This window comes from Pseudomonas sp. FR229a (assembly GCF_030209115.1).
GTDB lineage: Bacteria > Pseudomonadota > Gammaproteobacteria > Pseudomonadales > Pseudomonadaceae > Aquipseudomonas > Aquipseudomonas moraviensis_A.
In genome coordinates this window covers 1-55,985 of record NZ_JARVSP010000016.1, presented here as the reverse complement: position 1 = coordinate 55,985, position 55,985 = coordinate 1, and the positions used below count along the sequence as shown (strand labels likewise).

The 55,985-nt window shown below is 61.1% G+C and carries 44 protein-coding genes and 5 tRNA genes; 9 read left to right on the top strand and 40 right to left on the bottom strand.

Features of this window, described 5'->3' with window-relative positions:
* Positions 1-221: 221 nt before the first annotated feature.
* The 16 genes from QRN33_RS13790 to leuC form a co-directional block, all read right to left on the bottom strand.
* A complete protein-coding gene (locus tag QRN33_RS13790; protein ID WP_285409054.1) occupies positions 222-998 on the bottom strand; it encodes an SDR family oxidoreductase in 777 nt (258 codons plus the stop codon).
* Complete coding sequence (locus QRN33_RS13785; RefSeq protein ID WP_042609435.1) at positions 995-2,206, bottom strand: O-succinylhomoserine sulfhydrylase; 1,212 nt, start codon at positions 2,204-2,206, stop codon at positions 995-997. The genes QRN33_RS13790 and QRN33_RS13785 overlap by 4 nt, the downstream gene beginning before the upstream one ends.
* A 70-nt stretch (positions 2,207-2,276) precedes the next feature.
* Positions 2,277-3,782: an amidophosphoribosyltransferase gene (gene purF / locus QRN33_RS13780; RefSeq protein WP_003226416.1), complete on the bottom strand. Its 1,506-nt coding sequence runs from the start codon at positions 3,780-3,782 to the stop codon at positions 2,277-2,279.
* A 41-nt stretch (positions 3,783-3,823) separates the two neighbouring features.
* A complete protein-coding gene (locus QRN33_RS13775) occupies positions 3,824-4,384 on the bottom strand; it encodes a CvpA family protein (protein ID WP_016773942.1) in 561 nt (186 codons plus the stop codon).
* Positions 4,385-4,482: 98 nt separating this feature from the next.
* Complete coding sequence (locus tag QRN33_RS13770; RefSeq protein ID WP_285409051.1) at positions 4,483-5,151, bottom strand: SPOR domain-containing protein; 669 nt, start codon at positions 5,149-5,151, stop codon at positions 4,483-4,485.
* Positions 5,135-6,442 carry a bifunctional tetrahydrofolate synthase/dihydrofolate synthase gene (gene folC / locus QRN33_RS13765; protein ID WP_285409049.1) on the bottom strand — a complete coding sequence of 436 codons (1,308 nt, stop codon included), beginning with the start codon at positions 6,440-6,442 and terminating at the stop codon, positions 5,135-5,137. The genes QRN33_RS13770 and folC overlap by 17 nt, the downstream gene beginning before the upstream one ends.
* Positions 6,439-7,359 (bottom strand): acetyl-CoA carboxylase, carboxyltransferase subunit beta, encoded by a 921-nt coding sequence (gene accD / locus QRN33_RS13760; protein ID WP_016773939.1) that lies wholly within the window; start codon positions 7,357-7,359, stop codon positions 6,439-6,441. The genes folC and accD overlap by 4 nt, the downstream gene beginning before the upstream one ends.
* Positions 7,360-7,558: 199 nt before the next feature.
* Positions 7,559-8,191: a phosphoribosylanthranilate isomerase gene (locus QRN33_RS13755; RefSeq protein ID WP_024012391.1), complete on the bottom strand. Its 633-nt coding sequence runs from the start codon at positions 8,189-8,191 to the stop codon at positions 7,559-7,561.
* Between the two features lie 64 nt (positions 8,192-8,255).
* Positions 8,256-9,080 (bottom strand): tRNA pseudouridine(38-40) synthase TruA, encoded by an 825-nt coding sequence (truA, locus tag QRN33_RS13750; RefSeq protein ID WP_042609431.1) that lies wholly within the window; start codon positions 9,078-9,080, stop codon positions 8,256-8,258.
* 265 nt (positions 9,081-9,345) lie between these two features.
* Entirely contained in the window at positions 9,346-12,015 is a 2,670-nt protein-coding gene (locus QRN33_RS13745; protein ID WP_285409046.1) for a FimV/HubP family polar landmark protein, read from the bottom strand.
* 208 nt (positions 12,016-12,223) lie between these two features.
* Positions 12,224-13,234 (bottom strand): aspartate-semialdehyde dehydrogenase, encoded by a 1,011-nt coding sequence (locus QRN33_RS13740; protein ID WP_064363921.1) that lies wholly within the window; start codon positions 13,232-13,234, stop codon positions 12,224-12,226.
* Positions 13,235-13,478: 244 nt separating this feature from the next.
* On the bottom strand, positions 13,479-14,591 hold the full coding sequence (asd, locus tag QRN33_RS13735; RefSeq protein ID WP_042609428.1) for an aspartate-semialdehyde dehydrogenase: 1,113 nt from the start codon (positions 14,589-14,591) through the stop codon (positions 13,479-13,481).
* A 66-nt stretch (positions 14,592-14,657) separates the two neighbouring features.
* Complete coding sequence (gene leuB / locus QRN33_RS13730) at positions 14,658-15,740, bottom strand: 3-isopropylmalate dehydrogenase (protein WP_285409043.1); 1,083 nt, start codon at positions 15,738-15,740, stop codon at positions 14,658-14,660.
* 55 nt (positions 15,741-15,795) lie between these two features.
* Positions 15,796-16,563, bottom strand: a complete 768-nt coding sequence (locus tag QRN33_RS13725; RefSeq protein ID WP_285409041.1) for a class I SAM-dependent methyltransferase — start codon at positions 16,561-16,563, stop codon at positions 15,796-15,798.
* Between the two features lie 128 nt (positions 16,564-16,691).
* Positions 16,692-17,336, bottom strand: a complete 645-nt coding sequence (gene leuD, locus QRN33_RS13720) for a 3-isopropylmalate dehydratase small subunit (protein ID WP_024012386.1) — start codon at positions 17,334-17,336, stop codon at positions 16,692-16,694.
* 2 nt (positions 17,337-17,338) lie between these two features.
* Positions 17,339-18,769: a 3-isopropylmalate dehydratase large subunit gene (gene leuC / locus QRN33_RS13715; protein ID WP_042609425.1), complete on the bottom strand. Its 1,431-nt coding sequence runs from the start codon at positions 18,767-18,769 to the stop codon at positions 17,339-17,341.
* Positions 18,770-18,908: 139 nt separating this feature from the next.
* On the opposite strand from leuC, the gene QRN33_RS13710 reads away from it, so the two are divergent.
* Positions 18,909-19,799, top strand: a complete 891-nt coding sequence (locus tag QRN33_RS13710; protein ID WP_285409039.1) for a LysR family transcriptional regulator — start codon at positions 18,909-18,911, stop codon at positions 19,797-19,799.
* A gap of 64 nt (positions 19,800-19,863) precedes the next feature.
* Positions 19,864-23,142, top strand: coding sequence for a PAS domain S-box protein (locus tag QRN33_RS13705; protein WP_064363916.1), 3,279 nt, complete (start codon positions 19,864-19,866; stop codon positions 23,140-23,142).
* Positions 23,143-23,191: 49 nt separating this feature from the next.
* Here the strand turns inward: QRN33_RS13705 and QRN33_RS13700 are convergent, their stop codons facing one another.
* From QRN33_RS13700 to uvrB, 11 genes are all read right to left on the bottom strand, one after another.
* Positions 23,192-23,635: an Hsp20 family protein gene (locus tag QRN33_RS13700; protein WP_042609422.1), complete on the bottom strand. Its 444-nt coding sequence runs from the start codon at positions 23,633-23,635 to the stop codon at positions 23,192-23,194.
* A gap of 119 nt (positions 23,636-23,754) precedes the next feature.
* A complete protein-coding gene (locus QRN33_RS13695) occupies positions 23,755-24,714 on the bottom strand; it encodes a tRNA dihydrouridine synthase (RefSeq protein WP_064363915.1) in 960 nt (319 codons plus the stop codon).
* A gap of 159 nt (positions 24,715-24,873) precedes the next feature.
* Positions 24,874-25,323: an acyl-CoA thioesterase gene (locus QRN33_RS13690; protein ID WP_285409036.1), complete on the bottom strand. Its 450-nt coding sequence runs from the start codon at positions 25,321-25,323 to the stop codon at positions 24,874-24,876.
* A 46-nt stretch (positions 25,324-25,369) separates the two neighbouring features.
* A complete protein-coding gene (locus tag QRN33_RS13685; RefSeq protein WP_064363914.1) occupies positions 25,370-26,203 on the bottom strand; it encodes an alpha/beta fold hydrolase in 834 nt (277 codons plus the stop codon).
* 30 nt (positions 26,204-26,233) lie between these two features.
* Complete coding sequence (locus QRN33_RS13680; RefSeq protein WP_039762033.1) at positions 26,234-26,773, bottom strand: TetR/AcrR family transcriptional regulator; 540 nt, start codon at positions 26,771-26,773, stop codon at positions 26,234-26,236.
* 182 nt (positions 26,774-26,955) lie between these two features.
* Positions 26,956-27,031, bottom strand: a tRNA-Glu gene (locus QRN33_RS13675).
* Between the two features lie 80 nt (positions 27,032-27,111).
* Positions 27,112-27,187: transfer RNA gene (locus QRN33_RS13670), tRNA-Ala, on the bottom strand.
* A gap of 53 nt (positions 27,188-27,240) precedes the next feature.
* Positions 27,241-27,316: transfer RNA gene (locus QRN33_RS13665), tRNA-Glu, on the bottom strand.
* 79 nt (positions 27,317-27,395) lie between these two features.
* Positions 27,396-27,471 (bottom strand) — tRNA-Ala (locus tag QRN33_RS13660).
* A gap of 189 nt (positions 27,472-27,660) precedes the next feature.
* Entirely contained in the window at positions 27,661-29,142 is a 1,482-nt protein-coding gene (gene gltX, locus QRN33_RS13655; RefSeq protein ID WP_016773920.1) for a glutamate--tRNA ligase, read from the bottom strand.
* 215 nt (positions 29,143-29,357) lie between these two features.
* Positions 29,358-31,373, bottom strand: coding sequence for an excinuclease ABC subunit UvrB (gene uvrB / locus QRN33_RS13650; protein WP_042609418.1), 2,016 nt, complete (start codon positions 31,371-31,373; stop codon positions 29,358-29,360).
* A gap of 337 nt (positions 31,374-31,710) precedes the next feature.
* Here uvrB and QRN33_RS13645 point away from each other — a divergent pair, with 337 nt between their 5' ends.
* Together QRN33_RS13645 and QRN33_RS13640 are read left to right on the top strand one after the other, a co-directional pair.
* Positions 31,711-32,907, top strand: coding sequence for an amino acid aminotransferase (locus QRN33_RS13645; RefSeq protein WP_285409033.1), 1,197 nt, complete (start codon positions 31,711-31,713; stop codon positions 32,905-32,907).
* A gap of 247 nt (positions 32,908-33,154) precedes the next feature.
* Entirely contained in the window at positions 33,155-33,355 is a 201-nt protein-coding gene (locus tag QRN33_RS13640; RefSeq protein ID WP_016773917.1) for a hypothetical protein, read from the top strand.
* Here QRN33_RS13640 and QRN33_RS13635 read toward each other — a convergent pair.
* A complete protein-coding gene (locus QRN33_RS13635; RefSeq protein ID WP_042609416.1) occupies positions 33,352-33,582 on the bottom strand; it encodes a hypothetical protein in 231 nt (76 codons plus the stop codon). The genes QRN33_RS13640 and QRN33_RS13635 overlap by 4 nt on opposite strands.
* Before the next feature lie 220 nt (positions 33,583-33,802).
* Between QRN33_RS13635 and QRN33_RS13630 the strand changes: the two genes are divergently transcribed.
* Positions 33,803-33,878, top strand: a tRNA-Asn gene (locus tag QRN33_RS13630).
* Positions 33,879-34,077: 199 nt separating this feature from the next.
* Here QRN33_RS13630 and QRN33_RS13625 read toward each other — a convergent pair.
* Positions 34,078-35,601, bottom strand: coding sequence for a nucleobase:cation symporter-2 family protein (locus QRN33_RS13625; protein ID WP_285409030.1), 1,524 nt, complete (start codon positions 35,599-35,601; stop codon positions 34,078-34,080).
* A gap of 301 nt (positions 35,602-35,902) precedes the next feature.
* On the opposite strand from QRN33_RS13625, the gene QRN33_RS13620 reads away from it, so the two are divergent.
* Positions 35,903-36,238 (top strand): BrnA antitoxin family protein, encoded by a 336-nt coding sequence (locus QRN33_RS13620; protein ID WP_042609414.1) that lies wholly within the window; start codon positions 35,903-35,905, stop codon positions 36,236-36,238.
* Here the strand turns inward: QRN33_RS13620 and QRN33_RS13615 are convergent.
* The 10 genes from QRN33_RS13615 to QRN33_RS13570 all read right to left on the bottom strand — a co-directional run bounded on the left by QRN33_RS13615 (position 36,235) and on the right by QRN33_RS13570 (position 50,592).
* The gene (locus QRN33_RS13615) at positions 36,235-37,068 is read right to left on the bottom strand and encodes an arylamine N-acetyltransferase family protein (RefSeq protein WP_285409028.1); all 834 of its coding nucleotides are present in this window, start codon (positions 37,066-37,068) and stop codon (positions 36,235-36,237) included. The two genes, QRN33_RS13620 and QRN33_RS13615, sit on opposite strands and share 4 nt — an antisense overlap.
* 101 nt (positions 37,069-37,169) lie before the next feature.
* The gene (gene xth / locus QRN33_RS13610; protein WP_227974070.1) at positions 37,170-37,964 is read right to left on the bottom strand and encodes an exodeoxyribonuclease III; all 795 of its coding nucleotides are present in this window, start codon (positions 37,962-37,964) and stop codon (positions 37,170-37,172) included.
* An 83-nt stretch (positions 37,965-38,047) separates the two neighbouring features.
* Entirely contained in the window at positions 38,048-39,490 is a 1,443-nt protein-coding gene (locus QRN33_RS13605; protein WP_252875895.1) for a mechanosensitive ion channel family protein, read from the bottom strand.
* A 227-nt stretch (positions 39,491-39,717) separates the two neighbouring features.
* Positions 39,718-40,584: a pirin family protein gene (locus tag QRN33_RS13600; RefSeq protein ID WP_285409024.1), complete on the bottom strand. Its 867-nt coding sequence runs from the start codon at positions 40,582-40,584 to the stop codon at positions 39,718-39,720.
* A gap of 156 nt (positions 40,585-40,740) precedes the next feature.
* Entirely contained in the window at positions 40,741-43,947 is a 3,207-nt protein-coding gene (locus QRN33_RS13595; protein WP_285409022.1) for a transporter substrate-binding domain-containing protein, read from the bottom strand.
* A gap of 9 nt (positions 43,948-43,956) precedes the next feature.
* On the bottom strand, positions 43,957-44,589 hold the full coding sequence (locus tag QRN33_RS13590; protein WP_042609408.1) for a response regulator transcription factor: 633 nt from the start codon (positions 44,587-44,589) through the stop codon (positions 43,957-43,959).
* A gap of 128 nt (positions 44,590-44,717) precedes the next feature.
* Complete coding sequence (locus QRN33_RS13585; protein WP_042609407.1) at positions 44,718-45,152, bottom strand: ANTAR domain-containing protein; 435 nt, start codon at positions 45,150-45,152, stop codon at positions 44,718-44,720.
* A gap of 228 nt (positions 45,153-45,380) precedes the next feature.
* On the bottom strand, positions 45,381-48,080 hold the full coding sequence (gene mgtA, locus QRN33_RS13580; RefSeq protein ID WP_285409019.1) for a magnesium-translocating P-type ATPase: 2,700 nt from the start codon (positions 48,078-48,080) through the stop codon (positions 45,381-45,383).
* A 559-nt stretch (positions 48,081-48,639) separates the two neighbouring features.
* A complete protein-coding gene (locus tag QRN33_RS13575; RefSeq protein ID WP_123418651.1) occupies positions 48,640-49,977 on the bottom strand; it encodes a lysine N(6)-hydroxylase/L-ornithine N(5)-oxygenase family protein in 1,338 nt (445 codons plus the stop codon).
* A 132-nt stretch (positions 49,978-50,109) separates the two neighbouring features.
* Positions 50,110-50,592, bottom strand: a complete 483-nt coding sequence (locus tag QRN33_RS13570) for a sigma-70 family RNA polymerase sigma factor (RefSeq protein ID WP_041478511.1) — start codon at positions 50,590-50,592, stop codon at positions 50,110-50,112.
* Between the two features lie 280 nt (positions 50,593-50,872).
* Between QRN33_RS13570 and QRN33_RS13565 the strand changes: the two genes are divergently transcribed.
* Genes QRN33_RS13565 through QRN33_RS13555 form a run of 3 tightly spaced genes read left to right on the top strand, consistent with a single transcriptional unit; the run spans position 50,873 to position 55,400 of the window.
* On the top strand, positions 50,873-52,036 hold the full coding sequence (locus QRN33_RS13565) for an efflux RND transporter periplasmic adaptor subunit (protein ID WP_123418652.1): 1,164 nt from the start codon (positions 50,873-50,875) through the stop codon (positions 52,034-52,036).
* Positions 52,037-54,007 carry a MacB family efflux pump subunit gene (locus tag QRN33_RS13560; protein ID WP_252874185.1) on the top strand — a complete coding sequence of 657 codons (1,971 nt, stop codon included), beginning with the start codon at positions 52,037-52,039 and terminating at the stop codon, positions 54,005-54,007.
* A gap of 7 nt (positions 54,008-54,014) precedes the next feature.
* Positions 54,015-55,400: an efflux transporter outer membrane subunit gene (locus tag QRN33_RS13555; protein WP_285409015.1), complete on the top strand. Its 1,386-nt coding sequence runs from the start codon at positions 54,015-54,017 to the stop codon at positions 55,398-55,400.
* Positions 55,401-55,716: 316 nt separating this feature from the next.
* On the opposite strand, the gene QRN33_RS13550 is transcribed toward QRN33_RS13555, so the two are convergent.
* The coding region (locus QRN33_RS13550; RefSeq protein WP_285409013.1) for a hypothetical protein at positions 55,717-55,985 on the bottom strand (269 nt) is incomplete at its 5' end.

Sequence of the window (55,985 nt, the reverse complement as noted above, 5' to 3'; positions counted from 1 at the left end):
AACCGCCGACATTCTGCTTGTAAGGCAGACGCTCTCCCAGCTGAGCTAATCACCCGTTTGCATCTCCGAGGCCGCGAAATTTACGCAGGTGGCGAAGCTAAGTCAATAGCAGGATTGGAGTTTTTCTGAAAAAGACAAAATTGCTTCATTCCTGAAGAAGCCATCGACCCATAGACCGCATTCGCGAGCAGGCTCGCTCCCACAGGACGCGGCTTCGCTTGTTATTCGCTGTAGATCATCTTTTTCGTCATACCGCCATCGACGACGAATTCCTGGCCGGTGACAAACCCGGCATTGCGCGACAGCAGCCAAGCGACCATCGCCGCCACGTCCTCGACGGTTCCCACCCTGCCCGCCGGATGCTGAGCATGATCGGCGTCGGCCAATGGTTCGGCGCGACGCACCGAGGGATCACGCGCATCGATCCAGCCCGGGCTGACAGCATTCACACGAATTTCCGGCCCGAGGCTGATTGCCAGCGCATGGGTCAGCGCCAGCAACCCGCCCTTGCTTGCAGCGTAAGCCTCGGTATCCGGTTCCGACTGCGCGGCGCGGGTCGAGGCCAGATTGACGATCGAACCGTTGTGCGCACGCAGATAGGGCGCACAGTGCTTGGCGAGCAACATCGGCCCGCTCAGGTTCACCGCCAGCACCCGATTCCAATAGGCAAGATCAAGGCTTTCCAGGGTGATGTTGTGCGGATCGGCCACCGCTGCGTTGCAGACCAGGGCATCCAGGCGACCGAACTGCCCCAGCACCTCGGCCACGCCCAGCGCGACCTGATTTTCGTCTGCGACGTCCATGGCGATGAACCAGGCGTTCTCGCCGAGCACCTTCGCCACTTTCGAACCACGCGCCCGATCGAGATCGGTCAGCACCACCTGCCAGCCTTCGCTGATCAGCCAGGCGGCGATGCCCAGACCGATCCCGCGTGCAGCGCCGGTGATCAGCGCCACGCGGCCATGGGTACTGGCCGCCGGTGTGGACAACTCGATCACAATGCCGCCAGACCGCGCGCCAGATCAGCTTGCAGGTCAGCCACATCCTCCAGACCGACCGCGACGCGGATAAGGCTGTCGCGAATGCCTGCTGCTTCACGCTCCTGGGGCGCCAGACGGCCGTGGGAGGTGGTGCTCGGATGGGTGATAGTGGTTTTGCTGTCGCCGAGGTTGGCAGTGATCGAAATCAACCGCGTGGCATCGATAAAGCGCCAGGCGCCCTCTTTGCCGCCCTTGACCTCGAAGCTGACCACGGCACCGAAGCCCTTCTGCTGGCGCTGAGCCAACTCGTGCTGTGGATGGCTCTTGAGACCGGCGTAATGGACTTTCTCGATGCCGTCCTGCTGCTCCAGCCATTCGGCCAGCGCCTGGGCGTTGGCGCAGTGAGCTTTCATGCGCAGGTTCAGCGTCTCGAGCCCCTTGAGGAAGATCCACGCGTTGAACGGGCTGAGGGTCGGCCCGGCGGTCCGCAGGAAACCGACCACTTCCTTCATCTGTTCGCCGCGACCGGCGACAACGCCGCCCATGCAACGGCCCTGACCGTCGATGAACTTGGTCGCCGAGTGCACGACAATGTCCGCGCCGAGCTTCAGCGGCTGTTGCAGCGCCGGGGTGCAGAAGCAATTGTCGACCACCAGTTGCGCGCCCTTGGCATGGGCGATTTCTGCCAGCGCGGCGATATCCACCAGCTCGGCCAACGGGTTGGACGGCGACTCGACGAAAAGCAGTCTGGTGTTCGGCTTGATCGCCGCATCCCAAGCCGACAGATCGGCCAGCGGCACGTAATCAACTTCGACGCCGAAGCGCTTGAAATACTTTTCGAACAGACTGATGGTCGAGCCGAACACACTGCGCGACACCAGCACATGATCGCCAGCACTGCACAGACTCATCACCACCGCCATGATCGCGGCCATGCCGGTTGCCGTGGCGACGGCTTGCTCGGCGCCCTCCAGCGCGGCGATGCGCTCTTCGAACGCGCGCACGGTCGGGTTGGTGTAACGCGAATAAACGTTGCCCGGCACTTCGCCGGCAAACCGCGCCGCCGCATCGGCAGCGGTGCGGAACACGTAGCTGGAGGTGAAGAACATCGGATCACCGTGCTCGCCTTCCGGCGTGCGGTGCTGACCGGCACGGACGGCCAGGGTATCGAACGCTACGCCTTCGAGGTCGCTGTCCAGCCGACCGGCATCCCATTCCTGACTCATGCTGTCTCTCCTTGCTGTGTTCTCGAAAAAATGTCAGATACAAAACCGGCCCCTCAGGGCCGGTGGAAACTCAGTTGTTGTACAGATCGATGATCGCACTGACTGCCTGGGTCTTGACCTTCGAAGCATCGTTGCGCGCCTGTTCGATCTTGTCCAGGTAAGCCTCGTCGACATCACCGGTCACGTACTTGCCATCGAATACCGCGCAATCGAAGTTTTCGATTTTGATCTTGCCGCCGCCGACCGCTTCGATCAAGTCAGGCAAGTCCTGATAGATCAGCCAGTCGGCGCCGATCAGATCAGCCACGTCCTGGGTCGAACGGTTGTGCGCGATCAGTTCGTGCGCGCTCGGCATATCGATACCGTAGACGTTCGGGAAGCGCACCGCGGGTGCCGCCGAGCAGAAATAGACGTTCTTAGCGCCGGCTTCGCGAGCCATCTGGATGATCTGCTTGCAGGTGGTGCCGCGTACGATCGAGTCGTCGACCAGCATCACGTTCTTGCCGCGGAACTCCAGCTCGATGGCATTGAGCTTCTGGCGTACCGATTTCTTGCGCGCAGCCTGGCCGGGCATGATGAAGGTACGACCGATGTAACGGTTCTTGACGAAGCCTTCACGGAACTTCACGCCCAGGTGATTGGCCAGTTCCAGCGCCGCGGTACGGCTGGTATCGGGAATCGGGATGACCACGTCGATGTCGTGCTCAGGACGCTCGCGCAGGATCTTTTCGGCGAGTTTCTCGCCCATGCGCAGACGCGCCTTGTACACCGATACGCCGTCGATGATCGAGTCCGGACGCGCCAGGTAGACGTGTTCGAAAATGCACGGGGTCAGCGACGGATTGGTCGCGCACTGACGGGTGTGCAGTTTGCCGTCTTCGGTGATGTACACCGCTTCGCCCGGTGCGAGGTCGCGGATCAGGGTAAAACCGAGCACGTCCAGCGAAACGCTTTCCGAGGCAATCATGTACTCCACGCCTTCGTCAGTGTGACGCTGGCCGAACACGATTGGACGAATGCCGTGCGGGTCGCGGAAACCGACGATACCGTAACCGGTGATCATCGCCACAACGGCGTAACCGCCAACGCAACGATTGTGCACGTCGGTCACGGCGGCGAACACGTCTTCTTCGGTCGGCTGCAGCTTGCCGCGCTGGGCCAGCTCGTGGGCGAACACGTTGAGCAGCACTTCCGAGTCGGAACTGGTGTTGACGTGACGCAGATCGGATTCGTAGATCTCTTTGGCCAACTGTTCAACGTTGGTCAGGTTACCGTTGTGCGCCAGGGTGATGCCGTACGGCGAGTTGACGTAGAACGGCTGGGCTTCGGCCGACGTCGAGCTGCCGGCAGTCGGGTAACGGACGTGGCCGATACCCATGTGGCCGACCAGACGCTGCATGTGACGCTGCTGGAACACGTCACGCACCAGGCCATTATCCTTGCGCAGGAACAACCGGCCATCATGGCTGGTCACGATACCGGCAGCGTCCTGGCCGCGGTGCTGGAGCACGGTTAGCGCGTCATACAGCGCCTGATTGACGTTCGACTTACCGACGATACCGACGATGCCACACATGCGACGCAACCCCTACTTAATGGATCTGAACTGAACAACACTCACTGAGGCGTTTTCGCCGTCGGCAAGAGCTGCTCCTTGAACGGAATCTCAGCGGGTACGCTGATTCCGCTGGCAAGCCACTGACTGCTCCACCCCAATATCAGGTTCTTGGACCAGTCGGCGACCAATAGAAACTTGGGCACGAGCTGTGATTCTTTCCACCACCCGTCCTGCTGTACCGGCCCCAGGCTCAACAGCCCGACCGCCACGACCACCAGCAACACGCCACGCGCTGCACCGAAGGCCATGCCGAGGAATCGATCGGTTCCGGACAACCCGGTGACGCGAACCAACTCGCCGATAAGATAATTGATCATTGCGCCCACGATCAGTGTGGCGACAAACATGATGGCACAGCCCGCGATCACGCGAGCCGATGGGGTTTCGATGTATCCGGCGAGGTACTCGGACAGTGAGCCACCAAACATCCAGGCAACCGCTCCTGCGATGATCCAGGTCAGCAGCGATAAAGCTTCTTTTACGAAGCCGCGGCTCAGACTGATCAAAGCGGAGATGGCGATGATTGCAACGATCGCCCAGTCAACCCAGGTAAATGGCACAGTGCAGCCTACAGACGGATAAGGCGGCGCATTTTAGCAGAGCGCATGGCTGTCGGTAAGCTGCGATTGTCAGTGGTTTTCAATCGAGGTGATAGATTTCAGCCACGTTCAGGCTGAAAACGGACAACGAAGCCTTTGAGGTTCTGCTGGCGACTCAGCAGATCGCGCAAGCGATCGGCTTCGGCACGCTCGATCAGCGGACCGACGAACACCCGATTCTTGCCATCAGCCGAACGGATATAGGCGTTGTAGCCTTGGCTGCGCAGGTTTTTCTGCAGGCTTTCGGCGCTGGCGCGGCTCGACAGACTGGCCAGCTGCACCGACCAACTCACCGACAGACCGTTGGCATCGACGCGGCTCTGCGTGGTATCGGGCTTGCTCGTTGCCGAGGTGATCGGCTGGGCCGGCGCCGGGATCGGCTTGGCCACCGGTGGCGGCGTTGCCGGGCGGGCAATCTGCGCAGGGATGGTCGGTGCTGGCGCAGCCGGAGCAGCCGGGGTTGCCGGAGCAGCCGGGGCGGTTTCTTCAGCGACTTCCTCGTCCGTCGGCACCGGCTCCTGCGGCAGGGCTTGCGGTTCAGGCACGGCGACCGGATCCATTTGCACTTGCGGCATCGTCGGAGCTTGCGGCGCCGCCGGGGCCTCGACCGTCACCTGACGCTGCTCGTCCTGGCGGGAAAACAGCATCGGCAGGAAGATCACCGCCAGCGCCACCAGCACCAGCGCGCCGACCATGCGCTGTTTGTACGCTTTATCCAGCAAAGCCATTTGCCGCTTCCTCCGTGGAGCGCCGGGCCAGCCATTCAAGGGCCTCGGCAACACAATAAAATGATCCGAACAACAGAATCTCGTCGTCACTGGTCGCTACCGCGCACTGGCCTTCCAGAGCAGCGGTGACGCTGTCGTAGGACGCGACCGCAGCGCCAAGGTTCTGCAGCGCTGCCTGCAACTCTGCGACCGGGCGCGCGCGTGGCGAATCCAGCGGCGCGACAGCCCAATGCGCGACACTAGCATTCAATTCGCTAACAACACCATCGAGATCCTTGTCAGCCAGCAGGCCGAACACCGCCAGGCGCTTGCCAACCGGCGGCCGTGCGGCCAGACGCCGCGCAAGGTATTCAGCGGCATGCGGGTTGTGACCGACGTCCAGCAACAGATTCAGACGCTTGCCATTCCACTCGAATGAACGACGATCAAGGCGTCCGACCACGCGCGTCGCCTGCAATGCAGCGACAATCTGCTCGGCATTCCATGGCAACCCCGTCAGCAGATAGGCTTGCAGCGCCAGCGCGGCGTTTTCCATCGGCAGATCGAGCAGTGGCAAGTCACGCAGTTCGACCGCTTGGCCCTGTGCATCGCTACCGCGCCACTGCCAATGCTGCTCGGTGATGCCGAGATCGAAATCGCGTCCACGCAGGAAAAACGGGCAAGCCAGCTCGCGGGCCTTATCCAGCAGTGGTTGCGGGGGATTCAGATCGCCACACAGGGCCGGTTTCCCTTGCCGGAAGATGCCGGCCTTTTCGAAAGCCACGGATTCGCGGGTGTCGCCTAGATAATCGGCGTGATCGACGCCAATGCTGGTGACCAGTGCAATATCGGCATCGACCACATTGACGGTATCCAGACGTCCGCCCAGCCCCACCTCAAGCACCACGGCGTCAAGCGCGGACTGCTGGAACAGCCAGAACGCCGCCAGGGTACCCATTTCGAAGTAAGTCAGGGAAGTCTCGCCGCGGCCCGCCTCGACTGCAGCAAAGGCTTCGCACAGCTGGGCGTCAGTGGCTTCGACGCCGTTGAGCTGCACCCGCTCGTTGTAACGCAGCAGGTGCGGAGAATTGTAGACCCCAACGCTCAGGCCCTGCGCGCGCAGCAACGAAGCCACGAACGCACAGGTCGAACCTTTGCCGTTGGTGCCGGTGACCGTAATCACCCGAGGTGCAGGCTGGCCCAGCCCCATGCGGGACGCGACCTGTTGCGAACGCTCCAGGCCCATGTCGATGGCCGACGGATGCAACTGCTCGAGGTAGGCGAGCCATTCACCAAGGGTGCGCTGGGTCATACGTTGGCAGGCACCGGCGGCACCACGATCGGCTCGATCGGCGCGGCAACGAACTTCGGCGTCGGCTTGCCGGTCATCTGCGCCAGCAGGTTACCCAGACGCGGGCGCAGTTCCTGACGGTGAATGATCATGTCGATCGCGCCGTGCTCCAGCAGGAATTCGCTGCGCTGGAAGCCTTCCGGCAGTTTCTCGCGCACGGTCTGCTCGATCACACGCGGGCCGGCGAAGCCGATCAGGGCCTTCGGCTCGCCAACGATGACATCGCCGAGCATCGCCAGACTGGCAGAAACACCGCCGTAGACCGGGTCGGTCAATACGGAGATGAACGGAATGCCTTCTTCACGCAGACGCGCCAGCACGGCCGAAGTCTTGGCCATCTGCATCAGCGAGATCAGCGCTTCCTGCATGCGCGCGCCACCGGAAGCGGCGAAGCAGATCATCGGGCAGCGGTTTTCAAGGGCGTAGTTGGCAGCGCGAACGAAGCGCTCACCGACGATGGCACCCATGGAACCGCCCATGAAGTTGAATTCGAATGCCGAAACCACCACCGGCATGCCCAGCAAGGTACCGCTGACCGAGATCAGCGCGTCTTTTTCGCCGGTCTGCTTTTGCGCGGCAACCAGACGATCCTTGTACTTCTTGCCGTCGCGGAATTTCAGACGGTCAACCGGCTCCAGGTCCGCGCCCAGTTCGTTGCGGCCTTCCGGATCGAGAAAAATGTCGATACGCGCACGTGCGCCGATGCGCATGTGATGGTTGCACTTGGGGCAAACGTCCAGGGTCTTTTCCAGCTCTGGACGGTACAACACCGCCTCGCAGGATGGGCATTTGTGCCACAGACCTTCAGGCACCGAGCTCTTCTTGACCTCCGAGCGCATGATCGAAGGGATCAGTTTGTCTACTAACCAGTTGCTCATGCTTTCTTTCTCCAGTACCGGCGGCCCGAACGCTCTGGTTCGCAGCCCCGCGTATGCCCTTGAGCTAAATTCATGTGTGTGGCGATGGTTGATGAGGAGTCGCGGTCAGCGCGAAACATGACCTGCGTACGATTCAGCAACCCTCAGCCGCGCCTGCTTTGTGCAAGTGCATTGATGGACGGCGGCAGACTGCCAGCCGTCACATCGACGATGTATTGCCGCGCACCGCGTTGATGAATGCGCGAATCTTGTGGTGATCCTTGATGCCTTTGCTCGCCTCTACCCCGCCGCTGACATCCACCGCGTAGGGCTTGACCCGCGCTACCGCGTCCGCCACGTTCTCCGGTGTCAGGCCACCGGCCAGAATCAGCGGTTTGCTCAAGTGTTGCGGAATCAGTGACCAGTCAAACGCCTCGCCGGTTCCACCGGGCACCCCTTCGACATAGGTGTCGAGCAGCACGCCACTGGCGCCGGGAAAGGCATCGCAGGCAGCAGCAATGTCATCACCCGCCTTGACCCGCAGCGCTTTGATGTACGGACGATGCCAGCCTTCGCACTCCTGCGCGCTTTCGTCGCCATGGAACTGCAGCAGATCCAGCGGCACCGCATCGAGGATTTCTCCGAGCTCGCAACGGCTGGCATTGACGAACAGCCCCACGGTGGTAACGAACGGCGGCAGCGCCTTGATGATCGCCCGCGCCTGTTGCACGTTCACCGCCCGCGGACTCTTGGCGTAAAACACCAAGCCGATCGCGTCGGCACCTGCTTCGACGGCGGCCAGCGCATCTTCGATGCGGGTAATGCCGCAGATCTTGCTGCGAACGGCTGACATGTCAGGAAAACCTCAAGGCAAAATCCGAAAACGTCCCGGATGGTAACAAAAGCGTTCGAGGGCGTCAGCCGTCAAGTTCGGAGAAACCCGTAAGGAAATGTGGCCCGATAAAGCGCTCGGGCAGCGGAAATTCGTCGTGGTACTCGACCTGCACCAGATACAACCCGTAGGGATGCGCCGTGACCCCGCCGGAGCGACGCTCGCGACTTTCCAGCACTTCCTTCATCCACTCCACCGGACGCTCACCGGCACCGATGGTCATCAGCACACCGGCGATGTTGCGCACCATGTGGTGCAGGAACGCGTTGGCACGAATATCGAGCACGATCATCTTGCCGTGACGGGTTACGCGCAGGTGATGCATCTTCTTGATCGGCGACTTGGCCTGGCACTGACCAGCCCGGAACGCGCTGAAATCGTGGGTACCAATCAGGTACTGCGCGGCCTCGGCCATGCGTTCTACGTCGAGCGGACGGTGGTTCCAGGTGATTTCTTCGTTGAGGTGCGCCGGGCGAATCTGATCGTTGTAGATCACATAGCGATAACGCCGGGCGATGGCTTTGAAGCGGGCGTGAAAATGCGCGGGCATGACCCTCGCCCAACTGACGCTGATATCGTGGGGCAGATTGATGTTGGCACCCATGACCCAGGCTTTCAGCGAGCGATCAACCTGAGTGTCGAAGTGCACTACCTGGCCGCAGGCATGCACGCCAGCGTCGGTACGCCCGGCGCATTGCAGTGACACCGGCGAATCGGCGACTTTCGACAAGGCTTTTTCAAGCTCTTCCTGCACCGTCGCCACGCCGGTCAACTGCCGCTGCCAGCCGCTGTAGCGCGAGCCTTTGTACTCAACGCCCAGCGCGACGCGGTAAAAGCCGTCGGGCGCCATTTCGGCGACCGGGTTATCTATGTTTGCCAAGGTGGGACAGCCTGCTGATTTGCAAAGGCGGGCATTATAAGGCGGCGGGCCGGGGATGCCAGAGTTCTCTGTCGCGTGTTCGGCCCCAATCGCGAGCAGGCTCACTCCTACAAGGGGTACGCATTTCAACTGTAGGAGTGAGCCTGCTCGCGATAGCGGTTTCTGAACACCGCAGAAACGGGCACAAACAAAAACGGCAGCCTCACCGGGCTGCCGTTTTTGTTTGTTGCTGAACTCAGACCAGGTTGGAAAGCATTTCCTTGGCCTCGCCCCGCTGCTTCTCGTCACCCTCGGTCAACACTTCGTTGAGGATGTCGCGCGCACCGTCGGCATCGCCCATGTCGATGTAAGCCTGGGCCAGATCGAGTTTGGTCGCCGCTTCGTCGGTACCGGCGAGGAAGTCGAAATCATCTTCGCCCAGGTCATCACCCAGCGCTGCGTCCGCTTCGGTAAAGGTCGGTTCGGCCATGCTTTGCGACAGGCGATCGAGCTCGGCATTGACGTCGTCCAGTTCGGCCGTGAACGCATCCGGCTCGGCGGCTGGATTGGTGTCCATTTCGTCGGCCAGTGACAGGTCGAAATCGGCTGGCAACTCCAGATCATCCTGCGGCACCTCAGCGACTGCCGGCGTCTCGACCGGAGGCAGATCTTTCACGCCCTCGTCCAGATCCAGCAGGAAGTCATCTTCAGCCAAAGTGGCCGGCGATGGTTCGGCGCCAAGGTCCATGTCCAGATCGAAGTCCGACAGATCGTCGAGATTGTCTTTCATCTCGGTCTGCTCTTGCAGCACCGAGGCGAAGCTCAAATCGTCTTCAGCCGGGAATTCATCCAGCTCGACCGGCGCTTCTGGCTCAACCGCTGGTGCAGGGTCGACCGGAGTGATGTTGTCGAGATCATCCAGGCTCAAATCGAACGCCGTGTCCAGATCGTCAGTCGCAGGCTCAGGCGCTTGCGGCTCGTCCTGCAACAGATCCTTGACGTATTGCGCATCCAGTTCGGCAGCAACGGCGGCAGCCGCCAGCCCACCGGCAGCGACCACGGCCATGGCCGGGAAGCGGCTTTTCAGTGCTTCGACCTTGGCGAAGTTATCGCCATTGGCCACCAGTTGACGCTCTTGCGCGACGAACGCATCGCGGTCGCCCTGCTGACCGTAGACTTCCATCAGTTTCAGGCGCAGATCGCTGCGTTCCGGCTCGAGGCTGACACCCTCTTCCAGCAGCGCGGCGGCCTGATTCAGGCGACCGGCATTGATGTGCGATTGCGCCTTGTCGAGCACGTCATCCGAGCGCTCGCCGGCCGGGGCCACCAGAGGCGCGGCGATCGGCGCAGCCATCACCACCGGAGTGACAACCGGTGCGGGCGTTGGCGCAGGTGCCGGAGCAGGCGTGTTGAGCTTGACGCTCGCCGCCGGAGTTTCCAGGCCAGAGAAGCTGCTTTCCGGCAGATCGTGCTCGGCGGAGAACTCCTGCTCTTCAGCCAGGGCGCGGGCCATGCGCAGATGCTTTTCAGCTTCCTGCTGGGCTTTGCGACGACGCGCCAGCAGCAACAACAGAAGCAGCAGAACCACCGCACCGCCGCCGATCAGGCCGAGCAGGATCGGATTGGTCAGCAGGTCGTTGAAGGCCTTGTCATCGTCAGCAGCAGCCGGTGTGGTTTCGACCACCGGTTCTACGACCGGCTCCACTGGCGTTTCCGCCGGCGGCGCAATGGCCGACTCTGGGGTGGGCGAAGCCGCTGCGGCGTCCGCCGGAGTCGCCGGCGGAGTCGCGGCCAGTTCGGCGGTAATCGCCGGCACCGGCGGCACAGCACCGTTGGCGCCAGGCGCAGCGCCAGGCGCGACACCGGCACCATCGGCCTGCATCTTCGCCAATTGATTGTTCTTCAGCTCGATCAGTTTCTGCAGCTTGTCCAGCTGACTTTGCAGATCAGCCATGCGGCTTTTCAGTTCCTCGTTGTCACGACGGGTCGTGTCGAGGTTTTCCTGAGTGATCGCCAGTTTGTTGCTCAGCGCCTTGGCATCACCTGCCGGGCCTTTCGCCCCGGGCCTGGCGTTTTCCGCCGAGACCAGGCTCAGGTTGTCCTGGGTGTTGGGCGCAGCCCCCGTGTTGCCACGGCCGCGATTGGTCGCGTCGAGTTGCTGCTGACCGGTGCCTGGCTTGGCCACGTAACGACGGCCCTGACGCCAGGCTTCGTTCTGCGCCGCCACTTCAGCGATGGCTGCTGACTGTGGCAGCGCCGTGCTTTGTACCGAGTCCGGCAGACGCAGCACCTGACCGGTTTTCAGACGGTTGATGTTGCCGTCGATAAAGGCATTCGGATTGAGTGCCTGAATCGCCAGCATGGTCTGCTGCACCGAGCCGCCATTGCGCGCCTTCGCGGCGATTTCCCACAGGGTGTCGCGCGGTGTGGTGGTGTATTGATTGCGATGGGTGGCGCCAGTGGTTGGCGCAGTGATGGTCTGCGACGGCGCCGGTTGCGCGGCAGCGTCAGCGGTCTGCGGCGAGAACTTCGACGGATCCAGCAGCACGCTGTAATCACGCAGCAAGCGTCCATTGGGCCACATCACTTGCACGAGAAACTTCACCATCGGTTCCGACAACGGCTGGCTCGAGGTCACGCGCAACACGCTTTTGCCGTTGGCGTTGAGCACCGGGGTGAAGGTCAGATCATTGAGAAACGCCTGGCGGTCGACGCCGGCCTTGGCGAAATCTTCGGGTGAAGCCAGGCTCGGCACCACCTCGGCGGCGGTGAGATCCTTGACGTCGAGCAGCTCGATTTCAGCCACCAACGGCTGGTTCAGGGTCGACTTCAGGGTCAGCTCCCCGAGCCCGAGGGCATGCGCCATACCGGAGGACAGCGCCGAGGCGGCCGCTATTGCTAACACCAGTTTGCGAACTTGAACCATAGCCTCATCCTTTGTTTGAACGTTCCTCGGCCAGCGAGAAGCTTTTGAATACCGCTGCCGTAAGGCATTGCGCGCGACGACGGAAGTCGCCGCGCGCGATCATTTCTGTGCTGCCCCGGAAAGTCCCGGAGAGTGACTCGTCATCGATCGCTTCGGGCAAGCATAGCGCGCACCTAGAATCAGTCGACAAATTGTTGCCAAGTATCTTTTACAGCAGGTCTTTTATCAACAACTCAGCCAGTTGCACGGCATTGAGCGCCGCGCCTTTGCGTACGTTATCTGACGTCAGCCAAAGATTTAGTTCCGCCGGGTCGTCGACGCCGCTGCGCACGCGCCCGACATAGACCACGTCCTGCCCCACTGCGTCGCCGACAGCGGTCGGATAATCGCCGGCATCAACCAGCTCGATGCCCGGCGCAGCTTCGAGCGCTGCGTTGACCTTTTCCAGGTCAACAGCACTACCTGACTGCAAGGTCACGCTAAAGCTATCGCCAAAAAACACCGGGGCTTGAACGCAAGTGGCAGAAATCTTCAATAAAGGTTTCGCCAGTACCTGCCGCAGCTCACGCACCAGGCGTTTTTCCAGCAGCGTATGGCCCTGCGCATCCGGCGTGCCGACCTGGGCCAGCAGGTTGAACGCCATCTGCCGATCAAAGAACGTCGGCTCCAGCGGACGCATGTTCAGCAGTTCGGCGGTCTGCCGCGCGAGTTCGGTGACCGCCTCACGACCTTGCGCAGAAACCGCCAGATTGGCGGTGACGTTGACGTATTGCAGGTCGATCAGATCGAGCAGCGGCGCCAACACCACCGCAAGGGTCGTGGCCGACGGGCTCGGGCTGCTGACCTGGAATGGGCTTTTCAGACTGGCGAGGACTTCGGCATTCGCCTCCGGCACCACTTGTGGCGCCTGATCGGCGGGCAAGGCGCCGGACAGGTCGATCAACGAGCAACCGGCGGCGTGGGCGCGCGCCGCATAGCTCAGGGACACCGCAGCGCCGGCGGCGAAGAACACCAGTCTGACCTTGCTGAAATCGAACTCGTCGACCTCACGCACGCGCACGTTCTTGTTGCGGAACAGCACCGAACTGCCAGCCGATTCACTGCTGGCCAACAGGTGCAGGTTGCCGACCGGAAAGTCGCGCTCTTCGAGAATCTGTACGAGCGTTTCGCCGACAGTACCGGTGGCGCCGATAACGGCGATATCGAAAGTCTGGGTCATGGAGCTACCTCTGGCAAAACGGGGGGAGCGGCACTTTACCGGGTGGGTGGCGCACAGGCAATTTCTGCAGGATTTGCGGCGGCTGTACCAACCCTTTCGCGAGCAGGCTCGCTCCCACAGGGGACCGCATTTCAAAAGCGGGAGCGAGCCTGCTCGCGAAGATGCCAGGCAAGGCACCGCATCTTCAGGCATAAAAAAACCCGCACCTCTTGCAAGGCGCGGGCTCTTTCATCGCCTCAAGCGATCAACGCTCCAGCAGAATCCGCAGCATGCGGCGCAGCGGTTCAGCCGCGCCCCACAGCAGCTGGTCGCCGACGGTGAAGGCTCCGACGAATTGCGAACCCATGTTCAGCTTGCGCAGACGACCGACCGGGACATTCAGGGTGCCGGTGACCTTGGTCGGGCTCAGCTCCTGCATGCTGATTTCGCGCTGGTTCGGCACCAGTTTGACCCAAGGGTTGTGCTGGCTGATCAGCCCTTCGATGTCGGCGATCGGCACGTCTTTGTTCAGCTTGATGGTCAACGCCTGGCTATGGCAACGCATGGCACCGATGCGCACGCAGATGCCGTCGACCGGAATCGGGCTCTTGAAGCGACCGAGGATCTTGTTGGTCTCGGCCTGGGCCTTCCATTCTTCGCGGCTCTGGCCGTTCGGCAGTTCCTTGTCGATCCACGGGATCAGGCTGCCGGCCAGCGGTACGCCGAAGTTTTCCGTCGGGTAGGCTTCGCTGCGCATGGCTTCGGCCACGCGGCGGTCGATGTCGAGGATCGCGCTGGCCGGGTCGGCCAGTTGATCGGCAACTGCGGCATGGGTCGCGCCCATCTGCTTGATCAGTTCACGCATGTTCTGCGCGCCGGCACCGGAGGCCGCCTGATAAGTCATGGCGCTCATCCACTCGACCAGACCGGCTTCGAACAGACCGCCCAGGCCCATCAGCATCAGGCTGACGGTGCAGTTGCCGCCGATGTAGTTCTTGGTACCCGCGTCCAGCTGCTGGTCGATGACCTTGCGGTTGACCGGGTCAAGAATGATCACCGCGTCATCGTTCATGCGCAGGCTCGACGCCGCATCGATCCAGTAACCCTGCCAGCCGGCTTCGCGCAGCTTGGGGAATACTTCGCTGGTGTAGTCGCCGCCCTGGCAGGTCAGGATCACGTCGAGGGTCTTCAGCTCGTCAATGCTGTAAGCGTCCTTGAGCGGAGCAATGTCCTTGCCCACGGACGGGCCTTGGCCACCGACATTGGACGTGGTGAAAAACACCGGCTCGATAAGATCGAAATCCTGCTCTTCCAGCATCCGCTGCATGAGCACGGAACCGACCATCCCGCGCCAACCGATCAGACCTACACGTTTCATCGCAACTACACCTTCTTGAAAAGTGGGCCGCTGCTTTGTATTGAATTTCGCAGCGGGCCCGAGAGATTACAGATTCTGCAGCGCGGCGACTACTGCGTCGCCCATTTCCTGCGTACCGACTTTGGTACAACCGGCGGAATGAATGTCGCCGGTGCGCAAGCCCTGATCGAGCACGACGCTGACGGCTTTTTCGATGGCATCGGCAGCATCGTGCAGATTGAAGCTGTAACGCAGCATCATCGACACCGACAGGATCGTCGCCAGCGGGTTGGCAATGCCTTTACCGGCAATGTCCGGGGCCGAGCCGTGGCACGGCTCGTACATGCCCTTGTTGTTGGAATCCAGCGAAGCCGAAGGCAGCATGCCGATCGAACCGGTGAGCATCGACGCTTCGTCGGAGAGGATATCGCCGAACAGGTTGTCGGTGACGATCACGTCGAACTGCTTCGGCGCACGCACCAGTTGCATGGCGGCGTTGTCGACGTACATGTGGCTCAGTTCGACTTCCGGGTAATCCTTTGCAACCTGCTCTACCACTTCACGCCACAACTGGCTGGACGCCAGGACGTTGGCCTTGTCCACCGAGCAGAGCTTCTTGCCGCGGACCATGGCCATATCGAAACCGACACGGGCGATGCGGCGGATTTCGCTTTCGCTGTACGGCAGCGTGTCGTAGGACTGACGCTCGCCGTTGTCCAGCGTACGGGTGCCACGCGGCGCGCCGAAGTAGATGCCGCCAGTCAGCTCACGGACGATGAGAATGTCCAGGCCGGCGACGATTTCCGGCTTCAGGCTCGACGCGTCGGCCAGTTGCGGATACAGGATCGCCGGGCGCAGGTTGCCGAACAGACCCAGTTGCGCACGGATTTTCAGCAGACCACGCTCAGGACGGATGTCACGCTCGATGGTGTCCCATTTCGGGCCACCGACCGCGCCCAGCAGCACGGCATCGGCAGCCCGCGCACGATCGAGGGTTTCGTCGGCCAGCGGCACGCCGTGCTTGTCGATGGCCGCGCCACCGATGACGTCGTGGCTCAGCTCGAAGCCCAGGCTGTATTTGTCATTGGCCAGTTCCAGCACCTTGACCGCTTCGGCCATGATTTCCGGACCAATACCATCACCCGGGAGAATCAGAATCTGCTTGCTCATGCTTTCCTCGTGTCTTCAAGCGGTGCGCCACTGAACGGCGCGCCCGGAAAAATGCTTATCGCTCAGCCATCAGTACGATCACATCGGTACTGAACGAGCCGTCGGCATCAATTTCAAAATATTCACGCACTTCGCTGCCCATCGACTGCTGCAACTGGCGAATCGCCGCGCGCAGCACTTCAGGCGTGCGCATGCGCTCGACCCAGCTGCTGTACTCCAGACGCAGGCGCTGGCGCGAGGTGCTGCGCACATGCAGACCGGCCTCGCTGACCTGGCGCAGCCACTCGGCGGCGGAGTAGTCGCGGACGTGACTGGTATCGCGCAGTACTTCAACGCTTTGCAGGTAAGTGTCGAACAAGGGACTGCCCGGTGACAACACATCGACGAACGCCGCCACCCCGCCCGGCTTGAGCACCCGGCGCACCTCGCGCAGGGCCAGACCGAGGTCGCTCCAGTGATGCGCCGAATAGCGGCTGAACACAAAATCGAACTCGCCCTCGGCGAATGGCAGGCGCTCGGCAGCGCCATTGACCGTGACGATATTGCTCAAGCCGCGATCGACGGCAGCGCCGGCAACCACATCGAGCATTTGCTGCGACAGGTCGTAAGCCACAACCTCCCTGACCAGCGGTGCGACATGAAAACTGACATGCCCGGCGCCACAACCCAGATCCAGCACCCGCGCCGCGCCCTGCCCGGCCAGCTCGGCCTGCAGCAGTGCGAATTCACTGCCTTGGGCGTGAACGGCGCTGCTCAGGTAAGCGGCGGCCTGTTCGCCGAATTGTGTCTGGACGACCTGGGAGTGCCGGGTGGTGCTGGTCATGGGGACATCCTGTTCAATTTTGTGTTGCTTTGGAGGGCCCCATCGCGAGCAGGCTCACTCCTACAGGGGAACGCATTTCAAATGTAGGAGTGAGCCTGCTCGCGATGGCGTCATTCGCCATACGCGAATCAGGCGTCGCGAAACAACCACGGCTGGCTGACCCGATGCTTCGCCTCGAACGTCGCAATCGCATCGCCGTCCTGCAGGGTCAGGCCGATATCGTCCAGACCATTGAGCAGGCAATGCTTGCGAAACGCGTCGATCTCGAAGCTGTAGACCTTGCCATCCGGGCGGGTCACGGTCTGCGCTTGCAGATCGATCTGCAATTGATAACCCGGCTCGGCTTCAACCTGCTTAAACAGTTCATCAACTTCTGCATCGCTGAGGATGATCGGCAGCAGGCCGTTCTTGAAACTGTTGTTGAAGAAGATGTCGGCATAACTGGGCGCGATGATGCTGCGAAAACCATACTCTTCCAGCGCCCAGGGCGCGTGTTCACGACTCGAACCGCAGCCGAAGTTCTCGCGGGCGAGCAGCACGCTGGCCCCCTGATAACGCTCGGCGTTGAGGACGAAATCCTTGTTCAACGGGCGCTTGGAGTTGTCCTGATACGGCTGGCCAACATCCAGATAACGCCACTCGTCGAACAGGTTCGGACCAAAACCGGTGCGCTTGATCGACTTCAAGAACTGCTTGGGAATGATCTGATCGGTGTCGACGTTGGCACGATCCAGAGGCGCGACAAGACCAGTGTGCTGAGTAAATGCCTTCATCTTTACTGTGCTCCTTGGATCAATTCACGAACGTCGATGAAACGGCCGTTCACCGCTGCTGCCGCCGCCATGGCCGGGCTGACGAGATGGGTACGGCCACCGGCGCCCTGACGGCCTTCGAAGTTGCGGTTGGAAGTCGAGGCGCAATGCTCGCCGGATTCCAAACGGTCCGGGTTCATCGCCAGGCACATCGAGCAACCCGGCTCGCGCCATTCGAAACCGGCTTCGAGGAAAATCCGGTCGAGGCCTTCGGCTTCGGCCTGCGCCTTGACCAGACCCGAGCCCGGCACGACGATCGCCTGCTTGATGGTCGAGGCCACCTTGCGGCCCTTGGCAATCACCGCAGCGGCGCGCAAGTCTTCGATGCGCGAATTGGTGCAGGAACCGATGAACACGCGATCAAGCTGAATGTCGGTGATCGCCTGATTGGCGGTCAGACCCATGTATTTCAGGGCGCGGACGATTGAGTCGCGCTTGACCAGATCCATTTCCTTCGCCGGGTCCGGTACGTTCTGATCAACAGCCAAAACCATTTCCGGGGAAGTGCCCCAGCTGACTTGCGGCTTGATCTGCGCGGCGTCCAGCTCGACCACGGTGTCGAATTTGGCATCGGCGTCGGAAACCAGATCTTTCCAGGCTTCGACGGCCATGTCCCACTGCTCGCCCTTCGGCGCGAATGGACGACCTTTGACGTAATCGATGGTCTTCTGATCCGCCGCCACCAGGCCGACACGGGCGCCGGCTTCGATGGACATGTTGCAGATGGTCATGCGGCCTTCGACGGACAGATCGCGGATCGCGCTGCCGGCAAATTCGATGGCATGGCCGTTACCGCCGGCGGTGCCGATCTTGCCGATCACGGCGAGGACGATGTCCTTGGCGGTCACGCCGAACGGCAGTTGGCCTTCGACGCGCACCAGCATGTTTTTCATTTTCTTCGCCACCAGGCATTGCGTGGCGAGCACGTGCTCGACCTCGGAAGTGCCGATGCCGTGGGCCAATGCACCGAATGCGCCATGGGTCGAGGTGTGCGAGTCGCCGCAGACTACGGTCATGCCCGGCAAGGTCGCGCCCTGCTCCGGGCTGATGACGTGGACGATGCCTTGGCGAACGTCGTTCATCTTGAACTCGACAATGCCGTATTCATCGCAGTTGTCGTCGAGGGTCTGTACCTGCAAACGCGAAACCTGATCGGCAATGGCTTCGATGCCGCCCTTGCGTTCCGGGGTGGTCGGTACGTTGTGGTCCGGGGTGGCGATGTTGGCATCGATGCGCCAAGGCTTGCGCCCGGCCAGACGCAGGCCCTCGAAGGCTTGCGGCGAAGTCACTTCGTGAATGATGTGACGATCGATATAGATCAGCGCCGAGCCATCGTCGCGCTGCTTGACCAAATGCGAATCCCAGAGCTTGTCGTAGAGCGTTTTGCCGGCCATCAGACGGTTCCTCATCAGCTTGTTTCTATGCCTTGGGCTTATCAATGACCCTTTGGCTTGTGAGGTCGATCCTATGGGGTTAGATTAAATAACTCAAATTCATATTTTTCATGCTTTGGATAACCAACTGGAATGAGACATGGACCTGGCTAACCTCAATGCATTTATTGCCATCGCCGAGACCGGCAGCTTCTCCGGCGCGGGCGAACGCCTGCACTTGACCCAACCGGCGATCAGCAAGCGCATTGCCGGGCTTGAGCAGCAATTAAAGGTGCGCCTGTTCGATCGCCTGGGACGTGAAGTCGGCCTGACCGAGGCTGGGCGCGCCCTGCTGCCACGGGCTTATCAGATTCTCAATGTGCTCGACGACACCCGCCGCGCCCTGACCAACCTGACCGGGGAAGTCAGCGGTCGCCTGACCCTGGCCACCAGTCACCACATCGGCCTGCACCGCTTGCCTCCTCTATTAAGGGAGTTCACTCGCCGCTACCCACAGGTTGCGCTGGATATTCAGTTTCTCGATTCGGAAGTGGCCTACGAGGAAATTCTCCACGGGCGCGCGGAACTGGCGGTCATCACCCTGGCGCCGGAGCCGCACACCCTGGTCAAAGCCACGCCGGTGTGGGACGACCCGCTGGATTTCGTCGTGGCCCCGGAGCACTCGCTGATCAACAACGGCGTCGTCAGTCTGGCGGACATTGCCGGCCATCCGGCGGTTTTCCCCGGCGGCAACACCTTTACTCATCATATCGTCCAGCGTTTGTTCGAAGCCCAGGGCCTGACGCCGAACATCGCCATGAGCACCAACTACCTGGAAACCATCAAGATGATGGTCTCCATCGGCCTGGCCTGGAGCGTGCTGCCGCGCACCATGCTCGATGAGCAAGTGGCAAGCATCGCATTGCCGGGCATACAGCTCACTCGCCAGCTAGGCTATATCTTGCACACCGAACGGACGCTATCGAATGCAGCAAGAGCCTTCATGGCCCTGCTGGATGCACAAATCGATCGGCCAGGGACTCCGGCCTGACTTGTGCTAATCCTATAGAGCCGCCCCCTGTGCCTAACGCCACTCAGCTCAAGGCCCGCTGACAATGCCGAAATCTGTTGACCGAATTCCGCCGATGCCGCGAATCCAGGCTGTTGATCCGCGCCATTCCGAGCAGAGCTGGGAAAGCGCGCCGCAATTGCTCGCCGCGCTCAACGGCGCGCGGCTCGGTGCCTGGTATTGGGACATCGAGCGCGGCCAGATCAGCTGGTCGCGGGGCACTCAGGCATTGTTCGGTTTCGATCCACGGCAGCCATTACCCGCCGATCTGGAATACCTCGACCTGCTGCCGCCGGAAGACCGCGCGAAAACCGTGCGCGCCTTCCACGCGGTGATCGCCGGCGCCCCGCTGGAACAGGCGATGCATCACCGCATTCGCTGGCCCGACGGCAGTCTGCATTGGCTGGAAATCAGCGGCAGCCTGTTGCCGGACAAGAACGGCCGGCCCCGAATGATCGGGGTGATTCGCGAAATCACCCACCAACGCCAGCGCGAGCAGGCCCTGAGCAGCTCGGAGAAACGTTTCGCTACACTTTTCCACCTGTGCCCTAACATGGTTCTTCTGACCCGTCAGGAGGACGGTCTGATCAGCGAAGCCAATCAGTATTTCGAAAGCCTGTTCGGCTGGCCGGTGCAAAGCGCCATCGGCCGCACTACGCTGGAACTGGGCTTGTGGGTGCATCCGGAGCAACGTGCCGAACTGGTGAAAAAAACCAAGGCCAAGGGCGAACTGATCAGCATGGAAGTGCAGTTCCGCGCCAGCAACGGCCAAGTCCACGACGGCATCCTCAGCGCGCAGAAAGTCGAGCTCGAAGGCCAGCCCTATCTACTCAGCACGTTCCTCGACACCACTGAACGCAAAGCCGCCGAACTGGCCTTGAAGGACAGCCAGGAACGCCTCGACCTGGCGCTGGACTCGGCGCAACTCGGCACCTGGGACTGGCACATCCCCAGCGGCATGCTCTACGGCTCGGCGCGCGCCGCGCAATTGCACGGGCTGGAGCCGATTCCATTCCATGAATCATTCGAGGAGTTTTTCGAAGGGGTACCCGGTGAGGAACGCGACACGATGCGCGACGCCTACCGCAGCCTGCGCGAAGGTCCGGCCGGCAACTATCAACTGACCTATCGCGTGCAATTGCCCGATGGCAGCTCGCGGTATCTGGAAAGCCGCGCGCGCCTGTATCGCGACGACAATGGCGCGCCGCTGCGCATGGCCGGCACGCTGCTGGACATCACCGATCAGGTCGAGCGCGAACAGCGCTTGGTGGCTTCGGAAGAGAAATTCGCCACACTGTTTCAGGTCAGCCCTGATCCGATCTGCGTCACGCGCCAGGAAACCGGGGAATTCATCGAGATCAACTCCAGCTTCAGCCAGACCTTTGGCTGGAGCGCCGCCGACGTCATCGGCCACACTGCCGAAGAAATCGGCCTGTGGGACGCCTCGGCCAAAAGCCTGCAACGCATCGAACGGGTGATTCGCGAACAAGGCCTGAGCAACGTCGCGATTCTGGTTCAGCACAAGGACGGCCAGTCGCTGACCTGCGTGATTTCCAGCCGGCAGATCAGCGTCGGCGATCAGCCGTGCATCGTCACCACCCTGCGTGACATCACCCAACAACAGCGCTCGGAAGCGGCGCTGAAGGCCAGTGAAGAAAAGTTCGCCAAGGCATTTCACTCCAGCCCCGACGCCATCACCATCACCGAGCGCGACACCGGGCGTTATCTGGAGGTCAACGACGGCTTCTGTCGCCTCACCGGCTATCGCGCCGACGAAGTGGTGGGCAAAACCGTTTATCAAGTAGGGATCTGGGCCGAAGAAAAACAGCGCTCGACGCTACTCGCCGAACTGCAGATCAAGGGCCGCGTGCATCATCAGGAAATGCTCGGGCGCAACAAGCGCGGCGAATTGCTCACGGTAGAGGTTTCGGTCGAACCGATCACCCTTAACGAAACCGCGTGCCTGCTGCTTACGGCGCGCGACGTCAGCCTGCTGAAGAACGCCGAAGCGCAGATCCGTCATTTGGCCTATCACGACCCGCTGACCAACCTGCCCAACCGCGCGCTGCTGATGGATCGCCTGAGCCAGCAGATCGCCCTGCTCAAGCGCCACAATCTGCGTGGCGCCTTGCTGTTTCTCGATCTCGATCACTTCAAACACATCAACGATTCCCTCGGCCACCCGGTCGGCGACACCGTGCTGAAAATCATCACCGCACGGCTCGAAGCCAGCGTGCGCATGGAAGACACCGTGGCGCGCCTCGGTGGCGACGAATTCGTGGTGTTGCTCAGCGGCCTCGAAGGTTCGCGCAGTGAAGTCAGCGAGCAAGTGCGCGCGCTGGCCGACACCATTCGCGAACTGCTCTCGGAGCCGATGTTCCTCGACGGCCAACGCCTGCAAGTGACGCCGAGCATCGGCGTGGCATTGATTCCCGATCACGGCTCGACCCCGACCGACCTGCTCAAACGCGCCGACATCGCCCTGTACCGCGCCAAGGACTCCGGGCGCAACACCACGCAGATGTATCACAACACCATGCAGAAAGCGGCCAGCGAGCGCCTGCGCATGGAGACCGACCTGCGTCTGGCGCTGTCACGCGGCGAGTTCAATGTGCATTTTCAGCCGCAGGTCGATGCCCGCGACAACCGCATCATCGGCGCCGAAGCCTTGGTGCGCTGGAACCATCCCGAACTCGGCGCGCAATCGCCCACCGAGTTCATCAAGGTGCTGGAAGACAGCGGCCTGATCCTTGAAGTCGGCACCTGGATTCTCGATGAAGCCTGCAACGCCTTCAAACAACTGATCGCGCTGAAACTCGTCGACCCGTTCAACTTCAGCCTGTGCGTGAACATCAGCCCGCGGCAGTTCCGCCAGAACGATTTCGTCGAACGCATCGAACACAGCATGACCAGCCACGGCCTGCCGTGTTCGCTGCTGAAACTGGAAATCACCGAAGGCATCGTCATCCAGAATCTGGACGACACCATCAGCAAAATGCGCCGTTTGAAAAAACTTGGCGTGAGCTTCGCCATGGACGATTTCGGCACCGGTTATTCATCGCTGACGTACCTGAAACGCCTGCCGGTCGACACGCTGAAAATCGATCAGTCGTTCATCCGCGATGCGACCACCGACTCCAATGTCGCGGAGATCATTCGCGCAATTGTCGCGATGGCCCGCAGCCTCGAGCTGGAAGTCATTGCCGAAGGCGTGGAGACGTCGGCCCAACTGGCATTTTTGCAGGGGCTGGACTGCCATTTGTATCAGGGCTATCTGCACAGCCGGCCGGTAGGGTTGGAGGATCTGAAAAAACTGCTCGAATAGCGGACACAAAAAAGGGCGCCATCACTGGCGCCCTTTTTGTTGCCCGACGTTATTGCAGGACAGGCTGTTGCGCTCCATTGATCGGGATGCGCTTGGCTTTCGCTTCTTCCGGGATCACACGGAGCAGGTCGATGCTCAACAGGCCGTTGCGCAGCGCAGCGTCCTTGATCTCGATGTGATCGGCCAGACGGAACGACAGCTTGAAGGCTCGCTGAGCGATGCCCTGGTGCAAGAACGTGACGTTCTCGTCGGTGTCGCGCTTGCCGCCACTGATGGTCAGCACACCCTTCTCGACTTGCAGGTCCAGGTCTTCTTCCTGGAAACCGGCGGCCGCAACGACGATGCGGTATTGGTCATCACCGTGTTTTTCGACGTTGTAGGGTGGGTAGCTGCTGCCTGGCTCGTTACGCAGCGCGGTTTCGAACAGGTCGTTGAAACGGTCGAAACCTACCGAGGAACGGAACAGTGGCGCGAGGGAAAATGCAGTGCTCATGATTCAAATCTCCTGAAAACAATCAGCAAGGTTTTGTGTCTCCGCGACCCGAATTCGGCATCGCGTACCCCTTAGATAGGGACCGCTGTTTTGATTTCAAGAGACTGTTTTCAGATTTTTTACGCGGCCTCGACGAGCGGCAATCCGAGCAAATGCGAGACGTGATCAGGCTCGGTTTCGCGGCGCAGAACGGTGAAAAGCTCGGCGGCTTCCGGGTAGTTGCGCGTCAGCATGGCCAGCCATTGCTTGAGGCGACCGGGCGATTGGCGCGCGGTCATCTGCGCTTTGGCCTGCAGCCAGAAGTCCTGAATCAGCGGCATCAGCTCGGCCCAGGTCATCTCGACGACTTCTTCGCCGGCGCGGGCGGCAGCGATCTGCCGGGCCAGATCCGGGCGGGAGACCAGACCACGACCGAGCATGATGTCTTCGACGCCACTGATTTCGCGGCAACGGCGCCAGTCTTCGACGCTCCAGATATCACCGTTGGCGAACACCGGCACTTTGACCACGTCTTGTACGCGCGGGATCCACTCCCAATGTGCCGGCGGTTTGTAGCCGTCCATTTTCGTCCGCGCATGTACGACGATGTGCTCCGCCCCGCCTTCGGCCAGCGCCGTGGCGCAGACCAGCGACCCGTCGGGACTGTCGAAACCCAGGCGCATTTTTGCGGTGACCGGGATGTGCGCCGGTACGGCGCGACGCACGTGCTCGACGATCTGATTGAGCAGCTCCGGCTCTTTCAGCAGCACGGCACCGCCGCGGGATTTGTTGACGGTCTTGGCCGGGCAGCCGAAGTTGAGGTCGATCACTTCAGAACCGAGTTCGCAGGCCAGCGCGGCGTTTTCCGCCAGGCACACCGGATCGGAACCAAGCAACTGCACGCGCAGCGGCACGCCAGACGCGGTGCGGGCGCCGTTGAGCAGCTCGGGGCCGAACTTGTGGAAGTACGCCGGGGTGAGCAACTGGTCGTTGACCCGAATGAATTCGGTCACGCACCAATCGATGCCGCCAACGCGGGTCAGCACGTCGCGCAGGATGTCGTCGACCAACCCCTCCATGGGCGCCAGAGCAATTTGCATGGGGAAACACTACTTGAGGAAAAAACGTGCGGCAGTTTACTGGATTACGCGCAAAACCGCAGATCCCTTGTAGGAGTGAGCCTGCTCGCGATAGCGGTGTGCCAGGCGATGCATACGTGGCGGATACACCGCCATCGCGAGCAGGCTCACTCCTACAGGTTAGATTTGAGCAGATTCCGGGATATGGATCGCCGGGCCATAACCTTCAATGAACTCGGCCGGCATCCGCTTGGGCTTGCCGGTCGACAGCTCGATGCAGACGAACGTGGTCTGCGCGCGCAACAGGGTGGCGTTGTCGCTGGGGCGTTTGAGCTGGAAATGCCGGGTCATTTTCAGGCGCTGATCCCAATCGACGATCCAGGTCGCCAGTTGCAGTTCATCACCATCATAGGCCGCGGCCAGGTAATCGATTTCGTGGCGGACGACAGCCATCGCCCGATCCAGTCGCCGGTATTCGACCAGGTCCAGGCCGAGGCGCTGCGAGTGGCGCCAGGCGCAGCGTTCAAGCCAGGTCACGTACACGGCGTTATTGGCGTGCCCGAGCCCGTCAATGTCCTCGGCGCCTACTTGCAGATCAATGGTAAACGGCGTTGCCCGATCCCAGCCCATGCCCCACTCCCGGTCAAAGTTTTCAACCGGGGCAGTGTAACGGAGCTCAGGCCGATTGGCGCGCCTGAAGGCTGCGACCGGCGAGCAGTGATAACACGCCATCAATCACTCGAGGGTCGGCCAGCACCCGTTGATGACCACCACTCTCCAGGCGCAGCAGACGGCTGTCGAACCAGGCCTCGTGAATCAGTTGCGATTCCTTGACCGAGACGAAGTTGTCGTCCTCGGCGTGCACGATCAGGCCGGGCATATCCAGTTGATAGTGGGCAACGTCAAGCGTCGCGGCGCGCATGCCGACGTCCTGCTCGACCTGACGAATGAACGCCGAGCGCGCACGCGGCGGCATGCCGACCATGCGCGCGAATCCGCGCAGTACGCCGAGAATGCGCGACGGTGCGGCGATGCTGACCAGGGTTTCGGTGCGCAACCCCAATTGCACGGCGAGCATTGCGCTGGCGCCACCCATGGAGTGACCGATCACCGCTTGCAGCGGCGGCAATTCGGCAGCGGCTTCAAGCATGGCGCGGGCGAACAGCACCACGTTGGCTTCGCGCCCGGGCGAACGACCATGGGCCGGGCCGTCGAGTGCGACGACGGTATAACCGGCGTCGACCAGCGCTTTGATCAGCGAAGCGAACTGCGTGGGCCGCCCTTCCCAACCATGCATGAGCAACACCGTAGGGCCTTGCCCCCAACGCAGCGCCGACAGGCCGAAGCGCAAAGTGATGCGCTCGGAACTCGCCAGCAGCGGCAGCTCCCAGTCCCGCAGCGGAAGCGCGCGGGGCGTCATGAACGCCAGGCGCATCTTGCTCGCCACCAGTTTCGGTGCAAACCAGCCCAAGGTACCGTTAACGCCACGAACCCACTTCAACGCGTTCATCGCTCTCTCCTCAGGCTTGTTACCTTCAGGTCAACGCACCGCCGACTTGGCAGCGCGCAGCAATCGATCGGATAACTCTCCCGGACCCAGCGCTCTTGCCAGCGCCAGACCACCTACCATCAGCGCGACATCGGCCAGGGCCTTGTCGGTGTCTTCAGGACTGGCAGCCAGTTGCGCCACCATCAGCTCCAGATGCTCGTTCAGCGCAATGCGGAACGATTCCGGCAAACGCCCCAGTTCGCCGATCGAGGCCGGAATCGGGCACGCCGCATCGCTGGAATCCCGGTGTTTGCGCGACAGGTAGAACGCAGCCACCAAGGCGCGACGTTCTTCGCCGGTCAGATCGGCATCCATGTCGGCGATCAGATCGCGACGCCGGCCCAGCAGCTGCTTGAACGCTTCGAGCATCATTGCGTCCTTGCTTTCGAAGTGCGCGTAGAAGCCACCGACGGTCAGGCCGGCTGCGCCCATCACTTCGCCCACGCTCGGATCGGCCGGGCCACGCTGGATCAGTGCGGCGCTGGCAGCCTTGAGGATGCGTTCGCGGGTTTGAGCTTTTTTATCGTTCATCGTTGCCTCCGAATATTACGACTAGAATATTATTCGCATAATAATATTCCGCAAGTCATGAATATGACCGCTGGTCTGAAGCACAGTGTAAGGAAAATGGAGAGTTGGCCAAACGCCAGACAAACAAAAGGGCCATTCAATAATTGAATGACCCTTATAAAATCCCGCAGAGCGGGTAATCGTGGCGTCCCCTAGGGGACTCGAACCCCTGTTACCGCCGTGAAAGGGCGGTGTCCTAGGCCACTAGACGAAGGGGACACAAACCCTTCTATACAACTGATCAGTGCTGAGAGCTGATCGATTCAAGGCCGGTGTGGCCAGACCTTGAACTGTAAAATTGGTGGAGCTAAGCGGGATCGAACCGCTGACCTCCTGCATGCCATGCAGGCGCTCTCCCAGCTGAGCTATAGCCCCGGATTTTTCGCCTCGCGGCGGAGTGATCTCTTGCAACATCACTTCTGTAAAACTGGCGTCCCCTAGGGGACTCGAACCCCTGTTACCGCCGTGAAAGGGCGGTGTCCTAGGCCACTAGACGAAGGGGACGCAAACCCTTCTATACAACTGATCAACGCTGAGTGTTGATCGCTTCAAGGCCGGTGTGGCCAGACCTCGAAGTGTAAATTGGTGGAGCTAGACGGGATCGAACCGTCGACCTCTTGCATGCCATGCAAGCGCTCTCCCAGCTGAGCTATAGCCCCTCATCGCTGAGGACGGGGCGAATCTTAAGGGCGCATCGAAAGCCTGTCAAACTTATTTTTGAAAAATTTCAAAATTTTTTGTCGGGATAACAATCACTTACCGCCCTCCCCCGTAAATTCGGGAGAAACGCCGAAGACAGGATCAAAAGATCGCAGCCTTCGGCAGCTCCTACAGAGAAGCAAAAGCAATCAAGCGATGGCGCCCAGAAGCTTTTCCCACTCTTTGTTTTCTTTCTTCGACACGCCACCCAGCAGGTCAATCGCCTGGCGCAAGCGGAAACGGGTCAGGTCCGGGCCAAGGATTTCCATCGCATCAAGCACCGACACCGAACTGGCCTGGCCGGTGATCGCGGCAAACATCAGCGGCATCGCGTCGCGCAGTTTCAGCTCAAGCGATTCCACCACCGCCTGAATCGTCGCGGTGATGCTGTCCTTCTCCCACTGACGCAGGCTTTCCAGCTTCCACAGGATCAGCTGCATCAACTGGCGAACCTGATCGCCGGAGAGCTTTTTCGATTCAAACAGCTTGGCATCCGGGTTAACGCCGCCGGCAAAGAAGAATCCCGCCAGCGGTGCGACCTGGCTGAAGGTTTCGACGCGACCCTGGACGTGGGGCGCGATTTTCATCATGTATTCGGAATTAAACGCCCACTTCTGCACGCGGGCGGCAAATTCTTCCACCGGCAGATCGCGCAGCCACTGGCCGTTGAGCCACGACAATTTCTCGATATCGAAGATCGGCCCACCGAGGGAAACACGCTTGAGGTCGAAATTGTCGACCATCTCCTGCAGCGAGAACTTCTCGCGCTCGTCCGGCATCGACCAGCCCATGCGGCCGAGGTAGTTGAGCATGGCTTCGGGCATGAAGCCCATGCGCTCGTAGAACGTGACCGAGGTCGGGTTCTTGCGCTTGGACAGCTTGCTCTTGTCCGGGTTACGCAGCAGCGGCATGTAGCACAGCTCTGGTTGTTCCCAGCCGAAGTATTCATAAAGCAGGATCAGTTTTGGCGCCGATGGCAGCCATTCTTCGCCACGCAGGACGTGGGTGATGCCCATCAGATGGTCATCGACGACGTTGGCGAGGAAGTACGTCGGCAGGCCATCGGTCTTCATCAGCACTTGCATGTCCATGCGATCCCACGGGATCTCGACGTCGCCACGGAGCATGTCCGGCACCACGCAGACGCCTTCGCTCGGCACTTTCATGCGGATCACGTGAGGTTCGCCAGCGGCCAGGCGCGCGGCGACTTCTTCTTTCGACAGCAGCAGTGCGCGGCCGTCGTAGCGCGGGGTTTCGCCGCGAGCCATTTGCTCGGCGCGCATCTGATCGAGTTCTTCAGCGGTGCAGAAGCACGGGAACGCATGGCCCATATCGACCAGTTGCTGGCAGTACTTCTGATAGATATCGCCGCGCTCGCTCTGCCGGTATGGGCCGTGCGGGCCGCCGACATCCGGGCCTTCGCTCCAGTCGATGCCGAGCCAGCGCAGGGCGTCGAAGATCTGCTGTTCGGACTCGCGGGTCGAGCGCAACTGATCGGTGTCTTCGATGCGCAGGATGAATTCACCGCCGTGCTGCTTGGCAAAGCAGTAGTTGAACAATGCGATGTAAGCGGTACCTACGTGGGGGTCCCCGGTAGGCGATGGCGCGATGCGAGTGCGGACGGTGGTCATGGCATGTCTCGAAAAAATGAAGAGCAGAACAATCAAGCGGCGAATGGTAACAGGCGACACCGGCCCCGCTCCAGCGGGCAGGGTATTTAAGCCAGATGCCCCAAGGCCTTGCGATTGTGTGAAGGCCATTCGCGAGCAGGCTCGCTCCCACAGGGACAGGCAATTGCTCTGTGGGAGCGAGCGTGCTCGCGAAGAGGCCGGTCAGGCGATGAAAATCAAACGGTGAGCAATCGTTCGCGCAGTTTGGCAATCTCGTCGCGCATCTGCGCTGCCGCTTCGAACTCCAGATCCCGCGCCAACTGATACATCTTCTCTTCCAGTGCGCGGATGCGTTTGGTGATTTCGCTGGGCGAGCGCAGTTCGGCTTCGTACTTGGCGTTCTCTTCGGCGGCCTTAGCCATGCCTTTGCGCTTCTTGCTGCGCGAGCCCGGTACCGTGGCGCCTTCCATGATGTCGGCGACGTCCTTGAACACGCCTTTCGGAGTAATGCCGTTTTCCAGGTTGAAGGCGATCTGCTTCTCACGACGGCGCTCGGTCTCGCCAATCGCCCGCTCCATCGACCCGGTCATGCGATCAGCGTAGAGAATCGCCCGGCCATTGAGGTTACGCGCCGCGCGGCCGATGGTCTGGATCAGCGAGCGCTCGGAACGCAGGAAGCCTTCCTTGTCGGCATCGAGAATCGCTACCAGCGACACTTCCGGCATGTCGAGGCCTTCACGTAGCAGGTTGATCCCGACCAGCACATCGAACACGCCAAGGCGCAAATCGCGGATGATCTCGACGCGTTCGACAGTGTCGATGTCCGAGTGCAGGTAACGCACGCGCACGCCGTGGTCGGCGAGGTAATCAGTCAAGTCTTCGGCCATGCGCTTGGTCAGCGTGGTGACCAGCACGCGCTCTTCGATCGCCACACGCTTGGTGATTTCCGAGAGCAAGTCGTCGACCTGGGTCAGCGCCGGCCGAACTTCAACCTGCGGGTCGACCAGACCGGTCGGCCGTACCACCTGCTCGACCACGCGCCCGGCGTGCTCGGCTTCGTAGTTGCCGGGGGTTGCGGATACGAAAATGGTCTGCGGGCTGACCCCTTCCCATTCGTCGAAACGCATTGGCCGGTTGTCCAGCGCCGACGGCAGGCGGAAACCGTACTCGACCAGGGTTTCCTTGCGCGAACGGTCGCCCTTATACATCGCGCCAACCTGGGGCACGCTCACGTGAGATTCGTCGATTACCAACAGCGCGTCGGCGGGCAAGTAATCGTAAAGCGTGGGTGGCGCCGCGCCGGATGGCCGCCCGGACAGGTAGCGCGAGTAGTTCTCGATGCCGTTGCAGTAACCCAGTTCGAGAATCATCTCGAGGTCGAAACGGGTACGCTGCTCCAGGCGCTGGGCCTCTACCAATTTGTTGTTGCTGCGCAGGTATTCGAGACGCTCCTGCAGTTCGACCTTGATGCCTTCGATGGCGTCGAGCAGGGTTTCACGAGGTGTCACGTAGTGACTCTTCGGATAAAAGGTGAAGCGCGGCATCTTGCGAATGACTTCGCCGGTCAGCGGATCGAACGCGGAAATGCTCTCGACCTCGTCATCGAACAGCTCGATGCGGATCGCTTCCAGATCGGATTCCGCCGGGAAGATATCGATGACGTCGCCACGCACGCGGAACGTCGCCCGGGCGAAATCCATGTCGTTGCGGGTGTATTGCAGATCCGCCAGGCGCCGCAGCAGCGCACGCTGATCGAGCTTGTCGCCACGATCAACGTGCAAGACCATTTTCAGATAGGTTTCCGGGCTGCCCAGACCATAGATGCACGACACCGTGGTGACGATGATCGCGTCCTTGCGCTCCAGCAATGCTTTGGTCGCGGACAGTCGCATCTGCTCGATGTGGTCGTTGATCGACGCGTCCTTCTCGATGAAGGTGTCGGACGACGGCACATAGGCTTCGGGCTGGTAGTAGTCGTAATAGGAAACGAAGTATTCAACGGCGTTGTTCGGGAAGAACGCCTTGAACTCACCGTACAACTGCGCGGCCAGGGTCTTGTTCGGCGCCAGAACCAGCGTCGGACGCTGTACCTGGGAGATGACGTTGGCGATGCTGAAGGTCTTGCCCGAGCCGGTCACACCGAGCAGTGTCTGGTGCGCCAGCCCGGCATCAATGCCCTCAACCAACTGGCGAATGGCTTCCGGCTGATCGCCGGCAGGCTCGAAGCGGGTGACTAGCTGGAATTCCGACATACACACCTCTGGAATCGTGGCGTTCCGCGTCAGACGGAGCACCACGAGGACGACCGCAAACGACCGATGTCGCGCAAGAAAAAACCTGGATTGTGCTTAATGTGGTGGCGATTGCCTGACCTTTCAAGGCAAACGTCCTACATCCGGTAAAGACTCTGACAAAGCCAATCGACTAACGGTCAAGAAATAATCGGAAAAACTTACCGCAAAAGCCGATTCGCCTGTCGCCATCGCGCGGTGATGGCCTCTATACTAGCTCCCCGTTTGTGCACCGCTCTAGTGCATTCGGCTGGAGCGCGACACGTCCCTCCACTCTCCATTCAGAGCCGCCGTAATAATGAGCCTGTTCTCCGCTGTCGAAATGGCACCCCGCGATCCAATCCTGGGCCTCAACGAAGCATTCAACGCCGATACCCGGACCACCAAGGTCAACCTGGGCGTGGGCGTGTACTGCAACGAAGAGGGGCGAATTCCACTGCTGCGCGCGGTGATCGAAGCCGAGACGATTCGCGTCGCTCAACACGCTTCGCGCGGTTACCTGCCGATCGATGGCATCGCTGCCTACGACCAGGCCGTGCAAAAACTGCTGTTCGGCAACGACTCGCCGCTGATCAGCGCCGGTCGCGTCATCACGACCCAGGCGGTCGGCGGGACTGGCGCACTGAAAATCGGTGCCGACTTCCTCAAGCAACTGCTGCCAAACGCTGTCGTGGCGATCAGCGATCCAAGCTGGGAAAACCACCGCGCGCTGTTCGAAACCGCTGGTTTCCCGGTGCAGAACTACCGTTATTACGACGCTGCCACCCACGACGTAAATCGTGCCGGCATGCTCGACGACCTCAACGCCCTGCCGAACGGCTCGATCGTTGTCCTGCACGCTTGCTGCCACAACCCGACCGGCGTCGACCTGACCCCAACGGACTGGAAAAACGTGCTGGACGTTGTCAAGGCCAAGGGACACGTACCGTTTCTCGACATGGCCTACCAGGGCTTTGGCGACGGTATCGATGAAGACGCCGCTGCCGTGCGCCTGTTCGCCGAATCCGGCCTGACCTTCTTCGTCTCGAGCTCGTTCTCCAAGTCGTTCTCGCTGTACGGCGAGCGCGTAGGCGCGCTGTCGATCATCAGCGAATCGAAAGAAGAAAGCGCGCGCGTGCTGTCGCAGGTCAAACGCGTGATCCGCACCAACTACTCCAACCCGCCGACCCACGGCGCCAGCATCGTTGCCGCCGTACTCAACAGCCCGGAACTGCGTGCGCAGTGGGAAGCCGAGCTGGCCGAGATGCGTCTGCGCATTCGCGGCATGCGCGAGCAGATGGTTGCCCTGCTGGCAGAGAAAGCTCCGGGCCGCGATTTCAGCTTCGTCGGTCGTCAGCGCGGCATGTTCTCCTACTCCGGCCTGACCACCGAACAGGTGCATCGCCTGCGTAACGAGTTCGGCATCTACGCCCTGGACACTGGCCGCATCTGCGTGGCCGCACTGAACCAGAGCAACATCAAGGCTGTGACGGACGCGATCGTGCAGGTCATCTGATTTCGCCGCGTGATCAAAAAACGGGAAGCCTTGAACGGCTTCCCGTTTTTATTTGTCCCGGAATGATGTCCACACCCTCTAGACTGCACACAAATCAGAACCGTAGGAGCTCGTAGGAGCTGACGAGTGAAACGAGGCTGCGATCTTTTGATCTTGTTTTTTAAGATCAAGATCAATATCAAAAGATCGCAGCGTTCCGCAGCTCCTACCGGTTTTGCGTACACCCGAGAATTTTGAGAGAACCCAAATGAAAAACGACAACCTGCGCGCCGACCGTGACGATCTGGATGATTTCATCCCGCGCGCCCCGGCCAAGCGTGAAAAGAGCCTGGTGCTGCAAGTGGCCACCGGGGTATTCCTCGGCGGCCTGGCCCTGTGGCTGGTGCAACTGGCGGCGACGGCGGCCTATGCCAAGCTGATGCTCGGCACGATCACCTTCGGCAGTTAAGCCAGTTCGGCCGAGCGCTGAGCGGCGGCGTCGTCGTAAATCACATACAGGGATTCGGCGATCTGGCTCTTGATGGCCTTGCTGCTTTCGAGGCCGAGCACGAAACCCTCGGCCTTGCCGCCGGCGCGATTCAATTCTTCGGCGGTGCTGGCGCCGGTGATGGCATCGAAAAGTTTCTCGGCGTGCGGGCCGATGCCTTTGGGCAGGCTGATCTGTGCGGTACTCATGCGAGCACCTCGGTGTTGCGAGTGATTTGAATCATTGGCGCGTACCTTTGCGGCGAATGGCCGGCAGCGCGTGTGACCACTTCCGGGCTGCCATGGTAGACCTCTGAGGCCATTCTGGTAACCGCCAATCGCTGACAAAACACCGTCTGTCCAGGCGAAACGCAAAAAACGCCAGGCGACGCTTGACTTCTCTTTTTGAATCAGTAACATACGCACCAATTCCGCAATAGCTCAGTTGGTAGAGCAAGTGACTGTTAATCACTGGGTCCCTGGTTCGAGTCCAGGTTGTGGAGCCAAATAGCAAAGCCCCTGAATCGCAAGGTTCAGGGGCTTTTTTGTGGGCGCCTGAAAAGATCAAAAGATCGCAGCCTTCGGCGGCTCCTACAAGGAAACGCTGATCGCGATGTAGGAGCTGCCGAAGGCTGCGATCTTTTAATCTGCAAACGAAAAGGCCGATCTGTACAACCAGATCGGCCCTTCTGTCTTCAGCAGCAGTCAGACATGTTCGCTGCTTTTCACCTGCACCTTCGGCGCGCCATGCCCATGGTCGTGGTCATCCGGCTCGATCACCGGTACCTCCTTGCCATCGCAATCATGCAGCTTGCCGTCGCTGAAGTAGTCGCCTTCACGCAGCGCGGCCAGATCGCGATAACGCAGGGTGCGCTCTTCCGCTGCGGCAAACACCGACTGCTGATCCGAGTTGCCAGCCGTAAAGTGGTTGAACGCCAGGTTGAGCAGGATCGCCATGATTGCCGACGAGCTGATGCCCGAATGGAAAATCGTCGCGAACCAGCTCGGGAAATGATCGTAGAAGTTCGGCGCGGCGATCGGGATCATGCCGAAACCGATCGAGGTGGCAACGATGATCAGGTTTACGTTGTTGCGGTAATCCACCTTCGACAACGTGCGGATGCCGCTCGCGGCCACGGTGCCGAACAGCACGATTCCCGCGCCGCCGAGTACCGACGTCGGCACAGCGGCAATCACCCGGCCCATGAACGGCAGCAGGCCGAGGACCACCAGGAACACGCCGCCGGTGGCGACCACGAAACGGCTCTTGATCCCGGTCACCGCCACCAGCCCGACGTTCTGCGCGAAAGCACTTTGCGTGAACGAACCGAAGATCGGCGCAAACATGCTCGACAGCATGTCGGCACGCAGGCCGTTGCCCAAGCGTTTCGAGTCCACCTTGGTGCCGATGATTTCACCCACGGCGAGGATGTCCGCCGAGGTCTCCACCAGGGTCACCATGACCACAATGCACATCGACAGAATCGCGGCGAAATGGAAGGTTGGCATGCCGAAGTGGAACGGCGTCGGGAAGCCGAACATCGGGCCGGTGGTGACACTGGAGAAATCCGCCATGCCGAGGAACACCGCCAGCACCGTGCCGATGACCATGGCCAGGAGGATCGACAACCGCGAAATGGTCGAGCTGCCGACCTTGCTAAGCAGCAACACCAGCACCAGCGTCACCGCCGCCAGGCCGATGTTCTGCATGCTGCCGAAGTCCGGCGCGTGGCTGTTGCCACCCATTGCCCAGCGTGCGGCAACGGGCATCAGCGTCAGGCCGATGGTGGTGATCACGATGCCGGTGACCAGCGGCGGGAAGAACTTGGTGACACGCGAGAACACGGGCGTGATCAGCAAGCCGATCAACGAGGCGGCAATCACCGCGCCCAGCACCGATTGGAAACCGCCCTCCCCGCCGCTGCTGACAATCGCGACCATGGTCGCCACGCCGGAGAACGACACGCCCTGAACCAGCGGCAGCTGACAGCCAAAAAACGGTAGACCCAGGGTTTGCAGCAATGTCGCCAGCCCCCCCGCAAACAATGAAGCAGCAATCAACAGACCAATGTCCGCCGGCGACAGACCGGCCGCCTGGCCAATGATCAGTGGCACCGCAACGATACCGCCGTACATGGTCAGAACATGTTGCAGGCCGTAAGCCATATTCGCGCCGACCCCGAGGTTTTCGTCCTCGGGCCGTTGGTGTGAAACATGGGGCGTTTTCATGGTGGGGGGTTCCCTGGTTTTTGTTATGCGCACACTGTATTCAATCATCAGGACAAATGTCCATAGAGTTGTATACAACTTATCGGTCACATAATGGCTAGGTAGCCACCCAAGCTTTTGGCCCGCGGCTTTCGCGCCCACAAACCCGGCAACACATGCGTGCTGCGTTCGCGCCAGTGCCCACCAGGCTGAAGTGTTCACGGCGACCGACGGTAGAGTCGCGTTCTTTTTTATGCATATAATGTATGCATAGTGAAATCAGTGGGATTTATTAACGACGGGAGTTAAGGAGGCTTGACCGATGAAAGACGAATATGACTTTTCTGCAGGCAAACGCGGCGCAGTAGCGCCGAGCAAGGGCAAGACGCGCATCACCATCATGCTTGATGACGCGGTGATCGAAGCGGCGCGCACCGCCGCAGAAACCGAAGGCTTTGGCTACCAGACTGTGATCAACAATACCCTTCGCCATGCTCTGCTTGATGGCGCACGCCAGCCGGAGCGCGCTGACGATTCAGGTTTAACGGGGCAATTCAAGAAAGGCATCACCGCTACCGATCTCAAGAGTCTCGAGCGAAAGCTCTCGGCAGCCATCGGCGAAATCCGTCGCGTGCTGGAGCCTGACGTGAAGCCCTAGACCGGTACTGGCGCGATTACCCGAGCCAGCGCTTGTCGCACGCCGGGTGATTCAGGCAACTGAAGATCAAACTCATGCCGCAGCAACCCCATCAACTCGTCGACGTCCGCCACTTCGCGCCGCTGGCTTTCTGCCCCCATCGGGTGAATGGCAAAACTGCCGTTGTTCAGGGTCTTGCGCCAGCCATCGCCGGTACGCGCGACCATCAGGCGCTGGGCGAAAGGTGATTCTGGATGGGTCGAGACGTACCAGTTGCCGACGGTGTAATCGATGTCTTCCTGGCGTTGCAGATCAAACAGGTACATCGGTCGCCACTCTCCTGCCACCTTGGCGCGCAGCAAGTAGCCATCGGTCTGCTTGTCGATGCGGTAGGGTTCGTGCGCAGTGGATTGCTCATCTTCGCTGTCGAGCAGCAGCGGTGCCGTTGGTACCATGCCGCCGAAGCCGACGTCGGCGATATAGCGAGTGTCGTCGATAGTGACCAGGCTCAAGCGATGCGTGCGCGCCGTCCAACTGCCTTCCGGTTGATTCATCACCACGCGACCGCTGATGCCGCGCGCCTCAAAACCCAGTTCAAGCAGCAGCGCATAGAACAAATGGTTGAGCTCATAACAGTAGCCGCCCCGCCCCTGCCGTAGCACTTTGTCTTCGATAGAGACCAGGTCGATCAACACCGGCAGTCCGCTGATGGTTGCCAGATTTTCGAAAACAAACTCAGCGGTATGGCGCAGCTGCAATTGACGCAACGTGTCCAGCGTCGGCGGCGGCGCTGTGTCGAATCCCAGGCGTTGCAAGTACAGATTGGTATTGGTCAGCCGTGGCGCACTCATTGCTCAGTCCTTATGCATGGGGCCGCAGAACACTGCGTGAATGTTGCCCTGTATACGGGATCGAGCACGGCTTGCGACAATTGATTTCGCCAATCGCCCGCTCAGCGTTTTTTCCGCGAGCCAATACGAATCCATGTCGGTGCATGGTCACTGGCGTGCGACTCGTTGCGCACCCAGGCGTCGACGCCGGCGTCATGCAGATACGGAGCCAATGCCGGGTTGAGCAGCAAGTGATCGATGCGCAGGCCGGAGTTGGTTTGCCAATGATTGCGGAAGTAATCCCAGAAGGTGTAGATGCGTTCTTCGGGATACACGTGGCGCAGGGAATCGGTCCATCCCTGATCCAGCAGCCGCTGGTAGCACTCGCGGCTTTCCGGTTGCAACAAGGCATCCTTGAGCCACGAGCGGGTGTTGTAGATGTCCATGTCGGTGGGCACGACATTGAAGTCACCGGCCAGCACCACCGGATGATCGCTGCTCTGCAAGTCTTTGGCGTATCTGATCAGGCGTTCGAACCAAGCCAGTTTGTAATCGAATTTCGGCCCCGGCTGCGGGTTGCCATTGGGCAGATACAGGCAACCGACCAACACACCATGCACCGCCGCTTCGATATAGCGGCTGTGAGTGTCATCGGGATCACCCGGCAAACCACGCCGACTTTCCAGAGGTTGCGCATCCCGCGCCAGAATCGCCACGCCATTCCATGATGCCTGGCCCTGCCAGATCGCACCGTAACCGGCCGCTTCCAGTTCTGCGGCGGGAAACGCGCTGTCCACCGATTTCAGTTCTTGCAGACAGGCGATGTCCGGCTGCTCGCGCTCGAGCCATTCCAGCAGATTCGGCAGCCGCGCACGCATGCCGTTGACGTTGAAGGTGGCGATTCGCAGGTTTTTCATCGTCCGCAACTCCTGCCCGGTGGGATTGAAAATTGTGACCCCGCGAGCGCCGCCCAGGTTGCATCGAATGACGCAGAGATAGCTCAGACGCGATTACGCAACCACTGCAGAAAGCCTCTTTTTGGCGCGACTACGGGCGCTTCCTCGGTCAGCGATTGCGCCTTGTGCAGGCGGAAATCGAGCAATGCCTGCATCGCATCGTGGATGTCGTGGCGCGCGTCCAGGCAGGGTTTCAGGTAGGACTTCTCGATGCGATACAGGGCGCAGAAAGTCTTCGCGGAAAAATCCGCCGGCAGCGCGGTGTCCGAGAGGATCCCGGCCTCGCCGATCACCTCGCCCGGCCCCATGCGTCCGGACTCCAGTGGCGCGCCGTGGCGCTTGAGCGTCACGGAAACCACGCCGGATTCAATGATGAACAAATGATCGCTGACCTCCCCGCCCGCCAGAATCGTCTCGCCGGCGCGGAAGGTTTGCAGGGTCATGTTCTGGCTGAAGGTGTCTTTCTCTTCTTCGCGCAGGGTCGAGAAGATCGGCGAGCTTTCCAGCAGCGCCCGTGGCCGCGACAAATACGGCGCGGCGCTGGTTTCGGTGCTCGACAGCAGATTGACCCCGGACGCCTGCAAATGTCGGTAAGCGAGGTCGAACAGCTGATTGCGCACCACGCGCTTCTCGCCCATCGAGGCGACGAACCCGCTGATCTCGTATTCCGCGCCGCCGCTGGCAGAGCTTTTCAGCGCCACGCTGGGCGCGGGTGTGTCGAGCAACTGCCGGCAGCCCTGCATCGCTCGCTCCAGCGCCTCGATCACCGAGCTGGGCCGGGCATGGGGGCTGACAGGCACGCTGACCGAAACACCGAACATGTTGCTTGGGCGACTGAAGTTGATGATCTTGGCTTTGGCCGCCAGCGAGTTGGGAATCACTGCCATGCTGCCCTGGCTGGTCTGTAAACGCGTGGCGCGCCAGTCGATGTCGGTGACGCGGCCCTCGGTGCCGTCGATCGAGATCCAGTCGTCGAGTTGATAGGGCTTGGTGGTGTTGAGGACGATCCCGGAGAACACGTCGCTCAACGTGCTCTGCAAGGCCAGACCGACGATGATCGCCAACGCCCCGGACGTCGCCAGCACGCCTTTGACCGGCAGATCGAGCACGTATGCCAGCGCCGCAATGATCGCGATGAGGAAAATCACCGCGCCGAGCAAGTCCTGCAACAATCGGCCGGTGTGGCCGACCCGTTGCATCATCACCGCACCGATCAACACCGTCAGGGTGCGCGCGCCGAACAGCCACCAACCGATCTGCAACCCGGTCGCCGCCAGATGCAACGGCACGTTGTCGGCCCACGGAGCCGGCTCCATCGGGTTGAGGCCTTCGTTGAACAGAACAATGCTGAACAGGGCGAAAATCAGCACCCGCACCAGCAGTTTCCATTCGCTGCCGCGAGAGCTGATCAGCCGCCACAGGCCCAGATCGAGCAGGATCAGGATCAATGCGCAAAACAACGGATGTTCGGTCAGCAGAGACAGCATCAAACAACTCCGACAAAGGCCAATCGCGAGAAGATCGCACAGATTGGCTCAGTGTAGGAGCAATTGATTTCGGCGAATGACCAGCGTCTCGAAAACGCTGAAAAACCTGTGGGAGCGAGCCTGCTCGCGAAGGCGTCCTGTCAGTCACTACCTCTTAGACTGGATCAGAGCATTCGCGAGCAGGCTCGCTCCCACAGGGGCGTTTCAGTTGCCAGTAAAGCTCAGCGTCAGCCGTGCATCTGGCCAAAGCGCCCGGACTGGAAGTCGGCAAAGGCCTGGTGGATTTCCTGCTCGGTGTTCATCACGAACGGGCCATGGCCGACGATCGGTTCGTCGATCGGCTCGCCGCTGAGCAGCAATACCACAGCGTCTTCGCTGGCTTGCAGGGTGAGTCGATCACCATCGCGTTCGAACAGCGCCAACTGCCCCACTGCCACCGATTCCGCGCCGTTGACCTGCACCGAGCCCTTCAACACCACCAGCGCGGTGTTGCGTCCTTCGTGCAAATCAAGCGTCAGCAACTTGCCGGCATTGAGGCGCAGATCCCAGACGTCGATGGGCGTGAACGTCCGCGACGGGCCGGTGTGCCCGGCGAATTCACCGGCGATCAGACGCACGCTGCCGGCGTCGTCCCCGAGCGCGATGTTCGGAATATCCCGATCGAGAATGGTCTGGTAACCCGGCGCGGCCATTTTGTCCTTGGCCGGCAGGTTGACCCACAGCTGGACCATTTCCAGCTTGCCGCCGGTTCTGGCGAAGTTCTCCGAATGAAACTCTTCATGGAGAATGCCGGACGCTGCGGTCATCCACTGTACGTCACCCGGGCCGATGGTGCCGCCACTGCCAGTGGAGTCGCGGTGCTGCACTTCACCGTCATAAACGATGGTCACGGTTTCGAAACCACGGTGCGGGTGCTGGCCGACGCCCCGCTGTTCTGTGGTCGGGGTGAATTCGGCGGGTCCGGCGTGATCGAGCAACAGAAACGGGCTGATGTGCTTGCCCAGGTTGTCGTAGGAAAACAGCGTGCGCACCGGGAAACCATCGCCGACCCAATGGCCGCGCGGGCTGGTGTAGATGCCGATGATGTTTTTCATGGGGTCTCCAATGTGTCATTGCATTGGATTCAGCCTAAAGGCATATCGAATATTCGACTAGAGGGTGAAAATCGGCCTGAGTGTTCCATATACAGAACAGTGACTCGGTGGCGCCTTTCGCGAGCAGGCTTGCTCCCACACGAGACGGCATGGGGCTCAGAGGCAGCGCGCGAGGCTGTGCATGGCTTCGCGCAACCTGTCGATGGTGCGGTCGATGACCCCGTTATCCCTGTCTCGGCAAGCCGTTTCCAGCTCGACACACGCCGCAACAACCCGCGCAGCCCCGACCATCTGCGCCCCGCCCCTGATGCGATGGGCCAACTCGCGCAAGTCTTCGCGGTCGCTCGCCTGCAATTGATCCAGAGCCTGGAGATCATCGCGCAGGCTGTTACCGACTTCCTTGCGCAAGCGTTCGATCAACGAGTGGTCGGCACCGGCCATCTGTTCCAGGGCACTCAGATCGATCTCGACAGGCTCGGCGGCGGGCGGGTGATCTTTGTGCGGCGCGCAAGAGTGGGCGCCGCTCAAGGCTTCAGCCAGATCGTGCAAGCGAATCGGTTTGAACAGGCAGCCGTCCATGCCGGCATCCAGACACCGCAGGCGCTCTTCGATCTGCGCGTTGGCGGTAAAACCGAGAATCAGGCAGCGCCTGCGTCCGGTGGCGGCTTCTTCGTCGCGAATCGCCTGCGCCAGTTCATAGCCATTGCGTCGCGGCATGTTGCAGTCGGTGATTAGCACATCGAAGGCCTGGGTTCGCCAGCGATCCAGCCCCTGTTCACCATCGCCGACGTCTACCGTGCGATGCCCGAGTTCGCTCAGTTGCCAGCACATCAGCAAGCGGTTGACCGGGTGATCGTCCACCACCAGCACGTTCAATACACAGGTGGCGGCCGCCGCGTCGGGGGTTGCCGCGGTGGTCGCCATCGCGGTCAGCAGTGGCAACTGCAGGTTGATTTCCACGCGTGTGCCTTGCCCGGGATCGCTGTCCAGACGCAACGTGCCGCCCATCATTTCGCAAAGGTTGCGACTGATCACCAGCCCCAGACCGGACCCGCTGCGCGCCGCTTGTGGACTATTGCCTGCTTGAACGAAGGGATTGAACAGGCGCTTTTGATCGGCGGCACTGATACCGATGCCGCTGTCTTCGATAAGCACTCGCACATTCACCTGCTCGTCCAATATCGCACCGATCTGCAGTTGCAGGCTGACCTCGCCAGCCTCGGTGAACTTGATCGCATTGCTCAGCAGATTCGACAGCACCTGCTTGAAGCGCGTCGGATCGATCAGCACGTCCATGTCGGCACGCGGATCGAGTTCGATGCGCCACAACAAACGCTTCTGCCGCGCCAGCCCCTCGAACACCCGGCACACCGATGAAACGGTCTCGCGCAGATTGGCCCGCTCGGGGGCGAGGGACAAATGCCCCGACTCGATGCGGGCGATGTCGAGAATATCGCCAATTAACGCCAATAATTGCTGGCCGGCATTCGAGGCCACTTGAATCGCCAAGCGGTCAGTCACGCCCTCCTCCGCACGCTTGAGGGCCAGTTCGAGCATGCCGATCAACGCGTTCATTGGTGTGCGGATCTCATGGCTCATGGTCGCCAGAAAGGTGCTCTTGGCCCGATTGGCCTCGTCTGCGACATCCTTGGCCTGTTGCAGCTGCAGCAACCACTGTTGACGCTGGTGAATCTGCCGACGCTGCCAGCCGATCCAGAGCATTGCCAGCAGGAGCAAGGCCGCTGCGCCGGCGAAACCCAGCAGAATCTCCTGACGGTGGCGCAGCCAGTAGCTGTCCTCGACCACCACATCGTGGCTCCAGCGCTCGACCAGTTCATCCATCTGCTGCGGCGCGATGCTCAGCAACGCCTTGTTCAGAATCGAATGCAGCAACGCCGATTGCGGCGCCGTGGCCAAAGCGATGCGCGCCGGCTGGTCGCCAACGGTTCCGGTGATCCGCAGGCGGTCGCGGTACTGCCGGGCGATCAGAAAACGCGCCACCAGTAATGAGCTCACCGTCACGTCGACCTGTCCTCTGGCAATCAGCGCCATGCCTTCGGCGGGGCTCTTGACCTCGACCAGACGCAGACCGGGCACGCGTTGCAGCAGGTAATCGCGCAATGGGTGGCCGCGATAGATGGCCAGGCGTTTGCCCGCCAGCGCCTCCAGCGGCAGTGGATGCGGCCCATGCGCAGCGCTGACCAGCACGAACGGATTGTTCAGATAGGCGCGGGTGAATTGCAGCTGCGCTTCACGCTCGGTGCTGGGCGTCACCACTGGCAATACATCGAGCTCACCGGCCTGGAGTTGTTCGAACTGATCGTTCAGTGAAGCGCCGCGCACGATCTCGAAATTCAGCCCGCTGCGCTGCGCAATCAGGCTCAACAACTGCGCCGACAATCCGCTGAAACGCCCGTCGGCACCGAAAAACGCCAGGGGCGCAAAGTCCTCGGCAGCGCCCACCCGCACCGTCGGATGCTGTTCCAGCCACTGCTGCTCGGCGGCGCTGAGCTGCACCCCGGACTGTTCGGCCATTTCGGCGAGGCCGACACTCCAGCGCTGTTCGAGCAGATGCCGGCGCTCCATGGGCACGGCCTGCAATGCCTTGTCGACGAGGCGCTTGAGCACCACGTCGCTGCGCAACAACGCAAAAGCGAAGGGGTTGGCGTCAAGCCCCGACGGCCCGGCCAATTGCAGGTCGTTGCGGTAATTGTTGTTGATCAGGTAGTTGGCACTTATGAAGTCGCCCAGATAGGCATCGTCGGCACCGAAAGCGACCGCGCCGAGTGCATCCATTGCCGAGGCATAAAGTTGCACCTGTGCGTCGGGGTAGAACGCCTGAACAGCAGCCAGTGGCAGGTAATCTTCGACCAGGGCGATGCGTTTGGCCGCCAGATCGGCGGGCAGTTTTTCGTCGTGGCGGGTGACCAGCATCGGCTGATCTTCAGCGTAGGGGCGCGAAAGGATAAAAGCCGGGTCAGCCACTTCAAAACTGTTCGATGTGCCCAGCAGATCGATCTCGCCGCGCTTGAGTGCGGCCATGACCGCAGGACGATCGGAGAAGCGCTGCACCTGGAGTTCGACGCCGAGCAGTTGCGCCACGAGATCGGCGTAATCGGCGGTGAGCCCCTCCAGCTCGTGCCGATTGCGGGTGATCTCGAACGGCGGATAGTCCCGCCCCGAAATGCCCATGCGCAACAGCGGATGCTCACGCAGCCACTGGCGTTCCCGCTCGTCGAGGCGAACCTGGACGTTGCCCGGTTCGGGGCGGGCCAGCACCTCCAGTATCTGCGGCGGTGCACCGGCGCAGACCGACGTTACCAGCCCCAGCCACAGCCATAGAATCCGCAGTCCCTGCGTCATGTCGGACACTCAGATCAAGTGATTGCGCTTGGCAAATTCGCGCAGGAGCACCAGTGACCCCAGACAGAGTTTCGCCATCATGCGGGTTTTATAGGTGCTGACGGTCTTGTGGCTCAAGTGCATTTCCTGGGCAATGGCCTTGTTCGGCTTGCCCAGCGCCAATTGCACGAAAATACATAACTCTCGATCGGACAGTTGATCGATCATCTCCTTTTCAGTGCGTTGCACAGCGTTGTACAGACCGCTGGTATTAGGCAACGCGGAGAAATAGGTGTGGCCGGACATCAGTGCCTTGATGGCTTCGTGCAGCAGGGTCAACTGATTGCTCTTGGTCACGTAGCCCATCGCCCCGGCACGCAAACAGCGCTCTTGATAATGCGTGGGCTCATGCATGCTGAACACCAGGACCCGGCAGCGCGCCGTCGGCGCCTTGATCTGGATGCGCGTGAGCACTTCCAGCCCGTCCATCGAGCCCAGCCCCAGATCGAGCACCACCAGTTGCGGATCATGCTCGCGGATCAACGGCACGACTTCATTGCCGTTGGACGCTTCATGAATCTGGGTGAAACCTTGAGCCTGCAGGACGATTCGGATAGCCGCGCGCACTACGGGGTGATCATCAACGATCAGCGCTGACTTCATTGGCACTCCTGCACAATCGTAAAAGACACCGCACCAGACCGTTTCGGAGTCGGTGGCTGCGCCGGCACTGTTACATGGATGGACAAGGGAATCACCTGTCAGGTCTGACAGTTGTGCAGTCTGGATTTTTATGCATTGGCATGGCGCAACAACCAGTGTGAGTCAGGTGCTTGCCGGCGTTCGCCGGCTGCTTCGACCCTTGCCATCACCTGCCCGACGAGCTGTGAATTGGGCAGTGGCGCCGGGCTGATCTGCACGTTTTCCTGAGCGAAGCCTGCCAGTGCCTGCAACGGTGCTGACTGTTCGTTGTAGATCAGAGCGTGGCGAACCTGTGGGTTATCGAGCAGAAAGCCCAGCAGGTCCAGGGAGCCTGCCGCCAGTTCTGCATTGATCACCAGTACATCGAACGGCTCGCAGCCGTAGTCGACCAGGGTCAACAATTCGCCGAGATTCTGCACCGGGGCCACGCGGTAGTAGCCGAGCTCATTGAACAGGCGCTCGATTTTCATTCGATGAAAATGCTGCGGGTCGGCGATCAGGATGCGCAACGCTTTGTTGCTCATGGTCATTCTCCCGGTGAGGTTTGGGGAGGGCAAGACTACGCAAGCGCCGAGGCTAGCTCTGTAGGACTTTTCCTAAAAATCCGGCCATTCATCCGGGCATCCCCGCACTGACGGACGCACCGATACTCCTGTAGGAGTGAGCCTGCTCGCGATGGCGGTGTGTCAGCCAACTTCAATGTCACTGCAATACCGCTATCGCGAGCAGGCTCACTCCTACAGGGGGCAGCATTATTGCCAGCCGAACCGACGGATGTAGAAGCCCTTCACCGCCTGGGTCAGCGCCATGTACGCCAGCAGGATCAGCGGCAGAAACAGGAAATACAGCGGCGGCAGCGCCTGCAATTTGAAGTAGTGCGCCAGCGGCCCCATCGGCAGGAAAACTCCCACCGCCATGATGATCGCGGTCATGACCATCAACGGCATGGCAGCACGGCTTTGCAGGAACGCAATCTTCGGCGTGCGGATCATGTGCACGATCAGCGTCTGGGTCAGCAACCCGACCACGAACCAGCCGGACTGGAACAGCGTCTGGTGATCCGCGGTGTTGGCATCGAACACGTACCACATCAAGGCGAACGTGGTGATGTCGAAAATCGAACTGATCGGGCCGAAGAACAGCATGAAGCGCCCGACATCCCCCGGTTGCCAGCGTTGCGGTTGTTTCAGCATCTCCTCATCGACGTTGTCGAACGGAATGGCGATCTGCGAAATGTCGTAGAGCAGATTCTGTACCAGCAGGTGCATCGGCAGCATCGGCAGGAACGGGATGAACGCACTGGCGACCAGCACCGAGAACACATTGCCGAAGTTGGAACTGGCGGTCATCTTGATGTACTTGAGCATGTTGGCGAAGGTGCGCCGCCCTTCAAGCACGCCCTCCTCCAGCACCATCAGGCTTTTTTCCAACAGAATGATGTCCGCCGCTTCCTTGGCGATGTCCACCGCGCTGTCGACGGAAATGCCGATATCGGCGGTGCGCAGCGCCGGCGCGTCGTTGATGCCATCACCCATGAACCCGACCACATGGCCATTACCCTTGAGCACACGGACGATGCGCTCCTTGTGCGACGGCGTCAGTCTGGCGAAGACGTTGGTGCTCTCGACCGCCACGGCCAGTTCGGCATCGCTCATGCGCTCGAGGTCGTTGCCCAGCAGCAACCCCTGTTGGGCGAGGCCGACCTCGCGGCAGATCTTCGCCGTGACCAGTTCGTTGTCGCCGGTCAGCACCTTCACCGCTACGCCATGCTCGGCCAAGGCCTTGAGCGCCGGTGCGGTGCTGTCCTTCGGTGGATCGAGGAACGCCACGTAACCGATCAGGGTCAGTTCATTTTCATCAGCCAGGCTGTAAGTGTCGCGACCTTCGGACATCGAGCGGGCGGCCACGGCCACCACGCGCAAACCTTCGGCGTTGAAGGCGGCGGTGACCTGGCGAATCCGGGTCAGCAATTCATCGCTCAAGGCTTCATCGACTTCGCCATGACGCACGCGACTGCACACCGCCAGCACTTCCTCGACCGCGCCTTTGCAGATCAGCTGATGTGGCTGATCGCGGCCCTCCACGACGACCGACATACGCCGGCGATTGAAATCGAACGGGATCTCGTCGACCTTGCGAAACGCCGTGCCGACTTTCAGTTCACGGTGGATTTCCACGTGTTCCAGCACCGCCACATCCAGCAGGTTTTTCAGGCCGGTCTGGTAGTAGCTGTTGAGGTAGGCCAGTTCCAGCACTTCGTCGCTGTCTTCGCCCCAGACGTCGACGTTGCGCGCGAGAAAGATCTTGTCCTGAGTCAGCGTGCCGGTCTTGTCGGTACACAGCACGTCCATGGCGCCGAAGTTCTGGATCGCATCAAGGCGTTTGACGATGACCTTTTTGCGCGACAGAAACACGGCGCCTTTGGCCAGGGTCGAGGTGACGATCATCGGCAGCATTTCCGGGGTCAGGCCGACGGCAATCGACAGCGCGAACAGCAGCGCTTCGGTCCAGTCGCCCTTGGTGAAACCGTTGATGAACAGCACCAGCGGCGCCATGACGAACATGAAGCGGATCAGCAGCCAGCTGACCTTGTTGACGCCCTGCTGGAACGAGGTCACCGCCCGGTCCGTCGCGCCGACCCGTTGTGCCAGCGCGCCGAAATAGGTGCTGTTGCCGGTGGTGAGAATCAGCGCAACAGCACTGCCGGAGACGACGTTGGTGCCCATGAACAGAAGGTTGTCCAGCTCCAGCGGATTGCGCGTGTCGCGATCCGCCTGATGAATGAATTTCTCCACCGGCATCGATTCGCCGGTCATCGCAGCCTGACTGACGAACAGGTCCTTGGCGCTGAGCACGCGGCAATCGGCGGGAATCATGTCGCCGGCCGACAGTACGATGAGATCGCCGGGCACCAGTTGCCTGATCGGCACTTCCCGGCGTGGGCCATCCCGGCGCAGCACCGTGGCGGTGTTGCTGACCATGGCTTTGAGCGCATCGGCGGCCTGATTGGATTTGCTTTCCTGCCAGAAGCGCAGCAGCGTCGACAGCACCACCATGGAGAAAATCACCACGGCAGCCTTGAGGTCTTCGGTCAGCCAGGAGATCACCGCGAGCAAGGTCAGCAGCAGGTTGAACGGGTTTTTGTAGCAGTGCCACAGATGGGTCCACCACGGCAGCGGTTGCTCGTGTTCGACCTCATTGAGGCCATGTCGCGCGCGCAGTGCATCGGCCTCGACATCGATGAGCCCCTCGCCGTGGGTGCTCAGTGACGACAGCAACGCAGCGCTGTCCTCATGGGCGGCAGCGACCAGCTTACTGGCGAGCGTCGGCGGCACTTCACGGCTGACCGTGGTGTCGTTGATCGAGTCCAGCAGCGCCAGACGACGAAAGTGTCGGGCGATATGGCGGCTGCGCAGAAAGCCTGCGAAAAATTCCTTGAGCTTCAGTTTCATGGCTGTGTCCCCTGTGGTCAGCCGGGAAACCGTCGAGCAGGTACCGCCACGCCCCGGCACCGGGAAAAACCGGCACGGCAAGGCGTGGCGCGCCGGTCGGCAATGACAGGCGCGTCGATAGGCGGCGATGACGACTGAGGTCGTCAGCACGCTTGGTTCAGTGTCGATGAGAGGGACGTCGAGACATGACCCAGGACTGGCCATGCACGGGATGCCGCTGCTCGCTGTTACGGCGAGACAACGGCAGGGAAAGACTGCGCGTTATCTTGCCGAGAATCTGCCGGTGTTCAAGACCGGCCGACAACTGTCACTCGAACAAGTACCCACTGTGGGTCTCCGCAATTGATGAAAACGCGCGCAGCTTACGCCCGGAGCAAAACGGCTGGAAGAGGTGTTGGCGGGGAATGTGGCGGGTGTTCAGGAAGGGTTCAGGATTCAGCTTTGCGGTGCTGGCAAAGGCTCCTTCGCGAGCAGGCTCACTCCTACATTTGTCCTGCGTACGCAGATCCTTGTAGGAGTGAGCCTGCTCGCGATAGCGGTGTGACAGGCGACGCAGAACTCAGCTGGCAGTCGCCAACAGCAACTCCGCCACCGAGCGACTATGCCCGCGCTGTTTGCCATGCTCATACAGCGAGCCGGCGATTTCGTCGGCGCGAATCGGCAGCACCGACAGCAGCGTATCGCTCAGGCCATGGCTGGCCTGGCAGAAGCCCTGCATATAAATGCCAGCCTTGCAGCGCTCGTCGGTGATCAGTTTGTAATTGCGATCGACTTCGAATTCGCCGAGGTACTCCTCCAGCGGCGCGAGCAATTTGCGGTGCATCTGCCGCTCGTAACCGGTGGCGAGCACCACGGCGTCATAAATGCGCACCGTGACCTCGCCTGTGGCGTTGTTGCGCACCGCCAGTTCGATGCCGTTTGCCGTGGCAGTGGCGCTCTCGACGGTGGTCAGGGTGCGGAAGGCATGGCGGGCAATCCCGGAAACCTTCTGCCGGTAGAAGATGCCGTAGATGCGTTCGATCAGGTCGATGTCGACCACCGAATAGTTGGTGTTGTGGTACTCGTTGACCAGCCGTTCGCGCTCGACGCTGTTCTGCTGGAACACCAGGTCGGTGAACTCCGGCGAAAACACTTCGTTGACGAACGGGCTGTCGTCCGCAGGCTTCAAGGCCGAGCCGCGCAGGATCATGTCGACCTGCACCGAAGGGAACGAATCATTGAGGTCAATGAAGGCTTCCGCCGCGCTCTGCCCGCCACCGATGATCGCGATACTCATCGGTTGATTGTTCACACAGGGCTGGCGGGCCATTTGCGACAGGTATTGCGAATGGTGGAACACCCGGTGATCGCCCTTGAGCGCCTTGAATGCCTCCGGAATACGTGGTGTGCCGCCGGCGCTGACCACCACCGAACGCGTGGTGCGCACGAACTGCTGGCCGTCGCTGCCGCGGGAAATCACGCGCAAGGCTTCCACCTGCTGGTTATGCAGGACCGGTTCGATGAACTGCACTTCTTCACCGTAACGGCTCTGCTCGGTGAACTGCCCGGCGACCCAGCGCAGGTAGTCGTTGTACTCCATGCGGCATGGATAGAAGGTGCCGAGGTTGATGAAATCGACCAGACGTCCGTGGTGCTTGAGGTAATTGACGAAGGAATACGGGCTGGTGGGATTGCGCAGGGTCACCAGGTCCTTGAGGAAGGAAATCTGCAATTCGCTCTGCGTCGACAACGTATTGCCGTGCCAGCTGTAATTGGCCTGCTTGTCGAGGAACAGCACATCCAGTTCGCCCTGGGTCGTACCGCGTTCCTGCAAGGCGATGGCCAGTGCCAGGTTCGAAGGGCCGAAACCGACGCCGATCAGGTCGTGAACGATGGGCGATGCATTTGCCTGTGTCATTTCCAGTGTCCTCTGGATGAACCCCTCAACGCGGGGAAAAAAGCCTGGGTGGCCTGACCGGCCTGAATCAGGTCAGCAGGTCGTCTGTTGAGTAGGAACGAGGACGATGAGAGGAAATTTAACCGGCGCGGATCACTGGCCATCCCATTGCTGGATGCGCAAGCGGCAATGCTTCATGGCGTTGACGATGTGTTTTTCCACCAGCGCCCGGGAGATGCCGAGGGTCTGGGCGATTTCCGGGTGGGACAGGCCTTCGATCTTGCGCAGCAGAAAACTGTCGCGGCACAGCGGCGGCAACTCGGCCAGCGCGCGCTGGAGCATTTCCAGACGCTGACCATGATCGAGGGTGCCATGAGGCGAGGGAGTGAAATAGCGCTCTTCGTTATCCAGCACGTCCAGCGATTCAACCTGGCGCAGCGCGTTGCGGCGGTGATCATCGATAACCAGGTTCAGCGCGGTGCGATATAGGAAGGCCCGCGGTTGTTCGATCGGCACTTCGCTGGAGCGCTCCAGCACGCGTACATAGGCGTCATGCACCACATCCTCGGCGACCTGACGGTTGCCCAGTCTGGCGTTGAGGAAACACACCAGCTCACGATAGTAGTTTTCCAACATGGCTCCCGACCGCATCGATGCCGTTTCTGTCCTTGAGCGCACTGATCCGGCCTGCGGATAACGCAGTAGCAAGATAGTGGCAACTTGAAGTGCGTAATTTATAGTAATTCTCATATAGATTTAAAGAGCTGATTCCATATACCGGACAAATAGTGGTAGTCCGGCGCGCGGCAACGCGATGTGTCCGCGGCTAAATTCCATGGCCCATGCCTCGTTTACAGGACAGCCCCTGTGTCTGTCGTGCCTTGCGACGGGCCGCAACCACTGGCCGGAACCCTGCATGAATCGTCCCCGCCCCGCCCGTCGAGCACTGTTCGCCGCCCTCTGTCTGATTCCCGTGATCGCCGTTGCTGCCTGGCAGGTTTTGCCGCCCGGTCGCGACGCCGTTGCCACCGTGCAGGTCAGCCGGGGCGATATCGAAAACAGCGTGACGGCGTTGGGCACCCTGCAGCCGCGCCGTTACGTGGATGTCGGCGCGCAGGCCTCGGGGCAGATTCAGAAGATTCACGTCGAGGCCGGCGACACGGTCAAGGAAGGCCAGCTGCTGGTGGAAATCGACCCCTCAACGCAGAAAGCCAAGCTCGATGCCGGACGCTTCTCCATCGAAAATCTCAAGGCGCAGTTGCAGGAGCAACGTGCCCAGCACGATCTGGCGCAGCAGAAATACCAGCGCCAGCAGAAACTGGCCGCCGGTGGCGCCACCCGCGAGGAAGATGTGCAGACCGCCCGCGCCGAGGTCCGAGCGACCCAGGCGCGCATCGACATGTTCCAGGCACAAATCCGTCAGGCTCAGGCCAGCCTGCGCAGCGACGAGGCGGAGCTCGGCTACACGCGCATCTACGCACCGATGAGCGGAACCGTCGTGGCCATTGGTGCGCGCGAAGGCCAGACCCTCAACGCTCAGCAACAGACCCCGCTGATCCTGCGCATCGCCAGGCTCTCGCCGATGACGGTCTGGGCCGAGGTTTCGGAGGCCGACATCGGCCATGTCAAACCGGGCATGACCGCCTATTTCACTACTCTCAGCGGCGGCAACCGGCGCTGGAGCAGCACCGTGCGGCAGATCCTGCCGGTGCCGCCGCGCCCGCTCGAACAGAATCAGGGCGGCAGTCCCACCAGTGGCCGAAGCGGCAGCGAACGCGTGGTTCTCTATACCGTGCTGCTCGACGTCGATAATGCCGATCACAGCCTGATGACCGACATGACCGCCCAGGTGTTCTTCGTCGCGCAACAGGCGCAGGACACCCTGACCGTGCCGAGCGCCGCCCTGCAACCGGGTTCGCGTCCGCAGTGGCAGCGGGCGCAGATCGTCGCCGCCAACGGTGATATTCAGGCGCGGGAAGTGCGCACCGGTATCAGCGATCGCCTGCGCACCCAGGTGCTGGAAGGTCTGGCCGAGGGCGAACATATTCTCAGCGCGCCGGCCAGCGGTCATGGGGGCTGAATGCACACGCCTCTGATCGACCTGCGGCAGATCCGCAAAGCCTACGGCGGTGATGACAGCCCGCTGGTTGAAGTGCTGCGCGGGATCGATCTGTCGATCCACGCCGGCGAGTTCGTCGCCATTGTCGGCGCCTCCGGTTCGGGCAAGTCGACGCTGATGAACATCCTCGGTTGCCTTGACCGGCCTACCAGCGGCGAATATCGCTTCGCCGGGGAAAATGTCGCTCAGCTGGACAGCGATGAACTGGCCTGGCTGCGTCGCGAAGCATTCGGATTTGTCTTTCAGGGCTATCACCTGATCCCCTCCGGCTCGGCGCAGGAAAACGTCGAGATGCCGGCCATCTACGCCGGCACCCCGGCCGCCGAGCGGCATGCCCGCGCCTTTGCGCTACTGGAACGTCTTGGCCTCGGCAGCCGCACCGGCAACCGTCCGCATCAGCTTTCCGGCGGTCAGCAACAGCGGGTGTCGATTGCCCGTGCGCTGATGAACGGCGGCCACATCATCCTCGCCGACGAGCCGACCGGCGCTCTCGACAGCCACAGCGGCGCCGAGGTCATGACCCTGCTCGACGAACTCGCCGATCAGGGCCACGTCGTCATCCTCATCACCCACGACCGCGAAGTGGCGCAACGGGCCAAGCGCATCATCGAAATCCGCGACGGTCTGATCATCAGTGACAGCGCCGGGCATGCATCCACGCCCTCTTCGGCCAATCCCGGCGCGCTGCAAGCGGTCGACCTGCGCCAGCGCCTGAGCAGTGGCAGCAGCCAGACCGGCGCCTGGAAAGGTGAACTGGTCGACGCCGTGCAAGCCGCGTGGCGAGTGATGTGGATCAACCGTTTTCGCACGGCGCTGACACTGCTGGGCATCGTTATTGGTGTGGCCTCAGTGGTAGTGATGCTCGCCGTTGGCGAGGGCAGCAAGCGCCAGGTCATGGCGCAAATGGGTGCGTTCGGCTCCAACATCATTTACCTCAGCGGCTCGGCACCGAACCCGCGCACGCCCGAGGGCATCATCACCCTCGACGACGTCGCCGAACTGTCCGCCCTGCCCCAGGTGGAGCGGATCATGCCGGTCAACGGCTCGACCGCCGGCGTGCGGTTTGGCAATGCCGACCACAGCAGTTACGTCGGCGGCAATGACACCAATTTCCCGGTGATTTTCAATTGGCCGGTGATCCAGGGCAGCTATTTCACCCAGGCCGATGAAGACAGCGCCGCCGCTGTCGCGGTGATCGGCACCAAGGTCCGCGACAAGCTGCTCAAGGATGTCGCCAACCCGATCGGTCAATACATCCTCATCGAAAACGTGCCGTTCCAGATCCTCGGCGTGCTCGCGGAAAAAGGCGCCAGCTCTGGCGACTCGGATAGTGACAACCGCATCGCCGTGCCCTATTCGGCAGCGAGCATGCGCCTGTTCGGCAGTCGCAATCCGCAATACGTGGTGATCGCCGCCAAGGATGCGCGCAAGGTCAAGGACGCCGAACAGGCCATCGAACAGGCGATGCTGCGGCGGCACCATGGCAAGAAGGATTTCGAGCTGACCAACAATGCCGCCATGATCCAGGCCGAGGCGCGCACGCAAGGCACGCTGTCGCTGATGCTGGGTGCGATTGCGGCGATTTCCCTGCTGGTCGGCGGCATCGGCGTGATGAACATCATGCTCATGACCGTGCGCGAACGTACGCGGGAGATCGGTATTCGCATGGCCACTGGCGCACGCCAGCGCGACATCCTGCGCCAGTTCCTCACTGAAGCGGTGATGCTGTCGGTGGTCGGCGGTATTGCCGGGATCGGCCTGGCGCTGCTGGTCGGCGGCGTGTTGTTGCTCAGCGGTGTGTCGGTTGCCTTTCAAGCGCTGGCGGTGATCGGCGCGTTTGCCTGTGCGCTGGTCACCGGTGTCATTTTCGGCTTCATGCCGGCCCGCAAAGCTGCCCGGCTCGACCCGGTCACGGCCCTCACCAGTGAATGATCGACCTATGAAAGTGCGACTGACGTTTCTCGCCGCCAGCCTGTTGCTGGCGGCCTGCAGCAGCCCGGCGCCGCGCCTCGACAGCGGCGTGCAGCCACCACGCGCGTGGCAGTCCGCCGACAGCCACGGCGCGTTGCAAAGCAATCGGCAATGGTGGACGCAGTTCGGCAGCCCTGAACTGGAGCGGCTGGTGGAACAGGCGCGGCTGGGCAGCTACGACCTCGCCGCCGCGATGGCGCGGGTCCGACAGGCCCAGGCCAGCGCAACCATCGCCGGCGCGCCGCTGCTGCCGGAACTCAAGGCCGGATTGAATGCCAACCGGCAGAAACTGATCCACGGCAAGGGCTACAGCCAACTGGATGTCAGCCCGGAAAATCGTTCGCTGGACTATTACGATGCCGAGCTCAGCGCCAGTTACGAGATCGATTTCTGGGGCGGCAATCGTGCCGCGCGCGACAGTGCCGTGTTCGCTGTGCAGGCCAGCGAGTTCGACCGCGCCACCGTCGAACTGACCTTGCTCAGCGGCGTCGCCAACAGCTACACCCAGACCCTCGCCTTGCGTGAGCAGGCGCGCATTGCCGAACTCAATCTGAAAAATGCGCAGAACGTGCTGCATCTGGTGCAGACCCGTTTCGACGCCGGCAGCGCCACCGCGCTGGAACTGGCCCAGCAGAAAAGTCTGGTGGCCGAACAACAGCGCCGCCTGCCGCTGGTGCAACAACAGGCCCGCGAAGCATTGATCAGCCTCGCCGCCCTGCTCGGCCAACCGGTGCAGGCGTTGCGGTTGCCCGAGCAATCCTTCGCCCAATTGCACTGGCCGGACATCGCCAGTGGCGTGCCGAGCGACTTGCTCAGCCGCCGCCCGGACATTGCCAGCGCTGAAGCCAGACTGGCGGCGGCGCAGGCTGATGTCACTGTTGCCCGCGCGGCAATGCTGCCGAAAATTACCCTGACCGCCAGCCTCGGCAGCGGCGCCGATCTGGCCGCCGACCTGCTGCGCACGACGTTCTACAACCTGTCGACAGGACTGACCGCGCCGATCTTCAACAACGGCCGCCTCAGCGCCGAACGCGACAAGGCCAAGGCCCGCCAGGACGAACTGCTGGAGTCCTATCGCGGGGCGATCATCAACGGTTTCGCCGACGTCGAAAAAGCCCTCAGCAGCATCCGCGGCCTCGACGAACAGCGGCAATGGCAAAGCGAAGAATTGACCCAGGCACAAACCGCCTTCGACATCGCCCAGAGCCGCTACCAGGCCGGCGCCGAAGACCTGCTCACCGTCCTGCAAACCCAGCGCACGCTGTATGCCGCGCAAGACCTTAACGTGCAACTGCGCCAGTCGCGGCTGCAGGCGAGCATTGCGCTGTACAAAGCGTTGGGGGGTGACTGGTAGGAGCTGACGAGTGCAACGAGGCTGCGATCTTTTGATCTTGATCCTTAAATGCAAGATCAAAAGATCGCAGCCTTCGGCAGCTCCTACACGGATATCGTGTCCACCGTGTGCAAATCCAGGGCACGCTGAATGCGGTGCTTGCGCTGTACAACGCGCTGGGGGGGGGGTGGCTGGGAAGAGATCTGAGAGCGACGCGGCGACTGGACTGACGCCTTCGCGAGCAGGCTCGCTCCCACAGGGATCTGTCAGTCCGGCCAAAATACTCGCCACGCCAAATACCTCCTGTAGGAGTGAGCCTGCTCGCGAAGAGGTCGTGTCAGGCAATGATGCATTGGATGACACACCGCATTTGCGGGCAGGCTCTCAAAGTGGGTATTGGGCATTTTGAGATAGCTATCGCGAGCAGGCTCACTCCTACAAGAGCAAGAGCAAGAAAGATCAAAAGATCGCAGCCTTCGGCAGCTCCTACAGTCTCCGCGTCCACCTCTAGGCCGAGTGTCAGCTCGCCTGCTTTTGATCTTGATCCACCAGCGACGTCGGAAGGCTGAGCGGAGGGATTGATCCGGGCGTGGGAGCGCAGCGACC

What these genes read in the sequence shown, in the direction of transcription:
- QRN33_RS13605 (WP_252875895.1), bottom strand. Translation starts at nt 39,490, where the DNA reads ATGCTGTCTCTGCTGACCGAACATCCGTTGTTTTGCGCATTGATCCTG.
- QRN33_RS13565 (WP_123418652.1), top strand. Translation starts at nt 50,873, where the DNA reads ATGAATCGTCCCCGCCCCGCCCGTCGAGCACTGTTCGCCGCCCTCTGT.
- QRN33_RS13725 (WP_285409041.1), bottom strand. Translation starts at nt 16,563, where the DNA reads ATGACCAGCACCACCCGGCACTCCCAGGTCGTCCAGACACAATTCGGC.
- QRN33_RS13555 (WP_285409015.1), top strand. Translation starts at nt 54,015, where the DNA reads ATGAAAGTGCGACTGACGTTTCTCGCCGCCAGCCTGTTGCTGGCGGCC.
- QRN33_RS13700 (WP_042609422.1), bottom strand. Translation starts at nt 23,635, where the DNA reads ATGAGCACTGCATTTTCCCTCGCGCCACTGTTCCGTTCCTCGGTAGGT.
- QRN33_RS13785 (WP_042609435.1), bottom strand. Translation starts at nt 2,206, where the DNA reads ATGAGTCAGGAATGGGATGCCGGTCGGCTGGACAGCGACCTCGAAGGC.
- gltX (WP_016773920.1), bottom strand. Translation starts at nt 29,142, where the DNA reads ATGACCACCGTCCGCACTCGCATCGCGCCATCGCCTACCGGGGACCCC.
- QRN33_RS13705 (WP_064363916.1), top strand. Translation starts at nt 19,864, where the DNA reads ATGCCGAAATCTGTTGACCGAATTCCGCCGATGCCGCGAATCCAGGCT.
- QRN33_RS13640 (WP_016773917.1), top strand. Translation starts at nt 33,155, where the DNA reads ATGAAAAACGACAACCTGCGCGCCGACCGTGACGATCTGGATGATTTC.
- QRN33_RS13740 (WP_064363921.1), bottom strand. Translation starts at nt 13,234, where the DNA reads ATGACCCAGACTTTCGATATCGCCGTTATCGGCGCCACCGGTACTGTC.
- mgtA (WP_285409019.1), bottom strand. Translation starts at nt 48,080, where the DNA reads ATGAAACTGAAGCTCAAGGAATTTTTCGCAGGCTTTCTGCGCAGCCGC.
- QRN33_RS13625 (WP_285409030.1), bottom strand. Translation starts at nt 35,601, where the DNA reads ATGAAAACGCCCCATGTTTCACACCAACGGCCCGAGGACGAAAACCTC.
- leuC (WP_042609425.1), bottom strand. Translation starts at nt 18,769, where the DNA reads ATGGCCGGCAAAACGCTCTACGACAAGCTCTGGGATTCGCATTTGGTC.
- QRN33_RS13695 (WP_064363915.1), bottom strand. Translation starts at nt 24,714, where the DNA reads ATGCAAATTGCTCTGGCGCCCATGGAGGGGTTGGTCGACGACATCCTG.
- QRN33_RS13745 (WP_285409046.1), bottom strand. Translation starts at nt 12,015, where the DNA reads ATGGTTCAAGTTCGCAAACTGGTGTTAGCAATAGCGGCCGCCTCGGCG.
- purF (WP_003226416.1), bottom strand. Translation starts at nt 3,782, where the DNA reads ATGTGTGGCATCGTCGGTATCGTCGGTAAGTCGAACGTCAATCAGGCG.
- QRN33_RS13575 (WP_123418651.1), bottom strand. Translation starts at nt 49,977, where the DNA reads ATGACACAGGCAAATGCATCGCCCATCGTTCACGACCTGATCGGCGTC.
- QRN33_RS13560 (WP_252874185.1), top strand. Translation starts at nt 52,037, where the DNA reads ATGCACACGCCTCTGATCGACCTGCGGCAGATCCGCAAAGCCTACGGC.
- QRN33_RS13645 (WP_285409033.1), top strand. Translation starts at nt 31,711, where the DNA reads ATGAGCCTGTTCTCCGCTGTCGAAATGGCACCCCGCGATCCAATCCTG.
- QRN33_RS13570 (WP_041478511.1), bottom strand. Translation starts at nt 50,592, where the DNA reads ATGTTGGAAAACTACTATCGTGAGCTGGTGTGTTTCCTCAACGCCAGA.
- QRN33_RS13680 (WP_039762033.1), bottom strand. Translation starts at nt 26,773, where the DNA reads ATGAACGATAAAAAAGCTCAAACCCGCGAACGCATCCTCAAGGCTGCC.
- QRN33_RS13585 (WP_042609407.1), bottom strand. Translation starts at nt 45,152, where the DNA reads ATGAGCAACAAAGCGTTGCGCATCCTGATCGCCGACCCGCAGCATTTT.
- QRN33_RS13615 (WP_285409028.1), bottom strand. Translation starts at nt 37,068, where the DNA reads ATGAGTGCGCCACGGCTGACCAATACCAATCTGTACTTGCAACGCCTG.
- QRN33_RS13755 (WP_024012391.1), bottom strand. Translation starts at nt 8,191, where the DNA reads ATGTCAGCCGTTCGCAGCAAGATCTGCGGCATTACCCGCATCGAAGAT.
- QRN33_RS13590 (WP_042609408.1), bottom strand. Translation starts at nt 44,589, where the DNA reads ATGAAGTCAGCGCTGATCGTTGATGATCACCCCGTAGTGCGCGCGGCT.
- QRN33_RS13600 (WP_285409024.1), bottom strand. Translation starts at nt 40,584, where the DNA reads ATGAAAAACATCATCGGCATCTACACCAGCCCGCGCGGCCATTGGGTC.
- uvrB (WP_042609418.1), bottom strand. Translation starts at nt 31,373, where the DNA reads ATGTCGGAATTCCAGCTAGTCACCCGCTTCGAGCCTGCCGGCGATCAG.
- QRN33_RS13635 (WP_042609416.1), bottom strand. Translation starts at nt 33,582, where the DNA reads ATGAGTACCGCACAGATCAGCCTGCCCAAAGGCATCGGCCCGCACGCC.
- QRN33_RS13595 (WP_285409022.1), bottom strand. Translation starts at nt 43,947, where the DNA reads ATGACGCAGGGACTGCGGATTCTATGGCTGTGGCTGGGGCTGGTAACG.
- QRN33_RS13770 (WP_285409051.1), bottom strand. Translation starts at nt 5,151, where the DNA reads ATGGCTTTGCTGGATAAAGCGTACAAACAGCGCATGGTCGGCGCGCTG.
- folC (WP_285409049.1), bottom strand. Translation starts at nt 6,442, where the DNA reads ATGACCCAGCGCACCCTTGGTGAATGGCTCGCCTACCTCGAGCAGTTG.
- leuB (WP_285409043.1), bottom strand. Translation starts at nt 15,740, where the DNA reads ATGAGCAAGCAGATTCTGATTCTCCCGGGTGATGGTATTGGTCCGGAA.
- truA (WP_042609431.1), bottom strand. Translation starts at nt 9,080, where the DNA reads ATGGCGCCCGACGGCTTTTACCGCGTCGCGCTGGGCGTTGAGTACAAA.
- asd (WP_042609428.1), bottom strand. Translation starts at nt 14,591, where the DNA reads ATGAAACGTGTAGGTCTGATCGGTTGGCGCGGGATGGTCGGTTCCGTG.
- QRN33_RS13620 (WP_042609414.1), top strand. Translation starts at nt 35,903, where the DNA reads ATGAAAGACGAATATGACTTTTCTGCAGGCAAACGCGGCGCAGTAGCG.
- accD (WP_016773939.1), bottom strand. Translation starts at nt 7,359, where the DNA reads ATGAGCAACTGGTTAGTAGACAAACTGATCCCTTCGATCATGCGCTCG.
- QRN33_RS13710 (WP_285409039.1), top strand. Translation starts at nt 18,909, where the DNA reads ATGGACCTGGCTAACCTCAATGCATTTATTGCCATCGCCGAGACCGGC.
- QRN33_RS13685 (WP_064363914.1), bottom strand. Translation starts at nt 26,203, where the DNA reads ATGAACGCGTTGAAGTGGGTTCGTGGCGTTAACGGTACCTTGGGCTGG.
- leuD (WP_024012386.1), bottom strand. Translation starts at nt 17,336, where the DNA reads ATGAAGGCATTTACTCAGCACACTGGTCTTGTCGCGCCTCTGGATCGT.
- QRN33_RS13690 (WP_285409036.1), bottom strand. Translation starts at nt 25,323, where the DNA reads ATGGGCTGGGATCGGGCAACGCCGTTTACCATTGATCTGCAAGTAGGC.
- xth (WP_227974070.1), bottom strand. Translation starts at nt 37,964, where the DNA reads ATGAAAAACCTGCGAATCGCCACCTTCAACGTCAACGGCATGCGTGCG.